Below are 57,671 nucleotides of genomic sequence, written 5' to 3' on the forward strand. Positions count from 1 at the left end.
CTGGTCGTCCAAAAACTCATGGACAATTCTTTGGAACAGACCATGAATAATCTGAAAGATATTTGCGAAACGGACTAGAAGCGATGGAGCTGTCTCATAACTACAAAAATATAAAACCGGCAAAGAAAAGCACTCCTTTTCGTTGCCGGTTTTTAAACGAGCTGGCGGGAATGGACGTCAGCCCCTTTTGGAACAGCCCCATGGCTTTTTTGTATACTCCTCAGATTCCAGCTGAGGAAAACTGGATTTAATGGAGAGAAGATAGAAAAAAGGGTGAGTCTTTGTACTTATTACAGCTTTAAAACCTTAATGGTAGAATGAGACTATTCAGAGCTCAAACGGTAGCGAAGTTGAACTTCACTGGAGCCGTGGACTATTGGAAAAGAACGCAAAATGGAGTGAGGCACAAATGAAAAAATAGAACTGGCTAGTTCTTATCGGTCTTTTATTGGCAGGCTGCTCGGAAAATGAAGAAGCTAAGGCTTCAAAAGAACCTGTAAGCGAAGAACAGCCGGCTGCAGAAGAAGCGGCAAAAGAAAGCGAGCCGGAAGTGGCAGAAGCAGCGATACATAATGTAGAAGAAATTGTGAAAGAAAAAGGAAAATACGACGCCCAGCAAATGACTGATCAGCAAAAAGATGAGTTGCTGGCAGAATTGGAAGCAGCGCCAGAAGGGATGACAGGAGAGCAGGCCTATTCTTTGGCGGTTTCGCTTGTGGCAGCGGATATCGAAACAGCTGCCGAGAAGTTTGAAGCGATCGACCCGGTGATCACCATCGATTCCTCAACACCGGAAGACAGCATTGAGGTGCCGGAACAGGAAACCATCAATGTCGCCATTTTGCTTGATGCAAGTGGAAGCATGGCAGGGCAAGTGTCGGGCGGTCAGAAGATGGAGCTGGCCAAGCGAGCGGTGCAGACGTATGCGTCCGATTTGCCGGAAGGCTCAAACATTATGCTGCGCGTTTATGGACATGAAGGAACCGGCACCAACGCAGACCGTGAAATGTCCTGCAGCAGCAACAGAGTGGTGTATGATTTGGGAGCGTATGAGGAGCAGGCATTCAGCGAATCATTGGACCAATTTTCACCTGCAGGCTGGACGCCTTTAGCGGGTGCGATAGGAAGCGGCTGAAGAAGATCTCAAAGAACAAAAAGGAGAGTATGTGCGCAATGTGGTGTATGTGGTCAGCGACGGCATCGAAACGTGCGACGGCGATCCAGTGGCAGCGGCTGCTTCATTGAATGCTTCGGATATCCAGGCAGAGGTCAACATTATCGGCTTTGACGTCGATAATGAGGGCCAAACGCAGCTGGAAGCTGTAGCGAAAGCTGGCAATGGACAGTACAAGTCCGTCTACTCGGAAAGTGATTTAAATGAGTACTTGAAACAAGAGTACAGCCGCCTTTATTTGGAATGGCTCGCTTGGGGCAATGATCGCTATATGGAAATCCTCACACAAAGCAATGATATTGCAGGGGATTTGCTGAAATACAACAATGAAATCTACGGCAAATCCTTGGCTGAAAACAATGAAATGCATAGTTTGCAGTATAGGCTGAACGAGCTTGGGAAGTTTAAAGACGACAAAGCAGTCGACAGATACAACGAGTTGGTCGACATCAGACACGATACTCTCACCCAATATTTCAGCCAGGAAAAAGAACGGAAAGACGCCATCCGCAAGGACCTGCATGAGCAGCTTGAGAAGAAAGTAAAAGAGACCGGTGAGGAAAAAGAAGAAGATTATGCTTCCTAATCTTATTTTCCAGGAGTAAAAGTCAGGTAGTTTTCAATTAAGAATAGAAGTGGAAAAAGCATTCCTGCTGCCCGAATAGGGTTTGGCGGAATGCTTTTTCTGTGTACTGGCTTCTTCTTATTCCACAACATGCTCTGTTGTCACTTCGTAGGTCTCGCCTTGTCTTGGTGTCAGCCAAGCGGTCAGTTCATAAGTGCCAGGTTCGAGTTCGAGCGCGGGAATTTCAAATTCATAACTCAGTTTATCTCCTTGATCCACAGCTTCTTCACCCAATGCCTGCATATACGTACTAACGGATGAAAAGAGAAAGACCTCTTCTCCGCTTTCATTTGCGAGGGAAAAATCGTAGCGCTGGCTGCTGGTGAAGTCGAAGGTCATCGCTTCTCCCGTCTCATTCGTTAAGCTATAGCGGTACGTATCGTCGTTGACTTGTTCAATATCAGGTTTCATTTCACCTTCTATGGTGCCGCCGGTTGATTCGTCGCCAGTGCCTGGTTCCGTCGCCGCAGGCTCTTCGGCAGAATCTTCCTGTTCAGTTCCGCAAGCGGCGAGAATCAGGCTCGCCAGGACAATCAAAAATATGCCAAGCCAAAATTTATTTTTCATGGATATGCCTCCTCGTATAGTAAGGAATAAGTGGATCACTTTAGCATAAGACCGTTGGAGGGAGGGAAAAGTTACATTTTCTGAAAGATGTATTTTGACGTCGCCCTACACATTGCGGTCCGCACCCTGTAGAATAAGGACTAAGAGATTTCACATTATTCCATCAGCTAGAAGAAAGGGGAACGGTCTAAGTGAAAAAAGATTTCCATTTTTCGAAAGATATTGAACTGGCATTTAAAAATGATCCCCCGGGCCAGTGGCTTTCCACTTTGCCTCCGGGATGCCTGCGCCTCAGTTCAGGCTACCCGGCGCCTGCATTAGTTCCTTCTGAAGAAATAAAAACAGCAGTAGCTCGTTTGCTGGATGAAGAGCTGGACTTGCCGCTTCATTATCTTGGCAGTCCACGGGTTCCTCAGCTAAAAGAATTTCTCCAAAAACGGATGGCGAAGCGTGGAGTGGCAGCGTCCGATAACGAATTGATCGTGACTTCCGGCGCCTGCCAGGCCATCGATTTGATTGCGCGCGTCCTGTTGGATGACGAAGCTGTCGTCGCTGTTGAATCACCAACTTATATGGAAGCGCTGGAGATTTTCCAAAACTATACAGAGCATTATATGGCCATCCCAATCGACGAAAATGGATTGCAGACCGAGCTGTTGGCGGACATGCTGGCAGACCGCAAAGAAAAAGGACAGCCGCTTCCTCGCCTGTTGTATACCATTCCAACTTATCAGAATCCGACGGGCACCACCTTGTCGCCTGAACGCCGCAAGCATGTACTGGAGCTTTCAGAACAATATGATTTCCTCATTTTGGAGGACGATGCATACGGGGAATTGGGCTTTCATGAAAGCCCTAGCCTGCTGAAGGCATTGGACACCAATAACCGTGTAATGTATGTGGGTTCATTATCTAAAGTGGTGGCTCCAGGAATGCGAATCGGCTGGGTAGTGGCGGACAGCTGCATAATCGATCCATTAAATTGGTTCAAGAAAGATCTGAGCCATCCGTTTGACCAGGCCACAATGGCGTCGTTTCTTGAAACGACTGATTTTGATGAGCACCTGAAATCCCTGACAAATGCTTACGAGTCTAAATGTGCAATTATGCTGTCGGCGTTGGAAGAATTTCTGCCGCCTGCGGTTTCGTGGTTCGTGCCAAAAGGCGGGTATTTTGTTTGGATCAAAATTCCGGGTATCGATACGTCGAAATTGCTTCCGGAAGCATTGGCCGCAGGTGTTTCGTTTGTACCCGGCAAATACTTTTTCTTGAATCAGCAGAATGGGCTCGAGTACCTCCGTCTATCATTCAGCTACGCCAATGAAGAAGAAATTGTCAAAGGTGTAGAATTGCTGGGCCAGGTAGCAGGTGTAAACATTCCGGCAGCTGAGGATGGAGAGTAAAGTCCTATGCTCTCTTTTGACTGTAGGAAGCAACGGAACTTTTAAAAAATGCTGGTTGGAGATTGCATAAATTATCGGCTTTTTACATAGTCCAGAAAAGTACATTAGAACTGTAACCAATTATAGAATAGTTTAAAGCCGTGCCCATTGAAGCCTTGATGGAGCGCGGTTTTATATTGTTTGCAGCTGAGCAGATTGGCATGCAATACAAATTGACTATATTTTCAGAATACTGTAAAGTTAATTATACGATTTAAGATAATATGGAAATATCTAGCGGCTATTCCGCCGATAGATATTTCTAGGGTGAGAGGAGAATTGGCTCTATAAAAAATGGCAACAGGAGGAGGAGATCGAATGAACATCACGGCATCACTCAGACAGAATGCTAAGCGCTTTCCGGATAAGATGGCCATCACTTGCGAGGGACGGACATATTCATATCAGGAGCTGAATGAAGAAGTAAACCGGCTGGCGAACGGGCTGATTGAATCAGGATTGCAAAAAGGCGACAAGGTTTCATTTTTCATGAAAAACTCTGATCAGTATGTCCTGGCTTTTTTTGCCGTACTGAAAGCAGGTGGTGTTGTGGTACCGGTCAATTGCCTGCTGAGTCCGGATGAGAGCGGCTATATTTTCAGCCAATCCGAAAGCAGGTTTATCTTCTGCGATAGAGAATTTGAACGCGTGATTGCCGAAGCGGTAAAACAGACCGATTCGCTCCAGCGGGTCATCGTCCATCCTGCCTCTGACAACGCCGAATACTTGGGCTGGGAAAGTATGCTGAGTGAAAATGCGCTTGAGCCTTCCATTGAAGTGCTGTGCACCGACGACGCTGAAATTCTGTATACTTCCGGCACTACTGGAAAACCTAAAGGTGCGGTATTTGATCATCAGCGTATCGTCAATGTTAGTACTTCGTTTGTTTTTGGAGTCGGAATTGGTGCCAATGACCGTCTTTTGCATGCCGTGCCGCTTTTTCACTCTGCTCAATTGAATCTCTTTCTGGTGACTGGCATCTTGCTTGGAACATCGAACGTCCTCTTGCGCGACTTTCATCCGGAAAAAGCGATTCAGGCCATCATTGAATTCGAAGTTACGGTTTTCTTTGGCTTGCCGGATATGTACAGCTCCTTGCTGCAAGTGCCGAATGCCGAAGAAGCTGATTTGTCTTCTGTCACCAAATGTATGTACGGTTCAGATCCGATTGATCCAGATCTCGTGAAAAAGGCAATGGACTTTTTCGGCCACCAGCAATTCTACAATCTTTGTTTGTTGACTGAAGGCGGTCCTGGCGGCGTCTTTCTATTGCCGGAGCAGCATGAACACAAACTAGGTTCCGGTGGAAAGCCGATGTATTTCACGGAAGTGCGGGTGGTGGACGATGAATTTCTGGACGTACAGCCTGGAACTATCGGGGAGTTTGTCATCAAGGGTGATTTGGTCATGAAGGAATATTACAACAAACCAGAGGAAACCGAAGAAGCATTCAGAAACGGCTGGCTGTTGACCGGGGATTTGGCAACCATCGATGAAGATGGATTTATCTCGCTTGTGGACCGCAAAGCGGATCGCATCATTTCTGCTGGAGAAAATATTTATTCCATCGAAGTGGAACGGGTCATCAATAGCCATCCACAAGTGGCCGAAGCGGCAACAGTCGGTTTGCCGGAAGAAGAATGGGGAGAAATTGTTGGTGTGATCATTGTGCCGAAAGAAGGCGAAACCATCGACGAAGAACAATTAATGGATTATTTCCTTGAGCAGCTGCCAGGGTATAAGATTCCGCGTAAGTACCTCCTAGCCGAATCCCTGCCGCGAAACTCTTCGGGGAAAATCATGAAATACCAATTGCGTGAACTGCACATCAGCGAATTCGAATGGTTCCGGAAAATTCCGGAGAGCCGCTATTAGGCCAAGCTGCACAAAAATATGCCCCGCTGCCAATCAAGGCGACGGGGCATATTTTATGGTTTTCAAGTGATGGAAGCTTCGTATATGCCTTTGATGGAATTATCCAGCATTGTATTGAATTCCTCATCTGACTGGCTGGCGTTGACGCCTTCGGATAAAGCTCGGGAAAAGCTGGCAATGAGACCTTCATTGGCTGCCAATTTTTTGTTGGCATCGTCACGCTTGTAGCCGCCTGATAGTGCAACTACACGAAGTACGCGCGGATGATCGATCAATTCTTTGTAGTAATTATCGACAGTTGGAATGGTGATTTTGATCATGATGTTCTGATCCTCACTCAACTGATCGAGGTGCTTCAGCATTTCCTCTTTGAGGATTTTTTCGGATTGCTCTTTGTCTTTGCTGTTGATGTCGACTTCAGGTTCCAGAATCGGCACCAGTCCGGCTGCAAGAATCTGTTTGCCGACATCAAATTGCTGTTCGACTACTTTTCGGATGCCTTCCGGATTTGCTTCCTTGATCACGGAACGCATTTTTGTCCCAAAAATATTTCGTTCGTTGGCGCGTTTTAATACATCGTCCAAGTCTGAAATCAGCTTCATGACCTGAACGCCGTTTTCTTCGTCTGCCAGACCTTTGTCGACTTTCAAGAAAGGCACGACGCCTTTTTTCTGCCATAAATAGTCAGGCGTATAATGGCCATCCACTTTACGGTCCATCGTCTGCTCGAAAAGGATTGCGCCGATAATCGAATCGGAATTGAAGGAAGGGGCCGTCATGACGCGTGTCCGCATTTCGTGGATCAAGTCATACATTTCTTCTTCCGTTGAGTATTGGTCTTCCGATACGCCGTAAAGCGCCAATGCTTTCGGTGTGCTGCCGCCGCTTTGGTCAAGTGCAGCGATAAAACCTTGTCCATTTTTTACAAATTCCATTTGTTCCTGATTCATCGTCCCAGCTCCTTAGATAAATTTTTTGACAGGTTAATCCTTCATCTTAAAAAATTTAAAGCAAAGAAACTCTTTCACTGAATATTGTAACAATATAAAGAGGAAACTACAAAAAGAATTTTTTTACTATTTAAGGTGGCTTTGTATATGCCACGATCAGAACAGTTGTTTAAATCCAATCGGGCTCAGCGTCCGATTGGATTTTGTCAATTCGCTGGCCCGCAGGAGATCATCACGTCCCGCAGAAAGTCTGGTACCCGCTTTCCGGCTCTTGTGGCTGTGCATAGGCCTCTTGTTCGGATGAGTGGGCATACGGGTTGGCCAGAACTTCAAGCAGCCGGTGCAATACGCTGTAATCTCCTCGGAACTCAGCCGCTTCTAGAGCTTCTTCCACACGATGGTTGCGGGGGATGACTGCCGGATTGCTGTCGCGCATCAGTTGCTGTCTTGCTTCCAATGATTCTTCCTGGCGATTCAAGCGTGACTGCCAGGAATTGTGCCATTCCTTGAATTCCGGTGCCTCGAATAAATCGCTGCCTTGCAGCTTATCGAAGGTCAGGGAACGGAACGTATTGGTGTAGTCGGCAGTGTGCGCGTGCATCAGATTCAGCAGCTCTTCCGCCAGAGCCATGTCTTCAGGCTCTTCACTAAAGAGCCCGAGCTTTTTGCGCATACCGGCAAGCCAGTGGCTCTGGAACTGCTCGATGTACTGGGTCAGTTCTTCTTGAGCCATGCTGACCGCGTCTTCTGGAGTATCGTGCAGCAAAGGCAGAAGGCTTTCCGCAAAGCGTGCCAGATTCCATCCGGCGATCATCGGTTGATTACCGTACGCATAGCGGCCCTGCACATCAATCGAGCTGAAGACCGTCTTCGGATCAAAGCTGTCCATAAATGCGCAAGGTCCGTAGTCGATTGTTTCGCCGCTGATGGCCATGTTGTCGGTATTCATGACGCCGTGAATAAAACCGGCGAGCTGCCATTTCGCAATTAAAGCTGCCTGCCGCTTGATGACTTCCTGGAAAAGCGCCAAGTACGGGTTCGAAGCATCTTGGACATGAGGGAAGTGGCGCTCCAGTGCATAGTCAGCCAGTGCTTTGACATCTTCTTTCGTACCGAATCGAGCTGCATACTGGAAAGTGCCGACGCGCAGGTGGCTGTCGGCAATGCGTGTCATGACAGCACCCGGAAGCGCTGTTTCACGGCGGACCATTTCACCGGTTTCCACGACTGCCAGGCTGCGGGTCGTCGGGATGCCGAGGCCATGCATCGCTTCGCTGATCACGTATTCACGCAGCATTGGCCGAAGCGCTGCACGCCCATCGCCGCCGCGGGAATAAGGGGTTCTGCCGGATCCTTTTAATTGAATATCCAGCCGCTTGCCGGAAGGCGTCAGCTGTTCACCGATCAGTAAGGCGCGGCCGTCGCCAAGCATCGTAAAGTTGCCGAATTGATGTCCTGCATAGGCCTGGGCAAGCGGCACGCTGCCTCCAGGAACCCGGTTTCCGGCAAGAATGGCAACGCCGTCTTCACTTCTCAAATCTTCAGCATTCAGTCCGAGTGTTGCCGCCAAGGCTTCGTTTAAGATAACGAGTTTAGGCGAACGCACTGGATTGACCGTAAACTTGCTGTAAAAAATTTCAGGCAGGCGTGAATAACTGCCATCCAGCTGCCATCCGGTATGGGTTAGTTCTTTTTTATTCATCATAAATTCTCCTTTTTTATCGAGGATTTACTCTTATTATACCCTCTTGAGCGGATGATCATGTCCCAGCTGTTTGAGTAATCGGCATGTGCTATAATCCAGTTATTAAGAAAGTGAATATTCAAACGGAAGGAGAGGACAGCATGAGCAACAAAAAAGTTCTTTTTGTCTTGCTGGACGAGTATGCAGATTGGGAAGCGGCTTCCCTGGCGGCTGCGCTGAACGAAGAACCTGAAGGGCAGGGGCAGCAATTTGACGTGAAAACTGTGTCTTTGACGAAAGATCCGATCAAATCGATCGGCGGTTTTACGGTGCTGCCGGATTACGGGTTGGACGATGTGCCGGAGGAGTTTGCCGGATTGATCCTGATTGGCGGCAATTCCTGGCGCAAAGAAGAAAGCAAGCAGGTCATGGAACTTGTCGACAAAGCTCTCGAAAAGCAAGTTGTACTCGGGGCAATTTGCGATGCGACAGTATTCTTGGGGATAAATGGACTGCTTAATAATATTCCGCATACCAGCAACTACTTGGAAGACTTGAAACAAACAGCAAGTGGCAGCTACAGCAATGAAGCCGGCTACTTGCAGCAGCAAGCTGTTCGGAGCGGAAACATCATCACCGCCAACGGCTCCGCATTTTTGGAATTCGGTAAAAGAGTGCTTGAGGCACTAAATGCGGCACCGCAGGAAGAAATTGATGAATGGTACGGTTTTTTCAAAAAAGGCCACCACGAATACATGAAAACCAAACAATAAGAGAGCTGAGCGAACCACCTTCCATTGTGAGACTGTCCCCACAATTGGAGGTGGTTTGTTTTTGATGGTCGACTGGAAGAAACTTCGCTACACTGAGAAGAAAGAGTGGAAGGTGGCGGCTCCTGTGATAGCAGCGAAGCCGTACCTTCCGGAAAGCGTCCACCTGGAGCGATTCTTCCTCCGCACCTTTAATTCAATACAGATGAAAAGATTGGAATGATAAGATGTTCAAAATCATGATCGTAGAAGACGATTTAACGATTGCAGGGATATTGAAAGAAGAACTGGAAAAGTGGAACTACGAAGCTTTCCTGGTCGATGATTTCAGCCGGGTGCTGGAAGAGTTCAAGTCCAAATCGCCCCAGCTGATCCTGTTGGATATTCAGCTGCCTTCCTTCAACGGCTATTACTGGTGCCAGGAAATTCGGAAGGTTTCACAAGTGCCGATTATTTTCATTTCTTCCCGCAACGAGAATATGGACATTGTGATGGCCATTCAAATGGGCGCAGACGATTTTATTCCCAAGCCTTTCGATTTGACGGTAGCAGTCGCAAAAACGCAGGCGCTGCTCAGAAGAACCTACGATTTTAAGGAATCGGACAACTTCCTGAGTTTTAACCGGACACTTTTGAAGCCGGGCGAGTCAAAGTTGTTCGTGGAGAATGAGGAAGTCGACTTGACGCGCACTGAACTGAAAATTATGGAACTCCTGTTTCTTCAAAAAGGCGACTATGTCACAAGAGAAGAAATCATGATCAAGCTATGGGAAGACGAATCGTTCATCGACGACAATACATTGGCTGTCAATATCGCTCGTTTGCGAAAAAAGCTCGCGAAAGCCGGTCTTGCTGATTTCATCCTGACTAAAAAGAACATCGGCTACGCTTTGAATAAGGAGGCTGCTCATGCATAGAGAATCCAGAGGGGCTTTGTTTAAAAGTTTTCTGCTGTCAGTGCGGCCCCAGCTGTTTTTGTTTGCCGGAATGGCAATCATTTTTGGAGTGATATACTTTTTGAACAGACAGCCGCTGAGTTTGTTTTTCTACAGCATGCAAGTGTCGGCATTTCTGCTGTTGATTTATTTATTTATCCATTACTTTCAATATGCCAGGCGCTATAAGCTGATCAGCAGCCTGGACCTTGTGACCGCCTCCAGCCTGGAAGATCTACAATCCATTTCGGGACCTGTTGACCGCCTCTATATAGAAAAGATGGAAACTTTGCTTGGACAGCTGCGGGAATCGGAAAATTTGCATGCCGAGCGCCAAACCGATCAGCTGGATTATTTTACGTTGTGGCTTCATCAGATCAAGACGCCGATTGCTGCCATCAGCCTCTTGACTCAAAGTTCAAAGGCGGCAGAAGCAAAACAAATTTCGCAGGAATTGGTGCGCCTTGAGGATTATACGCACATGGCGCTCAATTACATTAAGCTGGAAGAGTCTGGAACAGATTTGGATTTATCGCTGGTTGATGTGGATGAACTCGTTAAAAAAGCCATCAAAAAATATTCCATCCTGTTCATCTACAAAGGCATCCGTCTCGATTATCAGCCGCTTGGCATGACAGTGCTGTCGGACGGCAAGTGGCTGCAAAATCTGCTTGAACAGGTCTTGTCGAACAGCCTGAAATACACGCCGCAAGGGACGATTTCGATCTACCGGGATTCGTTGCAGGCAGAAACGCTGATTATCGAGGATACCGGCATTGGCATCCGTTCAGAAGATCTGCCGAAGATTTTTAACAAAGGCTATTCCGGCATGAATGGCCGTCTCCATGAAAAGTCCACTGGCCTCGGCCTGTTCCTCAGCAAAAAAATCTGCCAGCGTTTAGGGCACCGCATTAATATTGACTCACTGCCGGACCAAGGAACCCGTGTTGCCATCGACATGTCGCGTGCGGATTTGCAGGTTTTTGATTGAATGGGTTTCAAAGTGATTACTGCAACAAGTACGATCAGGTTATGAATACTCGGAAAGCCTGCAGCAATTTCCTAACTTTTAAATGCATTTTTAAGCAATCTTACGAAACCGTAAGATTGCCTTTCTGTTTGTAAGGATAGGTACAGGCAGCCCATCCGATCCTGCCGTATGATTAAAAGCAAGGAGGGGTTGGCAATGACCTTATTAGAAATCAAAAACTTAAAGAAAGTATATACAGCACGATTTTCGAATCAGCAGACAGAAGCGCTGACGACCGTCAATTTTTCAATAGAGGCTGGCGAGTTTGTTTCCATTATGGGGGAGTCGGGATCAGGCAAAACAACACTGCTGAACATCATTTCCACATTGGATGATGCGACATCAGGAGAAGTTTTTCTGGAGGGCAGCCCGTTATCGAAGATCAAAGACAAAGAGATTTCCGCATTCCGCAGAAATACACTTGGCTTTATATTCCAGGACTTTAACCTGCTGGACAATTTCACCATCAAAGACAATATCCTGCTGCCGCTGGTGCTGTCGAAAACACCGGTGAGGGAAATGGAAGAACGGCTGATGCCGATTGTGAAAAATCTCGGAATTGAAGCCCATATCGATAAGTTTCCTTATGAAGTTTCAGGCGGACAGAAACAGCGGGTTGCGGTGGCGAGGGCATTGATCACCCAACCGAAAATCATTTTGGCGGATGAGCCGACAGGAGCACTCGATTCGAAGGCTTCCCAAAACCTGATGGAAATTCTTAAAGGCATTAACGAAACCGGCCAGACGATTTTGATGGTGACGCACAGTGCACAGGCAGCGAGCTTTTCCAACCGGATCCTCTTTATCCGGGATGGGGCAGTCTATCATGAGATATACCGGGGCGACGCGCCAGCTGAACAATTTATGGACCGCATTTCGAAGTCGCTGAAAGTCTTGTCCAGCCGGGGTGAGCTGGATGAATAACCGCTTTTTCTCGTCGCTGGCATTGCGCAACATCAAATCAAATAAACAATTGTACATTCCGTATTTACTGTCTTCAACCACCATTATCATGATGTTTTACTTGATGGCTTCTTTATTGGACAATGAATTCGTGCAGGAACGATCAAGTTCTTTGTCCCCATTATTTGTGCTGGGTACGATAGTGATCGGTATTTTTTCGGTCATCTTCATTCTTTATACAAACAGCTTTCTCATTAAAAGGAGAAAAAAAGAAATAGGCCTGTATGGTATTTTGGGTCTTGAGAAAAAACATGTAGCGAAAATCTTGTTTTTTGAAACAGGTTTCACGAGCATTTTGAGTATTGCCGCAGGCTTGGTTGGCGGATTGATCTTTGGGCGGCTGTTTTTCATGCTGCTGAATTACATGGTCAGATTGCCTGTAGACATTATTTATTCGACGTCTAGCTTAATAGTTTTGGCTACAATTGGCTTGTTCTTGGCAATCTTCGGGATTACCTTTTTATATAACGTCAGCCAATTCACTTTTGCCAATCCCGTTAAGTTGCTGAAAGGAAAGCAGGAAGGGGAAAAAGAACCGAAAGGCTCGATCATCCTCTTTATCCTGTCACTTGTTCTTCTTGGCTGGGGATACGGAATTTCGGTGACGATTCCGGATCCGCTTGAAGCCATTACGAAATTTTTCCTGGCAGTGCTGCTGGTGATCATCGGCACCTACTTATTGTTTATTTCTGGTTCCATCTTTATTTTGAAAGCCCTAAAGAAAAACAAGCAGATTTATTACCGCCCGGGCGCTTTTATCTCCATCTCGGGCATGCTTTACCGCATGAAGCAGAACGCCGTCGGGCTCGCGAACATCTGTATCTTGGCGTCGATGGTCATTATTGCGGTTTCGACGACTTTGACCATCTTTATCGGGGCAGAAGAGACTTTGGAAAACCGCTTTCCTTACGAAAACAACATGACTCTTTTCGGTGATGTCGAAAATGTCGATGAAATGAATACGCGCTTTTTCGAACTTCAGGATCAAGTTCAGAACACCGTCTATGCTGAAGGACTGGAAGTGACAGAAAGTGAGAGTTACCGATACGCGACTTTCTTTGGCGGGGTTCAGGGCAATGAATTTGTTTTTGATCAAGGGTATGCAGACCAAGAGAATCCGACCGTACTGATGGTCCTTCCGCTTGAAGATTTTAATGGGATGACGGGTAAATCCTATACGCTGGATGACGATGCAGCCCTTTATTACCATTCAACAAATGCCTATAAAGACAGCGAACTGACACTCGGCAATAAGACATACCGGGTAGCGGAAGTAGCCAATGAGTTCGGGGAGGATATGGATTTAGTCGAATCCATGGCGATCGTTGTGCCTGATGCCTCACATCTCCTGGAAATACAGGACGATTTTAAAGAACAATATCCAGAAACCAACTATTTGACCATTGATGCGGAAGTCGGCTGGAATACCTCTGGCACTGAAGAACAGAAAGAAGCATTGGCCAAAAAACTCAATGGCGAATATGGCTTGGGGGCAGGAGGCAGCAACCTTTACGACTCGCGTTTGCTTCAGCGCGAAGAATGGTATGGAATGAACGGAGGCTTCCTGTTTCTGGGGATATTCCTCGGCCTGCTGTTTACAATTGGCACTGTGTTGATCACGTATTTCAAACAGGTGTCAGAAGGATTTGATGACCGGGAGAAATTCCAAATCATGCAGAAGGTCGGCCTCGATAGGGAAACGATCCAGGAATCCACACGATCCCAGATTGTCTGGATGTTTGTGCTGCCGATTGTCATCGCTACGATTCATGTCATCTTCGCCTATCCGATTGTCCGGAAGCTGCTGCTGATTTTTGGCGTAACGAATGAAACCACTTGGCTGTTGTCATTTGTCGGTGTCGTTATCGCATTTGCGGCCATCTACTGGGTTATCTATCGCCTTACTTCAAAAACCTATTACAGGATTGTCAGATAGAGCAGAAAGAAATAATGTGCCGTCCAGCAGACTTGCAGTTATTGGACGGCTTTTGGCATTTCAGTCAAAGGACTGAATTTGGAGCGGAACTAAGCATATCCAACTCTTTTTGCTCAGCTTTCCGGTACCATAGAAAGTGGTAGAGGCGAAGGCTTGCATACGCCTCCAGATGGGTAAAAGAATAGCCAAGGAGGAATTTTTCATGACCATTACTACACAAAACATATTCGAACCGTTCTCTTTTACGTCCGGATTGACCCTTAAAAATCGTGTTCTGATGGCACCGATGACAACATCATCCTCAGATCAAAATGGCGATGTTACAGAACAAGAGCTGGTTTATTACAAGCGCCGTTCCCAAAGCGGACTGGGTGCTGTCATAACAGCCTGTGCGCATGTCGAGCCGCTTGGTGTAGGATTTCCAAACCCTTTTGGCGCAGACAGTGACGAACGGATTGACAGTCTGGCGCGCTTGGCTGCATCAATTCAAGAGGGCGGCGCAAAAGCGATTCTTCAGCTTTACCATGCAGGACGCATGTCGAATAGCGAGCTGTTGAAAGGCGAGCAGCCGGTTTCGGCAAGTGCTGTTCCGGCTCCGCGCCCCAATGCAGCAACGCCTCGTGAAATGACGCCAGAAGAAATCGAAGCAACGATTGCTGCGTTCGGAGAAGCAACAAGGCGCGCAATTGAGGCAGGCTTTGATGGCGTGGAAATCCACGGCGCGAATACCTATTTGGTTCAGCAATTTTTCTCGCCGCACTCGAATATTCGTACCGATAAATGGGGAGGAGATGTTACAGCGCGCATGGCGTTTCCGCTGGCGGTCATCCGGTCGATTCAGAAAGCCGTCGCCGAGCACGCCGATAAACCATTCGTGGTCGGTTATCGCATCAGTCCGGAAGAACGGGAAGAGCCGGGCATCACGATGGATGATACCCTCGCGTTTTTGACTGCCATCGCAGACCAGGGCATCGACTATATCCATGCATCCGTGGGCAAATTTTCCGGCGGATCGATCCGCTCGGAAGACAGCCGGTCGCGTGTGGAAATGATCCAAGAGCATATTGGCAAACGGGTGCCGGTAATCGGTGTAGGCGGTCTGCAGACGCTTGAACAAGTAAAGAGAGCGTTGGAAATCACGCCGCTCGTATCGCTTGGCCATGCACTGATCATGGATCCGGACTGGTTGGCAAAAGTCAAAGGGAGCCGCGATGAGGAGATTTTCCAGGCAATCCATTTGAGCAAAAAAGAACAGCTCGATATTCCGGAAGACCTGTGGAATATGGTCACGAATGCTCCGGGCTGGTTCCGGGTCGAAGAGTAATCCGACAACCACAAAAACAGCGCCACTTGGAACTTTTCCAAGTGGCGCTGTTTTGAAGTTATAACGAAGAATCTGCTGTTTTTCCGGAAAGCACCCGGCGTTTCCGGCCCATGAGGTTGACAATCATGACGCCGCCAATTGCGATAACTCCGCCAATAAGCGACAGAGGAGTCGGCAATTCATGCAGCCACATCCAGGCAACGAGTATTGCCACAGCCGGTTCCAGGTAAATCAGGCTTGAAACAGAGCTGGCATTGGCCAGCGATAAAGCAGTCGCCCAAGTTACATAAGCGATTGCCGCAGGAAACAGGCCAACGTACAATGTAGCCAGATGCGCTTCCAACGTAGCTCCCTGTATGGCGGTAACCAGTCCCGGTGAGAATATGAGAAACGGCAAAGTGCCGGCCCATGTAAAGTAGGCAGTCAGTTCAATCGCTGAATAACGCGTCAGCAGCGGTTTTTGAAAAACAAAGAAAATGGCAGATGCAAACGCCGCGATCAATACGAGCAAGGCTCCATTTGTCAGTGTCAAAGAAGCGCCTGCTGAACCGAACGCAATAAACAAGATGCCGATAAAGCCAATTCCAAGGCCGATCCAGCCAAGACCCGTTAGCCGTTCCTTCAAGACAAATGCGGCAATCAGGGCCGTAAAGATAGGTCCGGAACCGACCAGCATGCCGGCTGTGCCGGCAGAGATTGTCTCCATGCCGAACGTAACGAAGATGTGGTAAACACTGATGCCGATCCATCCCAATATAAGAATTCGGAGGACATCGCCTTTTTGAGGAAGGCGGAATTTCGTTCCTGGCCACAGAGCGAAAACAAGGAACAGGGCCGAAGCAATGAGGAAGCGGACGAGTACATTTTGTCCGGCATCATAGCCGCCCTGCAGGCCAACCCGTATAGCTGCGAACGAAGAACCCCATATTAAAACAGAGAATAATGCCAGTGAAAAAGCTTTTGCGTTCAAGTGATCTCCTCCATGAACCATTGATGAGGCCAATGGCTATCCTGTCTGCAGTCAGAAACAGACAAAAACTATTATATTCTTTTCCGGAGAGAATGTCTCTAGGAAGAAACGGCATTGAACGGACATCCGGCTCGGTGCATCAGATAATTTTCCGGCCGCTGCGGCCAAGCGCGTAATAAATTCCATGCTGCAAGCTTTGCAGTGATTCGAAAGTCTTCAAGCTATTCTGAGATTGTGCAATGACGATTGCCAGTTCAGGTGAAATGCCGACGAGAATGACCTCTGTTCCCAGAAGCCTGGCAGAAGCGCCGAGTTTATCGATAAGGGAAGCTGTATGCTCTGTAATATGCTGATTCAAACCGGTCAAATCAATTAGCAGGTAATTGGCTTTATGCTTTGGAAGTTCACTTAAGGTTTTAAAGATTAAATCCTCTGTCCGCTGTTCGTCGTAGCTGCCGATCATCGGAACGACAATAATGCCTTCAAGAACGGGAATAATAGGAGAAGAAAGTTCCTTGACCAAACTTTGCAGAGCTTTTGTATGGTCGTCGACAAGTGCTTCGAGCTTTCGGATTTGATCAGCTTCCTGTTTTCGGGACAGCTCATGAATGTTTTGCTGGACCGTCACTTCGGAAGGGAAATATTCTACAATGCTGTAAGGGGTGTCTTCGTTCTGATATTGAATGGTTTTGTACCAGAAGTTGCTGCCGAACAAACCCGTCAAGACACCTGCATAATGGGAAGGCACAAATATGCCTTCAGTATTATTATTTTTCAGCAAGTTCATTTTGTATTCCCAATCATTCTGGATATGCATGGTAAAGGTGTTGTTTTCAACGTCCATTTCAACGATTTCAACTTTTCCCCAACCTGCAGGTGCGTATGTATTGGAAATCCACTCGACCACGTTTGAAGTATCGATATGCTTCATATCCTTAAATCCTTCGCCAACGATGACGCCTTGGCGGAATCCGGTTGTTTCCAATACGAGCTGCGTCGCTTCAATTCCTGAGATGTCTTTGATCGTGTCAAAAAAAGTTTCCATGGCACTTGTCCAAAAGAGTACGACGTCTCTGCCTTCAAAAAGAGCCTCTCCAGTTTCCAAATCCCACTTTAGTTCAACGCCGCCGACAATGATGTTTTTTTTGCTCATGCTATAAATTCCTCCATTTATAATGAAAAATTGGTGTAGAGAGTATTAACTTCAGACCTTGCTTTAAGTATTCCCTAGGAAGCAAACAATATGTCTGGTGCCAAAATTTTTTGGAAAGACTTATGGAAATGGCCCCAAAGCCAGTGAATTTTATTCCAGACGTTCAAAATCATATGAAACTGCTGTCAAATTTTCCGATACTTCCCACAGTCTGAGGGAAATCTCCTGATCGGTTGCATTGGCGTGCGGCGTTCCCAGTGCTGGATAGCCTCGTCGTTGAAATTGAGCGACAGGGCCGATGTATTCGCCTCCTGTGAGATGGGGTTCAACTGCTGCATAGATTGTTGCCAAAGCGCCCATGGCCGGCGGCTGGAGAAAAAGATTGGCGATGCTTTTAAAGAAAGTTGGAATTTCCCTTTGTCCAAACTTTAGAATATTAGTGGCAGAAACGCCGGGGTGGCAAGCCACGCTGATTGTTTGAAGTCCATTTTCTTTTAAACGTTTATCGAGCTCCATCGCGAAATACAAATTGGCTAATTTGCTTTGGTTATAGAATTTTTTCGCCTGGTAGCCTTTTGATCCGTCGAGATTGGCGAAGTCGACAGAGCCGCGGCTATGTGCACGGCTGCTGACGGTCACTACACGCGAACATGGTGTGTTTGCCAACAAAGGCATCAACAGGCCAGTCAACGCAAAATGGCCAAGGTGATTGCTGCCGAACTGCAGTTCAAAACCATCTCTCGTTTTTGAATAAGGAGGAGCCATGATGCCTGCGTTATTGATCAATATGTCGAGTTTATCAAAGGCGTTTCGGAACTCCTTGGCAAACGCCTGAATCGATTCAAGGTCAGCCAGATCAAGTTTCATGACATCAATTTGTGCAGAGGGATGGAATTCCAGCAATGCGGCGCGCGCGCTGTTTCCTTTTTCGGTATTGCGGACAGCCAGAATAGCACGTGCTCCGATTGCCAACAGACCTTTTGCAGTTTCAAAGCCGATGCCGCTATTGCCGCCTGTGATGATGGCCGTTTTTCCTGTAAGCAAAAGATCACTTCCTTCATTTCCATTATCCCAGACAAACTGGAATCTCTAAGGATTATTTTATCGGTATTTTGCGCTATTTGGAAACATCTTCAACAAAAAAAGAAGTTCCATCAATTGACTGATGGAACCTCTTTTCAAGTTGTGGTTAATGATATTTTTTCCACTCGCTGTAAGTCACTTTTTTATCAATGGCTTTTTTGCTTGTGGAGGTTTTGACATTTTCTTTGGAGACGGTTTTTTTGGTCGTCACTTTCACTTTCGGTTCCCCGAATTTTTTATCTTTATCGACTTTGGTTTCATCACTGATCACCTTGCCGTTGCTGCCAGGTGCACCTTTATGTTTCAAAGTGTTGACAGTCGTCTTAATGATCTTCACAGGAATAGTGGTGGTTTTGATTTTGGTCGTTTTTGTCACTTCGTCCCATTTGGTGAGTTTGACGATTTTGTAGGTCGTAGCGGTTTTGACGTCCCGGTATAATTTATGGTTGGTTGGATGTTTTTCTTTGGTTACCACTACATCAACTTTTTCGGAAACCGCTTTTTTAGATTTTTTAACTGTTGAAGTATCAGTGGATTTCTTCACTTTTACCTCTTTGTCGTGGCTGACATCAACTGTCGTAGTTACAATGGTCGTGACGCCTTTTTCAAACGTAACGGTTTTCGTTACCTGGCTGTCGTCTTTGCCGCTGCCCGCCAATGAGCCGGAGGCAAAACCGAATACGAGCACAACAGTAAATAAGATCATCAACAGCTTTTTCATCTTCTTTTTCTCCCTTTGATTGATAGATTTGTGTACGTCCCAGCAGTTTTCGACAAACGTCACAGACAAATCCAACAAAGCTATAAATGAACTCTTTTTATGCGGCCGCATGAAATAGGGGTTCATTGTTTATGATTAAATTATATTACTAAAGGCAAATAATTACTACAATATTTTGAATTTTTTTTATCTTTTTTTCTCATGTTCTAAAAAAAGCTTTAGCCGTTATCACTTTGTTACTCATTGGCGATGCCAGACGTTAGAATGGAGAAAAGGAGGCGATAGCGGATCTATGGAAATTGTGATTAAGGAACTAACCAAAACATTCAAGGGTCGGATTGCAGTCGATCATCTTTCGCTGACAATCGGACAAGGAGAATTTTTTGCGCTATTAGGTGAAAATGGAGCAGGTAAAACCACGACGATCAAGTTATTGAGCTGCCTGATGAAACCGACAGGCGGGGATGCCGTTATGCTGGGTGACAGCATTGTTGAAAATCCACAGGCTGTGAAGAAAAAACTGAACATTTCACCGCAGGAAACCGCGGTTGCACGCAATCTTTCCGTAAAAGAAAATCTGGAGTTTATTGCCAAGATTTATGGCAGTGATAAAAGGGAAGCAGAAAAAAAAGCAAACCGGCTGATGAACAAATTCGGATTGGCGGATCGTGCCAAAAGCAAAGGAAGGACCTTGTCTGGAGGATTGGAGCGTCGCTTGAGCATCGCGATGGCAATGATTTCAGAACCGGAAATCATTTTCCTCGACGAACCGACAGTGGGGCTTGATGTCCGGGCCAGGTTAGACCTGTGGCAAATATTGCTGGATTTAAAAGGACAGATCACCATTATTTTGACAACGCATTATTTGGAAGAAGTGGAAGCATTGGCGGACCGCATCGGCATTATGCATAAAGGAAGGCTGCATGCGCTTGGTACTCTTGATGAGTTAAAAGAGCAGACTGGCCAAGCCAAATTGCAGGATATCTTTCTCCAATTGACTGCAGAGGCGAAAATCCAATGAGGGCTTTGACATTTGCCGTGCGCAACCGCAAAGAAATTTTACGTGATCCGATGACGCTGCTTTTTGGAATGGTTTTGCCGCTGCTGATGCTGTGGCTGTTTTCAATGATGGCTGAAAATATGCCCTTCGATCTTTTCACCCTGGAAAAACTGGCACCTGCCATCATCGTGTTCAGTTTTTCGTTTATTACTTTGTTTACAGGTATGCTCATTGGCCGCGATAAAAGCAGCTCGTTTTTGATGAGGATATTCGCGTCGCCGATGGCAGCGACTGATTACCTTGTGGGATATGCCTTGCCGCTGCTGCCGATTGCATTTCTTCAGATAACTGCCTGCTATGGGACCGCTCTGCTGTTGGGGATGCCATTCACTATTGATGCCATCCCGGCTGTTGGGGTGCTTTTAATCATTTCGCTTCTTTATATCGGATTTGGCCTGTTCTTCGGCACTTTTTTCACAGACCGGCAAGTTGGAGCGATGTTTGCAATTTTCGTCAACATCACGACTTGGTTAAGCGGAACGTGGTTCGAACTCGATATGATTGGCGGCACTTTCCAGAGAGTCGCTTACTTGCTGCCATTCGCACATGCCGTCGATGCGTCGCGCGCGATTTTTGCAGGTGATTACGGGGCAGTGTTTATACCCATGCTCTGGGTAATGGCATATACCGCGGTCATTTTCGGGATTGCGGTGTGGGGATTCAAGAAGCGGATGCGCGGTTAAAATCTGGCCAGTACAATACTAAAACAAGGGGTTTTCAAAAAATGGGCTATATAGAAGATTTGCGGGCCGTTGTTGGTCACCGGCCGCTCATATTTGTAGGAGCTGTAGTGGTGATTGTGGATAGCGCCGGACGGCTGCTGTTGGAAGAGCGGAAATTCCCAAAAGACTTGTGGGGTCTTCCAGGCGGGCTGATGGAGCTGGGAGAATCCACAGAGGACACAGCGAAGCGGGAAGTCATGGAAGAGACGGGACTGACGGTTGAGACACTGAAACTGATCAATGTCTATTCTGGACCGCAGCATTTCGTGGTAGCAGAAAACGGCGATGAGTTTTATGTTGTGACGGTCGCCTATTTTTCGGATGATTACCATGGAGAGCTGATTGTCGATAAAAAAGAATCTTTGAGCTTCAAGTTCTTCTCCCCGGACGGGCTGCCGAAAAAAATGGTCGGCAGCCACCGCGTCGTGATTGAAGAATTTCTTGACAAGCGTCGTATAACAGCAATGAGAGAATGACAGCCACTTGCTTCAAAGGTCTACTGTATAAGAAAAGCCGCTTTCATGGAAGAACATGAAAAGCGGCTTTTCTTATTGTATAGCTGGTTCGTTAAAGTCAAATTTCACTCCGGTCAATTGTTCTGAGACTTCCCAGAGCTTTCGTGAAACGGCCTCATCTCCGGCAGCTGCATGAGGCGTGTCCAATGTCGGATAGCCTTTGCGCTGGCCTTTGCCGTCGGGTCCGATATATTCACCGCCTATGAGCCGTAAATCAGTGGCCGCATAAACGGTCGGCAAAGCGCCCATTTCCGGCGGCTGCAGAAAGTTATGCATGAGTGTTTTCATTAGCTTTGGAGCATCGCGCTTGCCAAACTTAAACAGATTGGTTGCAGAAATACCTGGATGGCAGGCAAGGCTTAAGCTATTTAAACCGTTTTGCTTGAAGCGCTTGTCCAACTCCTGCGCAAACAATAAATTGGCCAGCTTGCTTTGGCCATAAAACCTCATCGCTTTGTATCCTTTAGCGCCGTCAAGATTATCAAAATCGATGGAAGCTCCTTTATGGGCCAGGCTGCTGAGGGACACGACGCGTGATTCTGCTGTATTTTTCAGCAAAGGCAGCAACAGGCCGGTTAACGCGAAGTGGCCAAGGTGATTGCTGCCAAATTGCATTTCAAAGCCATCTTTCGTTTTCGAATAGGGCGGAGTCATAACGCCGGCGTTATTAATCAATAAGTCGAGTGACTCATGCTGGCTTTTAAAGCTTTCCGCAAATACACGGACGCTGGCAAGGTCTGCCAAATCCAACTTCATCACAGTTACGAGTGCGTCTTTGTTGGTATCTATGATCAGATCACGGGCAGCATCGCCTTTTGCTGTATTTCGCACGGCCATGATGACATGTGCTCCGCGTTCGGCAAAAGCTTTTGCGGCTTCCAAGCCGATGCCGCTGTTCGCTCCCGTTATGATCGCTGTCTTTCCGGTCAACTGTTTCAAACGATCAGCTCCTGAGTGATAAACTTTGTCTTACAATAAAAGTACCATGCAGCAGCTCTTGTAACAAATAGTAGGATTTGAAAGACCCGTTTTCCTTTACATACTTTCTGCCCCTACAGGGTAGAAGTATATTATCAGATAAGAGGCGGGAGCGATAGAATGGATAAGAATGAAAAAATAGCTGGCCTGGCTTTTTTGCTGCTGCTTGGCGGGCTGGGCATTGCGGCTTTGTTTATTGTGTTGTTTGCAGAGTTGGCAGAAGAAGTGATGGATAAAGAGTTTGGGTTGTTTGATCGCGCAATCATTGCTTTGATGGAGGCAGGCTCTAGTGAAACCTTGGACAATGTAATGTTCATCTTCACCGAAATGGGTTCTGTTTGGTTTTTAACCTTGTCATCAGTTATAATTTTGGCCGTTTTGGGATTCCAAATGAAGGATAAATGGGGCATGCTGTTTTTTGTTATTGCAGTGGGCGGCGGTTCGCTCCTAACGCTGCTGCTAAAGCATCTGTACGTCAGGGAGCGTCCGAGCATCAACGCTGAAATTGATGCACTTGGCTACAGTTTCCCAAGCGGCCATTCGATGGGGTCTTTAATATTCTATGGTTTTGTGATGTATTTGGTGATTCGGACGCGGCAACGGCCTTGGATTCAGTGGGTGACCGTCGTTGTTTTGAGCGTGCTTATTATAATGATCGGCAGCAGCCGCGTCTACCTCGGAGCCCATTTCCCGAGCGATGTCATTGCAGGCTATATTGCAGGAGCCATCTGGCTGTTATTGAGCCTGATTGCTTTGGAATGGATCCAGTGGCATAGCAGGAGTCCAGTGCCTCCAGTCCATGCGCTGCGCAAGCTGCTGGGGCCATTGTACAGAGCGGTGCGGACAAAGCTGCCTTTTTTTTCGGATTAAATCATTAAGAGAGTGTACTTCTTCTAATTTTTCTGTGGAAGTTCACTGGAAATATGGTAAAAAATATGGAGTCTTTAGTTCAATAAATCTGGTAATTTTACTTAGAGGAGAATGATGATGGACTATAAAAATATTACAGTTGCAGGCAGCGGTGTTTTGGGAAGCCAGATTGCCTATCAGACAGCCTTTAAAGGATTAAATGTGGCGATTTATGACATCAATGATAGTGCGATTGAAAGCTCAAAAAAAAGATTGGCAAAGTTGAAGAAAAACTACCGAAACGACATGGGTGCAAGTGAAGCACAACTGGATGCTGCATATGGCCGGTTGTCTTTCCATACAAACTTGGCTGAAGCTGTGGCTGATGCGGATTTGGTGATCGAAGCAATTCCGGAAGTCGCGGACATAAAAACAGCGTTCTACAAGGACTTGGGCAAAGCAGCTCCAAAAAAAACAGTATTTGTGACCAATTCTTCGACGCTGCTGCCAAGCCAATTTGCAGAAGCAACAGGACGGCCAGAAAAATTTTTGGCGCTGCATTTTGCCAATACGATCCGCATCAACAACACCGCTGAAATTATGAAGCATCCGGGAACGGATGAACAGGTGTTTGAAGACGTGATCCAATTTGCGGAAGCTATCGGGATGGTGCCATTGCCGCTGCATAAAGAGCAGCCAGGCTATATTTTAAATTCTTTGTTGGTGCCATTTCTGGAAGCTGCCGAACTGCTGCTGGTTAAAAAGGTGGCTGATGTTGAAACGGTTGATAAAACTTGGATGATTGCTACCGGTGCGCCGCTCGGGCCTTTTGCAATTTTGGATGTGGTCGGCATTAACACGGCCCACAATATTGTCAAAGCAAAAGCCGCAGCGACCGGCAACCCGAAGTTTGTGGAATTGGCACATATGCTCAAGAGCGAGTATCTGGACAAAGGAAAACTCGGAAGAGAAACAGGAGAGGGATTCTATAGCTACCCGAACCCGGCCTTTATGAAAGAGGATTTCTTGAAAAACTGAAAGCGGCTGTACACTGCCTTTAATGGTTGTGCGTGATTGTTCTGGTTAGCAAACAGGTTTTTTCCGGAAGCTTAGGGTAAAAAAAAGCAGGATATTCAGCATCGCAAAAAAAGCGACAACAAGAAACAGCAAAAGTGAAACAGGATCTCCGCCAAGACCGATTTCATCTACAATAATGGCGTGGTAGTAGACGACTTGAATCGCGACAAGTACGGCAACTACCGACAAGCTGATGACCGCAAATCCATTTAGCAGATTTGTGCGGATTTTGGGAATCAGCAATGCTGTGAATAAAACAAGCATCACGGCGAGCAGTAGAAAAAGCATTGGCCTAAGTAAAATGAATGTGCCAGAGTTTTCAAATGAACTGTAGGTATACATGCCGAGGAAACGCCTCCTGAAACTGGAATTTCAGTTTATAACGAAAAATCTCTAGAACGGGTTTCAAAAAACAACAAGCCGCCACCATAAAACATTTCGGTGACGGCTTATTTTCAGTTCCAGATAGTTTTGTACTTTTTCCTGTATTTCGGATCATCTACTCTTTCAATCAAGTCCATGGCGGTCTGCTTGACCTTTTCATCATGTGCTACATCATATATTTGCCGCATTCCCTGCAGAATATCTGAGCGAATGAGTGTGAAGTTCTTTTCATCTTCACAGGAAAGAAAGCGTTCGTTTAAGTGTTGGAGTACCATTTTCTTTTGGTCGGGTCCCGCGAGCGCTACTTTCCATATCGCCTGGAGGCTGTGCCGTGCCGTGACAAACTTTTCATCTCTTGTCACGTGCCAAAGGAGCGGGAAATCCGTGAGAATCCGGTTTTCTGGATCGCTCTTGGAAAGGCTGGCTAAATACTGGGCAGCCCTGGAACGCTGGTGATTGTTTGGGTGGCTCAAGTCCTCAAGCAAACGATCCCATACTTGGTATGTCCAATCGACTTTTTTCTCGGTCAGGATAAGAATTTGTTGATAGGCGAGAGAATTCACGCTCTTGTCCATTGATTTCGAATCCAGGAATAATTGCTCAATCGTTTTATCCATGCCGTTCACCTCATTCTTTCATTTAGACAGAATAGATGCCTGCAGTAAAGTGTTTTAAAGAAAAAACGCATGCTGTACAAGCCGGGAGGCGAGCAGCATGCGTTTTTAAAAAAATTTAGACTATTATTGGATTGTCTCGAAGGTGGCTTTGATTTCTTCATTGCTGAAATGTCCGGTCATGCTTTTGACGAGTGTACCATCAGTTCCAATATAGACAGAAGTCGGATAGCCGATTATGCCATATTCATCGAAAAAGGTGCCGCCATCGTCCAATAGAACGGTGATGTTTTCGGCGTTTGGAAATCCTTCAAACCATTTGGCGAAAGATTCGGTGCTTTTTTCAGCATTGGATCCGGGGGATACAATGGTCAATACCTCAAAATCCGTTTCTTCACCAGCTAATGTATTCAACTCTTCCATACCCGATAAACAAATAGAACACCATGACGCCCAAAACTTCACGTAAACTTTTTGGCCGGCATAATCAGCAAGATTTTGCTGATTCCCTTCCAAATCCATCAACTCAAAAGTTGGAGCCGGATTGCCGTCATTCAATTGCCCAGCATTTGCTTCACTGCCCTGTGAATTGCCGTTGCATGCACTCAATAAGACGATAAGGGCAAGCAAAAGCAGGATTTTTGTCAACGCTTTCATGGCCATCCTCCTTTTCTGTAAAAATAGCAGCTCAGTTCTTTGTAATTCCATCATATAGTTGATATGGGATAAAAGACATTGAGGCACCTCGGTTCGCTAGAAAAAAACACCTCCGTTTTTACACGAAGATGATTTTCTGTCACTTTTCGCTTTGGCCAATTTCCTTGAGTGCGTTTTTTTGAATGATCAGATCAGACATGCGAAGCTGATCGGCAGCCGTTTCAATTTGTTCACTGCATCGATCGATTCCTACTTCTTCACCTGAAGCAGTTTCATAACAGGTGCCGCTGCCTCCAGGCACAGTCAAATCAGGCTCGAAATAAACTTCTTCGTACCGGAACGCACCGTGACGGAATGTTGTCAGGTTGCTGTCTTCATCCAGCAGAGATTGGCCGAGCATATAAGGCGGTTCGATGCCTAAAATATCTAGGATGGTCGGAGCAATATCAATTTGCCCTCCAGTACTGTCAACCGTACTTCCTTTTTCCATATTAGGTTCTTTGATGAAAAGCGGCACTTGATGGTCGAGTTCAAATAATTCCACTGTATTTTCCGCATCCAACTCCTGTGCCATTTCGCTGTCGGGCTGAGTCAGTCCACTGTCATGGTCTCCATAAAAGACGATGAGTGAATCGTCCCACATATCCTTCTCCTTCAGCTCTTCAATCATCGCACCAACAGCTCCGTCGACATAATGAATGGTTTCATAATAGCCCTTCAGCAATGGATCCTCATAACCGGTCAAATCCAACTGTTCCAGTTCCGCCGGTATTTCATATGGTGTATGGCTCGACAGCGCAACCATAAAGGCGAAATAGGGCTCTTTCAGCTGTTCAGCCAATTCGATGGAAGAGGTCAAGAAATCCTCATCGTTCAAGGCCATGCCGATTTTCTGATTGTCCGGGAAATCTGTCTGGCTGAAGAACTGGTTAAATCCGATATTCTGGTAGAAATCGTCGCGATTCCAAAAATCCTTCTCAAACGCATGCATAGCCGCAGTATCGTAGCCAGCATCTTTCAGCAATTCCGGCAGCGCATCAAACTCATTATCTGCGTATTGGGTATAGACAGAACCTGATTTCAAAGGGTGCAAGGATGTCAATGTGATAAATTCTGCATCTGATGTCCGGCCTTCATGCGTTTGATGATAGAACGACGGGAAAAACAGCGTTTCTTCTTTTAGCGCATTTAAATGAGGCGTCAGTTCCTGCCCATTTACTTGCTGTCCAATCACCGAAGTCTGGAACGATTCTAATTGGACGACAATGATGTTTGGCTTTGCTGAGTCGGATACAGTTGAAGGGGTATCGGGATTCAGCTCGCGAATCCGGGATTCTTCCTCCGCAGTGACGCTGTCATTCTTAAATAGAGAGCCGACACCTTGGGCGAAATCCAAACCGTGGTAACCCCAAAATCCAAGCTGGTAATACTCGCGCATATTGGAAATAGGTTCGTCCACCAGCCATTTTTCTTCATTGGCATAGCTTGCTGCCAAGGGAATCACAAACAATGCAAGACCGAGAGCAGCACCTCCACCGGCAAAAATTCTTTTTTGTCGGCGGCTTACAAAATCTTGTCGATTGCGGATGGCAAAAAGGACCACCGAGAAAATCAACAAGTCGGCAAAGAATAAGATATCTTTCATCTCAATCAAGGTCAGAAATCCGCCTCCGACATCACTCATCTGCGTGATATCGGAAAGCAATGCAATGGACAAAAGATCGCTGAAATAGCGATAATACCAAAGATCCGAAACGAGCAGTGTGCTGTGCAAAAATAGCAGCGCCAATAAAACCCAACGCCGTTTTTTACTGCCCAGCAACAGCGTCCAGCTGGATAAGACGACGATAGAGGCCAAATTAAGAACGAAAAAGCTGAAAGGGAATTCAGTCCCTGCATACAAGCTGAACAGAAAAAGTTTAGAAATGGACAATAGCAGGTAAATCCAATACTCCAGGAATTTCATGGTGCACCTCCGGACAAGTTATAACGCTTTGCTGTTCAATGCAAATAAAGCACTTGCCAGTGAACCATTTAATATTTGCTGCAAAACAAAGCTGTTCTTAATTAAATACCACTCTTCAGATGGGTGAAAACATTACGACATGTCCGTATTGTGGCAAAAGAGTCGGATTGGCGAGAGTTTGATGGCATTTGGAGAACGGGTATTGAGAAGTAAAGAAATGATAGCGAGGCTCGAATGATAATTTTAGCTGTTGGCCATGCAAATTGATGATCTCTGCCGTTCAGAATGCAGATCTAAAAATATGATTATTCGTTGCAGCCAGCAATAGAAAGGGGTGTTGATTGTGGAAATGCCGAAAAAGACATCTGTTGATAAACCGGACAAAGCGAAATGCAAATATCCTTTAGTGCCTGTCGGCCAAAATTTCATCGTGGATTTTGGCGGACAGCCCTCGCTCCATGGCACGTGGCAAGTAGCGGAGAATGATGAGGCGCCGTTTTATTTGTGCAAACGTGTTTTTAAAAATGGAACAGTATCCAGAAAGAAATCAGCGGATCATCGCCGCAAGTTTTTTGAACATGAAATTTATCGGGCATTAGGAGAACAAGCTTAATTGCCGTTTTGTATACCAAAAATTGCTGTCCTGTTCAAGGATGGCTTTTTTTTTGGCAAAGTATTGTCCCAACATGCATAAAGTACCGGCTAGGAGAGGGATATCTGGACCCTTTGAATAGTTTAAAGATAAAACTTCTCCAGTTCATTTATAAAAATATAGATTAGTTCAAATTTTGCTGTAATATTAGATCATAAACTACAAGTAAGGGGTTACATAAAATGAAAACAAATCAGCAGCAGATTGAAACACCGTTTTTATGGGCGCTTGTCCCATTGATCACAATGATTGCGGCAATGGCGGTCACCATCATTGTATTTGAAGGCAGTCCGCATATTCCTTTAGTTTTGGGAGCAATAGTTGCCGGGGTAATTGCCTGGCGTCTCGGGTATAAATGGGAGACGATTGAAGAGGGGGCCTATAAAGGAATCCGGCTTGCTCTTCCTGCCATTCTGATTATTATCGTGGTAGGCATGATCATCGCATCGTGGATTGGCGGCGGCATCATTGCCACTATGATTTATTACGGCCTGCAGATCATTACGCCTTCTCTGTTTCTCCTGACAATCTGCATCATCTGCGGAATCGTTTCGCTTGCGATTGGCAGTTCCTGGTCGACGATGGGGACAATTGGCGTCGCTGGCATGGGAATTGGCATAAGTATGGGAATCCCGGCCGCAATGGTGGCTGGAGCGGTCATCTCCGGCTCTTATTTTGGTGATAAAATGTCGCCGCTATCGGATACAACGAACATGGCAGCTGGCATTACCAATACGAATTTATTTGAACACATTCGGCATATGACCTATACTACCGTTCCGGGATTGGTCATTGCCCTTGTCGTCTATTTTTTCCTTGGGCGTCAATTTGGCGGTACAGCGATTGATGAAGCGAACATACAAGGAATTATGTCTGCATTAGACAGCAACTTTCTGATTTCGCCTTGGCTCCTGCTGGTCCCTGCAGCGATTGTCATTCTGGTGGCATTGAAAGTTCCGGCTTTGCCTGCTTTGCTGATCGGTGTTTTTCTCGGCTTTATGTGCCAGATCCTTGTGCAGGGAGGCACTGTGGGTGAGGCAGTCAATGCGCTTCATGACGGCTTTATTATTGCTTCCGGCAATGACATGGTTGATGAGTTATTTAATCGCGGCGGCATCGCTTCGATGATGTTTACGGTTTCATTGACCATTTTTGCGATGGTTTTTGGCGGCATACTGGAGCATACAGGAATGTTGAAGGCAATCGTCACACAAATATTGAAAGTGGCAAAATCTGCCGGAAGCCTAATTGCAGCGACCATCGTTTCCGCTTTTTTCACTAACGCAACGGCATCCGAGCAATACATATCGATCCTTCTGCCAGGCAGAATGTACGCCACAGCCTACCAGGACAAGGGGCTGCATTCGAAAAACCTTTCACGTGCGCTCGAAGATGGCGGAACCTTGACTTCTCCGTTCATTCCATGGAACACATGCGGAGTCTTTATCCTGGCAACGCTGGCGGTCCATCCATTCGCCTACGCTCCATATGCGGTACTCAATTACGCAGTTCCGATTCTTGGAATCATTATGGCGTTTATCGGCTATAAAGTTCAATTTTTAACAGAAGATGAACTGGCACAGCTGAAAGTAAAGCAGCAAAGAATTGATCGCGAAAACGAATTGACCGAAGGCGTTTAAACTTTTCAAGTTGCACAATAAAGCGAGCCTCCTCTTTGGAAATCCAAAAGAGGAGGCTCGCTTTTCTTCTATTGAACAGAAGCACCACCAAATTGCTTTTTAAAACGTTCAGTGCCATATAACAGCCAAGGAGAAGGCAGTTCGAAGGTATGATGTTCAGGCAGCTTGCTGACCTGTCCAGGGCTCAAGTCCATCCAAAGCAAGGCATTGGTTTTCACTTTTTCGCTTAGTTGCCGCTGTGCCATGGAAACAGTTTCCCATAATCCAGGCTGCTCCATCAGATCATCCCACGGATAGACAGTATGCAGATAATATTCCCGTTTGTAATCTTTTTTGGTTATCAACACCCGGTTCCTATCGGGATTTTCGAAAAATGACCATTGCACCAATTTGGCATCAGCAAATAATTCTTCAGAGGCAGGGAAAGTGTAATAGCATTCGTAAGGGAAAACGGCACCGGGTTTAATATACAGCCGGTCTATCCACGCCCTTTTTTGACGGAGATCCGTAACTTCCTGCCAGACCGGTCCGCCTGTTTCAAGTGAAGAAGCAGTGGTCGAAATGGCGCTGTAGAGTGTGGATACTTCTGCAAGGCCAAGCTTGTCCATGACGCGGCGAGCGGATGCGTTCTCAAGCTGCGTATTGGCTCCAATCCATTGAATGGCAGGAAGCGAAAAGGCTTGTTCCATAATATAGGACATCAATCGAGTGGAAAAATTATTTCCTCGGAAGCGCAAATCGCTGCGCATCCGGCCGAGCATGACGTATTGCTTGGCAAAGATCGTATAGCCGCCAACGCTTGCCAGCTGGCCCTCCCGAAATAATCCATACATCCGGCTGGAGCCGCTGGATATCCGGTTGTATACCCGAAGAATATAATCGTCTTCTATGCCTGTTTCCATTGCTTCCAATAGATGCAAATCATCTGAGTTTAATTGCCGAATTGATGTTTCCATACTCGCCACTCCTCGTTCATGTTGAAATCACTACTGATATTATATACAGGATTAGCCTGATTTTGCATGTATGCAGGTTTAAGTCGCAGGAGCATGCGGGAAAAGGGAAGCATATTCATAAGGGGGCTGTCGGATGACTATTTTTTCGAGTGAGGCATTGGCACATAAACACGTACTGATTACGGGAGCAACAGGCGGCATAGGCACCGAGACGGCTCTGACGTTGGCAGCTATGGGGGCACGCATCACCATTACTGGGCGAAACATAGAAAAGCTGGAGCAGCTGAAAGCGGAGTTGCTCCGCAAGATGCCAGCCGAAAGACTTTGTGTACAGCAGGCGGATTTGACAGACCCGGCAGATCGTATGCGGCTTATTGAACAGGCCGAAAGGAAGTTGGGTTTTATCAACGGATTGGTAAATTCAGCAGGTGTTTCAGGAGGCAAGCGGGTCGAAGAAATAGATGAAGCCTTTCTGGCAGAGATGATGAACTTGAACTTCGTATCGACCTTTCTTCTGACACAGGAAGTATATCGGAAGATGTTGGAGAAAGAAGAGGGGGATATCGTCAATCTGGCTTCCCTATCAGGTTTGCGTGGAACTTACGGCAATACGGCATACTCAGCAAGCAAGTTCGCGGTGGTTGGCTGGACTCAATCGATGGCGGTTGAAGCCATTGGACACGGCATCCGTGTTAATGCGGTATGCCCCGGTTATGTGGATACTGATATGGCTAGGAACAGCCTGCGCAAAAAAGCCGAGAGAAATGGTACGAGTTTTGAAGAAGAGCTGGACAATGCGAAAAAGGAGATTCCTTCAGGGAGATTATCCACGGCTCTAGAAGTAGCGAATGCCATCGCTTTCCTAATGACCGATGCTGCCGGAAACATTGTAGGGGAGTCGTTGAAGATTTCCGGAGGAAGCGTCATGAGGTAAGGCCGCCGGGATTCTTGTGAATGGTGAAGAATGTTGACATTATCTTTTATAGCTCTACTTGTGTATAGTGAACAAGATGAAAAAGATAGTCTGTACAACCGTCTATCAGCTGGCTAAAAGGAGATCAAGAATTTGAGGAAAGAAATTAAAGACATTCAAGATACCTTACAAGCATCTGAAGGCGCCCATGTTTTTTATTATGTCAATGAGTTGGAATGTTATATTTACAATGCCGTTTCGTATATTGTTGCCGGCATCGAGCGCGGTGATCAGGTTTTGTTCATTGAAAGCGAACGGCTTTATCCGATAATCCTGAAACGTGTAGAAGAGCTGTTGTCTGACGAACAGTTGAAGAATATTCATCACGTTAATAACTTTAAGTTTTATTGGGAGACCGGGAATTTTCATCCGCCGACTGTACTCGATTACTTCTCACATTTAATAAGCCCGTTTACGGAAAATGAACTTAGTTTCCGTACATGGGTACATGTCGAATGGCGGGAAGAGGACGAAATTGCGAAGGATATCGAAGAATATGAAATTGCGGTTGATAAGCTTATACCCCAAATCAAAGCGATTTCGATATGTGCGTATGATGCTCCGCGGGTTTCGGACGAGCTCAAAGAAGCGCTGATGAACTGCCATGGCTTCTTGATGACTGATGAGGACATCACGCCTATTTAGAGGTAAGTTGCTGAATGAGGTACGACAAAGGTTGAACTGCAGAATCTTAGCAGGCGAAAATCATTAGTCAATTCAAATAATAATTTAGAAAAACCTCTTTACGGACATTCCGTGGAGAGGTTTTTTGGTGAATTAACAAAATTTATTTAACGTTAATAACCAGTATAAAAATGACATTCTTAAAAGAAGTTTATATTGACAGAATATTGACAATTCTTGATAAAGGCATACTATATTAAGTAGTGAGGCCGCATAAGAAACAATGCTCTTTGAAGTGAACAGGTTTTTTTAAAGTTGAAAAAGGAGGAGAATCCGAAATGATCGAAATCGGTAAGTACCATTTCGGTTCCATTATCGATGGCAAGGAGTTGCCTAAAGATGGACGCGACGAAATTAGGGTCTTTAATCCCTACAACAATGAAGTTATCGGAAAGATTTCTTGCGCCACACGGGAAGATGCAGCTGCAGCGGTTGTCAGTGCACATCGCGTTTATGTGCAGACCATGAAAAAGATGCCGGCGCATAGACGGTCTGAAATTCTTCGGAAAACTGCTGATCTGCTGGAAATCGAGGGCGATGACTTTGCGCATTTATTGTCTTTGGAGGCAGGAAAACCCATCAAGGAAAGCCGGGTAGAAGTGGCGCGTGCCGTTCAGGTGCTGCGGTTTGCTTCGGAAGGAGCCAAATCCATCTACGGGGAAATGATTCCACTGGACAGTGCAATCGGCGGAGAAAATCAAATCGGCATGTCGAAGCGTGTTTCTCTCGGCGTGGTTGCAGCCATTACGCCTTTTAATTTCCCGTTGAACCTGGTGCTTCACAAGGTTGCCCCGGCGATTGCGGCAGGCAATACGGTGGTCTTGAAACCAGCGGAAAAAACGCCGCTTTCTCCAGTTCTTCTGTACCGGTTGTTTGAAAAAGCCGGACTGCCTAAAGGCGTCATCAATATTGTCATGGGGCCGGGACAGGAACTGGCGGAAACATTGGTGACTCATCCGAAAGTAAAACGGGTGACGTTCACTGGCAGCAGCGCTGTCGGATGGAAAATACAAGAAATGGCCAAACGGAAAAAAGTTACATTGGAATTGGGATCAAATGCTCCAAATATTATTTTTGAAGATGCGGATCTGGACGTTGCTGTCGATGCTATCGTAATCGGCGGTTTTACGTATGCCGGACAGGCCTGCGTATCTGCACAACGGATTTATGTCCAGGAAACCGTCTATTCTGCGTTTCTGGAAAAGCTGACAAAAAAAGTGAAAGCGCTTCAAACGGGAGACCCACTGGATGAAACAACCGATATGGGGCCGATGATCACCCAGGAAGCAGCTGAGCGTGCAGAATCGTGGGTTAAAGAAGCGCTTAGGCAAGGCGCGACATTATCGGCCGGCGGAAATCGCAAAGGCACAATGATGGAGCCGACCATTGTCAGTGACGTAACACCTGATATGAAGGTGGTATGTGCGGAGGTTTTTGCACCTATTGTCAGCGTTATGTCCTTTGGTACGGAAGAAGAAGCGGTAAAGCATGCCAACGAGTCAGATTTCGGTTTGCAGGCAGGTGTCTTCACGGCCGATATCAACCGGGCTATGCGGATGGCAGATACGCTGGAAACGGGAGGCGTCTGGATCAATGAAGTTTCGGTTCGCCGCTATGATCATATTCCTTATGGCGGAGTGAAAAACAGCGGCATGGGAAAAGAAGGGGTCACCTATGCGATTGAAGAAATGACCGATGTGAAATTTATCGGCATTAAACTATATTGAAAATTTGATTGAGGAGATGGTGGAAGTATGCAAGTGAGATCAGCGGTATTACGGGAAATTGGAGCAACAACTCCTTACGAAGAAAGCCAGCCGATTCATATTGAAACGCTGGAATTGGATTCGCCGGAAAAAGGAGAGGTGTTAATCCAAATAAAAGCAGCGAGTTTATGCCATTCCGACCTATCAGTGATGAACGGCAGCCGTCCGCGGCCGCTGCCTATGGCTCTTGGCCACGAAGCAGCGGGTGTGATTATCGAGGTCGGAGAAGGCGTGACCGATTTGGAACCTGGCGATCATATCGCCTGCGTATTCGTTCCGAGCTGTGGACAATGCGGACCGTGCCGGGAAGGACGTCCAGCTTTATGTGAACCGGGAGCTGCCTCCAATACGGCGGGCACCTTACTGGGCGGCGGAAACCGTCTTCATACAGAGACGGAAATCGTCAACCACCATGTAGGCGTTTCGGCTTTTTCGGAATACGCCGTCGTATCGAGAAATTCAGTCGTTAAAGTGAATAAAGATATTCCTTTCGAAAAAGCGGCGCTGTTTGGCTGCGCGGTCATCACGGGAGTCGGAGCAGTTGTCAATACAGCGGGCATTAAACTCGGCAGCACAGTCGCAGTGGTTGGCCTTGGCGGAGTAGGTCTCAGTGCGCTGCTTGGGGCAATTGCGGCCGGCGCGAGCCGTATTGTTGCTGTGGATATCAATGAAAATAAACTGAAACAAGCAAAAGAGCTGGGAGCCACGGATGTGTTTAATTCTAAAGATCCGGATGTTGTTGAACAGATTCGAAAAGCGACAGGCGGCGGATTGGATTACGCTTTTGAAACTGCTGGCGTTGTTCCGGCGATGGAAGTTGCCTACGCTGTCACTAAACGCGGGGGAACTACGGTCACGACGGGATTGCCTCATCCGGAGCATCAATTTGCCTTTCCGTATTTGTCGTTGACTGCCGAAGAACGGACAATTAAAGGATCGTATTTGGGCAGCTGCGTGCCAAGCCGTGACATTCCGCGTTACATGAATCTGTTTCAGGAAGATCGCTTGCCTGTCGATAAACTGATCACCGATTTCATCACATTGGAGGAAGTCAATAAAGGCTTCGACATTTTGGCAAAAGGCGATTCTTCACGGATCATCATAAAATTTTAAAAGGAAGCTCCAACTAATTCGAGAATGCAGGAGGAGGGAGATCAGGTTGTAAAACGCCCGCTGCAAAGCCGTTGGCATCAACCAAAAACAAGGAGGATTTGCGATGTCTGCAAATAAAATTTCTTCGAAAGTGGATGGCTTGGAACTGATCATGGAAAGGTCTTTTGACGCACCAAGAGATCTGGTATTTTCAATGTTTGTGGAGCGGGAGCATGTTGCGCGCTGGTGGGGCCCAACTGGATGGGATACGACTGTTTACAAAATGGAAGTCAAACCCGGCGGCATCTGGCACTATTGCATGCGTTCGCCTGAAGGACAGGAAGCATGGGGGAAGTCGACTTACCGGGAAATTGATCCACCAAATCGCTTGGTTTATGTGGACGCCTTTTCCGATGAACAGGAAAATGAAGTCGCCGATATGCCAGTCATGCTGATTACGACGGATTTTGTTGATGATGAGGCTTCCTGCAAGGTGATTTCTGCCACCAAGTTCGATTCACAGGAAGAACTGCAGAAAGTAATTGAGATGCAGGCAGTTGAAGGAATGGCCGAAACCTATGACCGCCTGGAGAAGTATTTGACGGAGGTTCAGCAATCAAAATAAAAATCGGAGAGAAGGGCAATAATGATTACAAAGTTATTTCCTTATTTGAACTTTGATGGCAGCGGACATGAAGCAGCACATTTTTATACGGATGTGCTGGGTGGTGAACTGGTTGGCATCATGACCTATGGTGAAGCGCAAGGGGCGGATATGGAAGGCATGCCCGAGGAAGCTAAGAATATGGTGATGAATGCGCAGATTGACTTGAAAAATGGCGATACACTGATGATTTCTGATGTCCCTCCAGGAATGGGAATGCCAGCGTTTCAAAAAGGCAATAATATGTCAGTCACGGTACTCTTTGATGACATCGAGGAAGCACGTACCGTTTTTGGCAAATTGCTTGAAGGCGGCACGGTCAGTATGGAATTGCAGAAAACTTTCTGGAGCCCGCTATACGGCAGCCTGGTCGACAAATTTGGAATCGAATGGCAAGTTTCAGTCGAAGATGAGGTGGAATAAGCTATTGAAAAACCGTGATCCCAAATGAGGATCACGGTTTTTCAATAGTCCGTTAGATTATTCCTGATAGAGGGTATGGTAGGAGGCAAGCCAATCAACTCACTGTATGAAAAGCAAGAAGGAGGATGATTATGAATATCGATAAATACTTAGTCAATAAAGATGAAAAACTGAAGCTTTCCCATTATCCTACTACAGATGGAGATAAATTCGATGAACACGAACTCAAAGAGAAAAAAATTCCGGAAAGCGTCGATAAACTGAAAGAATTGCATATGAAATTGCATGCCCAGGAAGAAAAAGGGATTATCGTTGTACTCCAAGCAATGGACGCAGCAGGAAAAGATGAAGCTATAACGTATATATTTTCTAACTTGACGGCACAGGGACTTAAGGTGACATCGTTTAAAAAGCCTTCTGAAGCTGAACTTGCCCACGACTACCTATGGCGATTCCGGGAAGGGATGCCGGCTAGAGGGCAGATCGGCATCCTGAATCGTTCCTATTATGAAGAAGTAATAGCGCCAAGAGTCCATGATTTACTGGAAGAAACACCGCTTCCAGATGAATTAATCGATGAAAATATCTGGAATGTCCGCTATCGCCAAATCAATGATTATGAACGTTATATGACGGAAAATGGATTTCCGGTAGTGAAATTCTTTTTCAATATGTCCTATGATGAGCAACGCCGCCGCTTGCTTGAGCGCATGAAAAATCCGGAGAAAAATTGGGAGTTTTCATTTAATGATGTAAAAGAGCGTAAACATTGGGACGGTTATCAGGAAATTTTTGAAGATCTCTTGAATAATACGTCAACCGAATATGCGCCTTGGTATGCACTTCCAGCTGATGATGAGTGGTTTTCACGTTATATCGTTTCGGAAGTGATGGTCAAAACGCTGCAGCAGATGGATCCACAATATCCGGAAATTACAGGGGAAGAAAAAGAAGAGCTGGAAAAAGCAATCCGCCAATTAGAAAAAGAAAATTAGCAAAAAAGGATTCAGAATAATCTCATTCTGAATCCTTTTTTCTTTTGGTGAAAAGAACGTGGATAAAAGAAGAAAGGCTTGCTTTTCAATCCGTAAAGCCACTATAATATGAACTATTGGTTCACGATAAAAAAGAACAATTTATTCGTTTTTTTCGTAGTTTTTATTGAAAAGTAAAAGATTACATGATAATAAATGCTCTTCAGGTGACGTGCAGCTGCACGGCCTTTTTTTGTGTGTTGAACAAAAAAATTTAAGTAAGGGTTGCCTTAAGATTGGAGTTTGGTTATGAATAAATGGACGAGATTATTGATTGTTTTTGTTTCCTCAATTGTCCTTGGATTTGCGTTTAATATGTTTTTATTGCCCCATGAGGTACTGGCGGGCGGAGTGACCGGCATTGCGATGATGCTGGGGTTGGTAACCCCTTTGAATGCGGGGCTTTGGATGATCCTCTTGAACATTCCGATTCTTGTTCTCGGCTGGATGAAGCTGGGCAAGACCTTCATAGCCAATAGCCTGTTTTCTGTTGTGGTTACATCAATTTCAATGCTGTATATTCCGGTTGTGAAATTGACAGAAGATGCATTACTGTCTTCGGTTTTTGGCGGGGTGATTTCAGGAGCCGCCATCGGAATTATTATTCGCTATTACAGTTCGACTGGCGGATTTGACGTCATTGGCCTGCTGCTTTCCATGAAACGGGATATTCCCCTGGGAGCACTCGTTTTTGTGCTCAACAGCGCGGTCGTTTTCGTTTCAGGCTTTATCTTTTCGTGGGAACTGGCGATGTACACGATGGCTTCCATCTACATCAGTGGTCTGGTGATTGACCGGGTCCACACGCGCCACATTAAACTGAGCTTGATGGTGGTGACCAATCAAGGCGATGCTGTTAAAAAGGAATTGCTTGATAATCTTTACCGCGGCATTACGGTAGTCGATGGCGAAGGGGCTTATTCAGCTGCTAAAGTGAAAGTTCTTTATAGCGTCATCAGCCGCCACGAGTTGGCATTTGTTCGGCCGTTGATTAAAAATATCGACCCAAAGGCATTCGTCAGCATCAGCGAAACGATGGAAGTCATGGGGAATTTCAGAAAAGACGATAACTTTATGAAAAATCCAATACTGTAAAAAAAACTCTCCATTTTTGGAGAGTTTTTTTATATGCTGCCCATTTTTCTCCTACTGAAACAGCAGGTAATCCTTTTCAGAAATAAAGTCGTTGCTGATGTCGATAAACAAATAACAGTCTTCTGATAAGGGATAGCTGAATGTGCGGATCATCTCGCCGGTTTCAATATCTGAATAGATGTCTGATAAAATCCCTTTATGCCTGGTTTTCATCTGCATCGTATTTTCTAAGAAATATGGGCGAAATGCCCAGTGTGATCCGATTTGATCAGATTCCAAAGACCAATCGCTGCCGTGTTTCCTGAAGTTGGAAGACACTTGCCGGCCATCGCTGTTGCAAATGTACAGGCGGAAACTTTCTTCTTTAAAAAGATCAGCCACAGCTTCGATAAAATGGTCTGCAGTTTGGGGACCGTTCCATTTGGGGAGCAGCTTTTTTACTTTTTCTTCCTGGATATGGGTAAAAGCGTAGCGGCTTTCCACCATCGCTTTTTCCCGTTGGACAAACGCATTAATCTTATCCCCCACATCAATCGGGATAGAGCCATTCACTGGCAGTTCAAAATCCGGTTTTGCCAAGTAAAAGCCCTGATAGTAATGGCCGCCATGTTTCCAGGCAAAATACAGTTGGTAATTGTCTTCAATGTTTTCATAGGAAAGTTTAGCGCCAATACGCCGTGCCAGCACAGAAAGGGTTTGGATAACATCCTGGAATACTTCCGGATTGGAATTCCGTACAAAAGTGGTATCAATTTTCAAAATATGAGGACGCAGCTGGCGAATCCGGTCGATATTGGAGCTTTTTGCTCCTACATGATCGACAGCAATCTGAATGCCATACGTCTTATAGTAGATCAAAAGATGTTCCAGCACTTCAAAGTCTTCATCAAAATCATGTTCGGTAATTTCCAGAACCATCCGATTCATGGAGAAGCCTTTTTCCGCGTACACTTTTAAAGATTCCAGAAAATCTTCTCCGCTGTTGATCAGCAATTGCTTGGCGTTTCGATTGATGAACAGCAGTCCGTCATTCCCGGAATCGAGCATTTGGCTGATAGCCAATTTCAGCAAATGCTGATCGACTTCAACTTTGTATTCATCGGGCACATCGCTGTCATGAAAAAAGTCGCCAAGGCTGATCCAAGTGCCTTCAAACAGAAATCTCCCCAGAACTTCATAGCCGATGACATTGTGTTTGACCGCACTGATGATCGGCTGGAAAGCAGGCTTGACCTTATGTAAGTTTTCAAGAATATCTAATGGATCCATAGCGCGTGCTCCTTTGCTGCTAAACTTGGTGAGATGTGTCTACCTTACATAATCATAAAGAAGTAGATAATGACCATAATAATCATGACGGCAAGCATCGAGGATATCAGCGTGATGTGCATATTCGATGGCGTAAATGTTTCATTGATGATTTGCTGGCGCTTGGTTTTGTAGTTTTGGGTTGCTGAAAAAATAACAGCGAGGCCAAAAATACAGGCAAAAATGCCGAGTGCAACCGTGAAGACATCAACAAAAGGATTGCGAGTGACCCCCATTGTAAAATGCAGGCTGGTTGCTAAAAAACCGACCCCGACAATCGAAATGACGGTGCGGATCCAAGCCAGGTAAGTGCGCTCATTGGCGAGATGCTGCTGTGTATAGATCAGTTGATTTTTTTCTTTGCGATAAGTCTGCCGTGACATTTCTATTCTCTCCTTCCAGCAATAATTGGTTCTGGAATTTTCACAATCTGGAATCGAGAAAAACCTTAGCGTATTCCCAGTATAAATGATTCAGGAATAAAAAGGAATTTGGGGAAATTGGATCGACAACTTGGTGAAATAAAAGGCCTTCAAAATCTAGAGTCTTAAAAAAGGATTCCTGAAAGCTCAAAAGACACAGCTCTCGGGCGTGAGCATGTGTCTTTTGCCTATTGAAAGCTGGATCATTCCACAAGGATATTGCCGTTTTCGGAACTTGCTTTGATCAAAGGGAATTCGTCTTCCAATTTGATCATTTCAGAACTATCTCCAAAAATATCGATCTGCCCATTTATTGCGGTGGATTCGAAACTGCCTTGAACCGGCTTGTTTTCGGTTTGAATGGTGATGTCCCCATTGCTTGTTTTAAATTCAATAGGATAAACCAAGTCGCTTGTCACTAGGTCGATGCTGCCGTTTGAAGTATCGGCTGTCAGTTTTACATAGGCATTTATATTTTCCAGGTGAATGTCGCCATTTGAGGATACAGCATCGATGCCTTGGGCTTCAACGCCATTCAAGCCCACTTGGCCGTTTGCTGTCTCGACAGAAGCAAACTTCGCATAAACATTCTCCAGCCCAATCTCGCCGTTTGCAGTATACGCCGACAAGTCGTAGGCTTCGACAGTAGAGAAGTCAAGATCCCCGTTATCGGATTGAACTTTAAGATTTCTGGAATTGCTTTTTGGAACGTGGATGGTCAAGACGGCTGGGTCCCGTGAACTGAAATTGAAAAAACTTGATCTGCTGATGACTTCAATTGTGAGCTGTGTGTCTTGGAGTGTAGTCAAAAGCTGATGTTTCCCATTGTTTCCGTCCAGTTCGACTTTAGTGTTTTCGTTTTGGGAAGAGAGCAATGTCACATTCGCATGTTCTGCAGAAACGTAGATGTCCCGAATTTCTTCTTCAAAAAGAGCCTCTTCCAAACTGCCGCTGCCAGCAGGAAAGATAGTGAACAAAAAGGTGATGGTTCCAATGGCTAAGAGTGAAAATAGAACAAACAACAGAATGCTCCTTCCAGATTTCCTCATTAGCTTTCGCTCCCATATATGAATTTGACAGCCGATTATGTATGGATTTTTTTCGTTCAGTATAATCCGATGTTGTAATAAAATCAATAAATTAGCAGCGTTATCAATAAAATATAACTCTTTTATTTATCTAAATATATGTCAGACTCATAATCCTTCATTGTCGATATTCCGCAAAGCAGCTGCGCTTTTCGCGGACTGGGCAGAGCTATGCCCAAAGCGGTGTATAAAATGATAATACTCAAGTTCAACTTACATAGCCTATCTTTTAAAACTACAGTACAGTGTTGTGCAGGGATAAGAACAATATTGGGACTGAGAAAAGATGTATTTCAGCAAATGCATAGACTATTGTAAAGGTAAGGGAGGATCAAAGGATGTTTTTAGACGAAAGAAGTGCCGGTTTACTAAAGCTCCTGCAGCATTCATCGATTCCCTCAATGAGTGAGATTGAAGATCAAACAGGACTGACACGCAGACAGATTCAATACAGTTTGGGCAAGGTCAATGATTGGCTTGAATTTAATAGTTATGATCCAGTGCAGTATAAGCGTGAACTCGGTTATTTTCTATCCGATAAGATTGCAGAAGATGAAATAAGCGTCAAGCTGACAAAACGGAGTTATATTTTTTCAGAAAAGGATAGAGAACAAGTAATTTACTTAATGATTCTTTTGAGCCAGGAACCTCTGTCGGTGTTTCATTTTCAGTCGGCTACGGGAGTTTCAAGAAATACGGTATTGAATGACCTCCAGCGTTTGAAAGAAACAGCTAAAGAAATCGGGTTAACCATCCATTATTCCAAACAATCCGGTTACATCATAACGGGCAACAGCCGGATAAAACGTTTTGTTATCGAGCAGCTGCTTTATGAAGTGTTGAATAGCCCGAACAGCCAAATGATTACGCAGTGTATCTGGAGCGGATTTGAAGAACGCATAGCAGCCGTTCATCAGAAGCTGGAAAACATTGAAAAGCAATTGGATATCACCTTTACGGATGAACGCCTCCATGAACTCGCGTATCTTTTCTTTTCCACTGATCAATTGATCTGCAAAGGAGAAGAGTTGGATCAAGATCCGAGCTGGCTCCCATTTACGGAAACAAAAGAATACCTGCTGATTGACGAAATGATTGATACTGCCGCATTTCAATCCCAATGGAGCCTGACAGAAAAACTGTATGCAACTTTGCATCTGGTTAGCATGAACCGGACAAAAGATCGGTCGCCTTTGAGAGATGACCGGGTTTTTCATGAACTTTTGCAGCAAGTCACAGAAGAGTTTGAGCGGCTGACATTTGTCCATCTTCACGATAAAGAACAGCTTTGCGAACAACTCTATGTTCATTTCAAACCAGCTTTTTACCGCATCAAATACGGATTTCCTCATGTTAATCCCATGATGGAGCGGGTTTCCAAAATTTATCCGGAACTTCAGCATTTGACGCGCAAGTCCTTGAGGATTCTGGAAAAAGAACTGGGCTTTCAACTGCCGGAAGATGAAGTAGCCTATTTCACCATCTATTTTGGGGGCTGGCTTCAAAGGCAGGGAACTCGTTTGGATGACCGAAAAAAAGCGATTGTCGTTTGCCCTCATGGCATTGGCGTGAGCAATATCCTCAACTATACGCTGCGGGAATTATTTCCGACCATCCTGTTTTTGGATGTGCTGTCTGTCCGGGATACAGCAGAGTATCCACTGGACTATGACCTCGTATTTTCATCGGTCTTTATGAGAACGGAGGCTACTTTGTTTGTAGTCCCGCCAATTCTTGAGGAGCGAGACAAGCAGAAATTGAATAGGCAAGTAATGCAGGAGCTATACGGCTACACGGTTCCAGACTCTGATGTTGCCGGATTGATGAAATTGATTTCCAAATACGCAACGATTCATGACCCGAATCAGCTGGAAAAGGAACTGCAGGCCACTTTGTATACGCAAGCAGCAGGAACAAATACACATGCAGTAAAGGAGGCAGAAAAACCTGTGTTAGGAGAATTACTGACTACGCAAACACTTCAATTAAAACAACATGCTGCCACTTGGCAGGAAGCGATTCAACTGGCTGCCAGTCCGCTTGTGGAGTTAGGGACAGTTGAAGAACGATATGTAACGGCAATGGTCGAGTCTATTGAGAAGAACGGACCTTATGTGGTCATCACCCCGCTGGTCGCAATCCCTCATGCACGCCCCGAAGAAGGGGTGCGTTCATTATCAATGAGCTTATTGAAGCTCGAGCAAGCGGTGGATTTTGCGCCGGACAAACCAGTCCAATTGATTATCGTACTGGCAGCAGCTGACAGCGACTCGCATCTGCGGGCTTTGATCCAGCTGACAAATTTACTGAACGAGCCGGCTAATATCCAAAGGATGCTGGAAGCAACGGACAAAGAACAACTTTTGGAAATCATCCATAACTATTCTAAGGAGGAAACAGAATGAAAATCATGGTAGTGTGCGGAAACGGATTAGGAAGCAGTTTTATTATGGAATTGAATGTGAAGAAGGCGCTAAAAGAATTGGGGAAAACAGCGGAAGTGGATCATACGGATCTGACTTCAGCAAAATCGGAGCAAGCGGATATCTTTATCGGAGCAGCGGACATCATGGGTCAATTGGATGATGGAAACCGGACCATTGTCAATTTAGAGAACATGATGAGCATTCCGGAGATCAAATCAAAACTTGAGCCTCATTTAGTATAAGTCTGACGGGAAGGGGGAACTACTGTGTTACAACTGATCATGAACGATATTTTAGGAACACCTGCTATTCTTATCGGGTTGTTTGCGCTTGTAGGATTGCTGCTGCAGCGCAAAAGCAGTGCTGATGTAGTATCGGGAACGTTAAAAACAGTGATGGGCTTTTTAATTATTGGAGCCGGAGCTACAGTGCTGATTGGCTCGCTGGATATATTCGGGAAAATGTTCGACCATGCGTTCAACGTGCAGGGCGTCATTCCGAACAATGAAGCGATTGTCGCAGCTGCTCAAAGCGAGTTTGGGACATCTACTGCATTGATCATGGTATTCGGGATGATCACCAATATTTTATTGGCACGCATCACTCCGTTCAAATACATATTCCTTACTGGACACCATACTTTGTTCATGGCATGCCTATTGGCTGTAACTTTGTCAGTCGGGGGACTGGACGGCGCTCCATTGATCATTGTGGGATCGATTCTCTTGGGCTTGTGCATGGTGCTGTTTCCAGCCCTGTTGCAGCCGTATGTGCGCCAAATCACAGGCAGCGATGATTTTGCTGTAGGGCATTTCGGCTCGATCGGCTACTTTGTTTCCGCTAACGTCGGAAAATGGTTCGGCAATAAAGAAAAAACGACTGAAGAGATAAAAGTCCCTAAATCATTGGGCTTTCTAAGAGATACTTCTGTCGCAGTCTCTTTGACAATGACGTTGTTCTTCTTAGTTGTCGCTTTGTTTGCCGGACAGGAGTTTGTTGAAACAACCCTATCAAACGGTTCGAACTTCTTGGTCTTTTCATTCATACAAGCAATTACATTTGCTGCAGGCGTCTACATTATCCTTGCGGGTGTGAGAATGCTGATTGCTGAAATTGTACCTGCTTTCCAGGGGATTGCCGATAAATTGGTGCCGAACACGAAACCGGCACTGGATGTCCCAATCGTTTTCCCGTTTGCACCAAATGCCGTAATCATCGGTTTCCTGTTCAGCTTTTTTGCGGGATTGCTGGCAATGTTCCTTCTTCCGGTTCTCGGATTAAGTGTCATTGTTCCCGGGCTGGTTCCGCATTTCTTCACAGGAGCAGCGGCAGGCGTCTTCGGCAACGCAACAGGCGGAAGGCGCGGTGCCATGATGGGCGCGTTTGCCAACGGACTGATCATCAGTTTTATCCCTGCTATTTTGCTGGTCTTGATGGGCGATATCGGATTCTCTGGAACAACATTCGGTGACTCGGATTTTGGAGTTGTCGGCATTCTGATTTTGAGCATCATGAAGTTTTTAGGATTTGCATAAGCAGCAGCATATAGACAAAAGCCATTCCGAAATCAGCTGATTTTGGAATGGCTTTTTGCATTCAGGATTTGAAACGCAACTCCTGCTCATCGAGTGCTTGCCGTAGAATGCCCAAAGCTTTGGGGCCGAAGCCATGCAGTTCGAGCAACTCCTGTTCGGCGGCTGACGTCAGATCCTGGAGCCGCTGATAGCCAGCCGCTAAAAGTGCACGTTGTGCCGGTTTGCCGATGCTTTTGGGGAACTCATGATTTTCTGTCGAAAGCTTATTCTCCATTTTGATCGCTCCTTTTATTTGGCGGGTGCTGCCCGTAAAATAATGCTGTATTCCACATAAGCACTTCTACAAAAAGTTTGAAGAGACGTTCCAAAAACAGTGGAGCAAGTAATTTAGTTGCCTATATTTTAGCAAGGTTTAGAGAGCCGGTATATGTTTGATAACCAAAATAACGGAGAAATATAAGATGACAACATCTTTAGTTCGGGTCTTTCCAGTATTCTGTAAAAGGATTGTGACAAAATTAAAGGAGGCGGCTTCTATGAAGCAGGTTTTATTCATCCACAGCGCGGGCCCTCAAGGAGAACGGGAGGGAAGTACGGGATTGCTGCGGTACTTAGAGGACGAATTGGGATCAGGTTTTCAAGTGATTGCGCCAAAAATGCCAAATCCGGAAGACCCGCAATACGCAACATGGAAAGTGAAATTAAAGGAAGAAATTGCTGCTCTGGACGATGGTGCGGTCTTGGTGGGCCATTCAATTGGCGGATCGGCGTTGTTTAAATTTTTATCGGAAGAAGAGTTGGGAAAGTCTTTTGCCAAAGTTATAACGATTGCTGCACCTTTTTGGGGAATCAATTCAGATTGGGAGTTGGAGAACTTTACGCTGGCAGAAAATTTTGTTTCCCGAAGTTCACTATTGCCTGATGTCGTCCTTTTCCATAGCATCGGTGACGACATTGTACCTTTCAATCATATGGGAAAATATATGGAAAACATTCCAAACGCAACAGTAAGGCAGCTCACGGGAAGCGACCACGTTTTTCAAGATGGCCTTGAAGAGCTCGTGGAAGAAATTCGGAAAGTGTAAGCAAAAACACCCCCATCATGCGCATGATGGGGGTGTTATCTAGAAGAACAACAGATTCAACAGAATCGTCAAGACGATAGAAAGTATAATTGAAATGAGCAGGCCGCCCATACAGGAAATTCGCATAATCATGCCACCTTTTTGAAGATACTATCAAGTACCCGAATCAGCATGGAATTCAAACCCATTATTCGATAAATTGAAGATCTTCAATCCATGTGGACAAATGGGCTTTCGTGGCTGTGTTTAAGTCGGCATCAACGTTCTTCAGCAAATCCATTTCGTAATCCTTGGAGTTGGAGCTTCTGACAAAAGTGGTTGTAAAGGCTGGATTCTGCAAGGTGATGGTACTGGAATCAGCGGTCATCTTTTTTTCAATGTCAAGATGCAGGATTGCACCAATTTGCCGATCCAACTCGTCCTGGCCTGATAGGAAGTTTCCAAGCGAGTAGATGACGAAAGCTCGGCGACCGTCTTCCGTGTCAATCCATTCTGGAGGCTGCAGTACATGGGGGTGATGGCCAAGTATGACATCAGCTCCATTTTCAGCGGAAAAATGGGCAAGTTCAATTTGTTCGGCGTTTGGCATTTTTTGATATTCTTCCCCAAAGTGAAGGCTTAAAATGACCACGTCCGATACTTCTCTTGCGCGCTTCAAGTCCTGTTGGATGAGCATGGGATCGATGCGGTTGACCAGATAATCTTGTCCGGCAGGAGTGGGAATTCCGTTTGTTCCATAAGTATAGGACAGAAAGGAAAAGGTGATGCCATTGCTTGTCATCAACGCAATTTCTGCCCGGTCACCGGCGGATAAATAAGACCCGGTATAGATTATTCCTAGCTGCTCCCAATAGCTGATGGCATTTTCAATCGCTGGAATTCCCCGGTCAAGCGTATGGTTGTTCGCCAGACTGACGACATCCACCCCAGAGTCCTTCAAGGCATCGCCTACTTCGTAAGGGCTGTTAAAGGCGGGATAGCTAGACAGGCCAATTTCGCTTCCACCGATGATGCTTTCTGAATTTGCGACAGTAATGTCCGCGTTTTTCAGAAAAGGGGTCACTTTTTGGAGCATAGGGTTGAAATCAAATCCATTTGCCGTTTTGGCATCCAGGTAAACACGTTCGTGAATCAGAACATCCCCAATGGCAGACAATGAGGCGGAATGGGTCACGTTCAATTCTGCAGGTGAAGTGGCAATGGGAAGTTTCCGGACTTCAAAAATAACAGACTGTTGCTCTTTATCCGTTGTGACAGGATCGTTGGAGCACCCCGCAAGCAGAAACACCGCAGCAGCTAAAGATAAAAAAATGGATTTTCTGCAGGAATTCACTCGTTTCACTCCTCAAATTTGGCGGTACGATCTACAGAATTGAACGAAAAGAATTGCTTTCATATCATAGGGTTAAAAGAAATTAATGAATGCAGAAACACTTGCCAAGCGAATGCTGTACTTAATGCGAACGTTCAAGGTTTATCTCGTTATGTATAGATTACTATGGATGTGCTTTTTTAACTAGATAAATTAAACTAAAGAACTATGTTTTTTGAAAATGTATAGAGAAGTATGCGTGGAGATGTCAGCGTGGCTGCTTTTTTCAGACAGATAGACAAACAGTGCCGCTAAGAAAATTTAGAAAAAGCCCTTTACGTAAGCTAGGCTATTAATCTTTAATTGCCGATGTGACGTAAACCAGCTCCACTTGCCGTTCTCACGGGCTAATCCCAAATCGGTAGGCAAAATGTTAATTATTAAGTTCAAATCATATAGTTGGAAATGTACTGAACTATTATTCGACATTAAAACCCCTCTCATCTCCAATATTTTGATGAGAGGGGTTTATCAAATGACTTATCCGTGTCGATTTTGACGTTCTTTATCTTTAAAGACGAAATACTTAATCATAAAGAAACTTGCTGAAAATGAAGCAAACATCGCCAATCCCTTTGCCAGATTGTGACGGAGCCATACAGGCATGCCAATAAACTGAAACAGCAAATTGAAAGCCAGGAAAACCCCGTTATTAATCAGCAGGCTGAATAGTCCCTGCAGGAAAAAGCCGACCCGCTGATCCGGGCTGCCCTTTGCCGCACGCTGAAAGGTGATTCGGGAATTCCAAAAATAACTATTGCCCACTGCCAGGCAATAAGCAATAGTATTAAACAGCGTTAAAGTGCCGCTCTGGTCAGTCGGATGCAGCAGCAACAGCAGATTGAGCGACCCTATATCTACAGCCGCGTTGGAGATGCCAATTATGGTAAATTGCAGTGTTTGGGCAGGCGCCCGCGATTTTCTGCTGTTCTGCATGACATCCCCCCATTCTCAGGCCGTTCTTATTCCGCAGCCTGGAAGGGCTCCACAGCTTTCGCTTCGATTATCTGGGTATACAAATCGCGGATTTGTTCTGCTGCGGCAGCCCAGCCGAGTTCAGCGACGTCAACGACTGCTTGCTGTGCCAGCTGCTGGCGAAAGCGGGCATCTTCCAGCTGCAAGATGATGTTCTTGAAGCTTTCCGGATCTTTTGAGTCATAGAGCAGACCATTTCTGTAATCTGTAACCTGTTCTTTTGTCGGGCCACTCTCCGCGGCAACTACCGGCAATCCTGAAGCCATGGCTTCCATAATGACCAAGCCCAATGTTTCGGTAGTGGAAGGAAAGACGAACGCGTCTGCCGAAGCAAAAGCCGAAGCCAGTTCATTCCCGTGAATAAAGCCGGTAAATACAGTCCTTGTATTAAAAAAATGTTTTTCAAGTTCTTTGCGATGAGGGCCGTCCCCGACAATGGCCAGGCAAAATCGATCCGATTCCTTTAGAACATCCCTAATTTTTTCAATTTCTTTCTCAGCTGCCAGACGGCCTACATAGATAAGGAGAATTTTATCTTTTTGTCCTCCAGATAAGCGGTTGCGCATGTCTTCTGAAGAATGCCTCGGATGAAACTTCTCTGTATCGACTCCACGTTTCCAGACCTGCATCCGTTCAAATCCCTTTGTTGTCAATTCTTCTAAAACCGTGTGAGACGTGCATAAATTAAGATCCGCTTTATTGTGCATTTTTTTCATGTACCACCACATGATCCAGTCTAATTTACCGAGTTTGTAATAGGCCATGTATTGAGGGATATTGGTGTGGTATGACGCGATTAATGGAATATCAAGCTTATCGGCATAAGTGACGCCGGAATAACCGACAACTGCTGGGTTCACGACATGAACGATATCCGGATCAAATTCGGTCATGTATTTTTTTATGATCCTGTTTGGAAAAGCGAATTTTTTGGAGCGATAAAAAGGGAAAGCATATGCAGGAACGCCTTTGACCGTGGCCCCATCAAACTCCTTCACGCCTAAATCCGGTGCAATGATTTGCACTTCGTGGCCATCCTGGTGAAGCCAGCGGATACAGGCAGCCAATCTCGTAACAATGCCATCGGTAGAAGGCAAAAAAGTCTCAGTGACGATCATGATCTTCATTGAAACAGCTCCCTCCGGTGAAATTCGATTCGGCAACCGCCACTTATTTCCACTTAACGGTTGGCAGGACGTTTTCTTTGATGACACGATCCTTATGTGCGATGACAGTTTTTAAAATAGTGCGAATGACGTCGTCTGTCAGTAAATGGGGTTTTAATCCAAGGTCCAGCAAATTCGTATTGACGGCTTCATAGAAATGCTCTTCTTTCTCAACCCGCGGGTTTTCCAGGTGGGAGATTCCAACTGCCAATCCCTCTTCAACCGCTACTTTTTGGACCATCTCGGCCAGTTCCATTACTGAAAATTCTTCAGTAAATTGATTGAACACACGAAATTCTCCAGAATCAGCAGGAGTTTCAGCCGCTATTTCAATACAGCGTACGGTGTCTTCGATACTAAGAAAACCGCGCGTTTGGCCACCTTTTCCATAGACTGTCAAATCGTGAGCGATGGCGGCCTGAATGATGAACCGGTTCAATGCCGTTCCGAACACGGAATCATAATCCAGCCGGTTTGACAGAATCGGATCCAGCTCAGTTTCGTTGGTTGAAAGTCCGTATACCACGCCCTGGTTCAAGTCTGTGGCACGGATTCCCCAAATCCTGCAGGCGAACATGATGTTGTGGCTGTCATGGACTTTGGAAAGGTGATAATACGAACCAGGCTGCTTGGGAAAAGGCAGGCGGTCTTTACGGCCTTTATGTTCAATATCCAAATAGCCTTCTTCGATCGGGATGTTGGGTGTTCCGTATTCCCCCATAGTCCCAAGTTTTATCAAATGGCAATCCGGAACAATGTCTTTTATGCCGTAGAGGACATTGAGTGTCCCGACCACATTATTGACCTGCGTATATACGGCATGCTCCCGATCAATCATGGAATACGGAGCAGAGCGCTGTTCGGCAAAATGTACAAATGCCTCGGGCTTTTCTTTTTCAAGAACGGTTTTTAGAAAATCGAAATCCTGTAAATCACCTTCATATGTACGTATCTCTTTGCCAGTCAGTTGTTTCCATTTGGCTACCCGTTCCTCGAGGCTGGCAATGGGTGTAATTGAATTTGAGCCCAGTTCTTCATCAATATGTCTTCTGACCATGCTGTCAATGATAGCAATATCATGTCCTTTTTGAGATAAATACAAGGCAGTTGGCCAGCCGCAAAATCCGTCTCCGCCTGCTACAATAATTTTCATCAAAAATTCCCCCATTCAGGCATTTTGTATGACATCAACTATTTCGCCGGAAACTCATTCATATCCTCTGTGTACACATCAATTTTTTGTAATAATAGATATATCTTTAGTACCACTTTAACAAAGTAAATAAACCTGGACGGGAAAGAGGAGGTTTATTCGGCAGTCTGCCATTCCAATTTACAGAATCAGCTGCAGCAGTACGGCGATCAAAACGAGTCCTGCAATAAAAGAAGGGAAGCTGCTGTTTTTCTCGACCGGCAGTTCGTCATTAAGAATGTTGAGAATGATGCCCCCAGTCAGAAAAGCAGAAAAGAAGGCGATATTCAATTCGGAGGTTTCCGTTAAATTGTAGATGAGCCATCCAACAAACACTGCAGCAGCCAATATCCAACGGCCAATATTGGTGTACAGTTCTTCATGCGTCAGATGAAGCACCCGATTATTGGCGATAAAATGAAAAGAAAAGACAATAAAGTAAATAAGGTAGTCCGCAAAATTATCCCCGCTCAAATCGATCAGCAAATATCCAATCAGTATGTTGTATAACGAGAAAGACACAATTTCGAGAGCGAATACGGGTTTGCTTGGCCGGGTAATTTCGTTTTCTCGTTCATTTTTTGCTTGAGACTTTGCGTTTAATTGGCTGATGCCGTAAAAAAAGGCGATCCCAGCAAGCGTTGCCAAGTAGGTAACATAGTCAAGGCTCTCCAGCCAGGCGGGCAAATGAGCTTCTTCTGCGACTTCCTGATAATGAGTCAGTTCAGGAACCAGGTGCAGAAAAACGTAAGCGATGGATCCGCCAGAAACAAATGACATCAATCTGTCTTTCGGTTTTCTATCCAGAAATTTAATGTAATTCGTAAAGAGATGGATCAGCATAAATCCGATGATAAACGCCAAACTTAAATAGAACATTTCGCTACCTCCCAACATTGGTTAAAAGGAGTATACCCGAATTTCATTTCTTTAATAAAAGAAATGATAAAAAGCGACTCTAAAAGCGGATTGTGGGTATACATAAATGACTTGCATGAAGTTGACTGAAGCTTAGCGCAGAATGGAGAACAGCTATGGACTTGTTGCTGACGATTTTTCTATTATTGATTTGTTTATTGATTTCCAATGTAGTAAGCCATTACATTCCTTTTATACCGACGGCTTTAATCCAAGTCGCACTGGGCATTATTCTGGTTTTGGTTTACCAGGATATCTCCTTTGATATAGAAACTGAATGGTTTTTGCTGCTGTTCATCGCCCCGTTGCTGTTTAATGACGGCAGCCATTTTCCGCGGGAAGAACTATGGCGGATGAAAGGCCCTATTTTAGGGAATGCCATCATCTTGGTGCTGTTGACCACTGTTGTGGGAGGTTATTTCATCCATTGGCTGATTGATGAAATTCCCCTGGCCGCCGCCTTTGCATTAGCCGCCATCCTATCACCTACAGACCCGGTTGCGGTAAACGGAATCGCACAGCGCATCCGGATTCCGCAGAAAGTGTTAAGCCTGGTGAGAGGCGAATCGCTGATTAATGATGCATCCGGTCTTGTGGCATTCAACTATGCCGTGGCTGCTGTTGTAACCGGATATTTTTCGCTGTCAGAGGCAGTATGGGATTTTTCCTATAAATTTGTAGCTGGTGGACTGTTGGGTCTGACATTGGGCTTATTGATCATCGGCATACGGTTGATCCTAAGGAAGCAAGGCATCAACGATGTAACATTTCATACCTTATTGCAAATCATGACCCCGTTTTTGATCTTTATCGTGACGGAAGATATTCTTCATGCCTCCGGAGTTATTGCAGTAGTCGTAGCGGGAATTGTGCACTCTTTAGTGCGGGAACAGACGGAAACGCTTATTGCCGAAGAGCAGGTAGTAACGGAAAACATTTGGACGATTATCCTTTTCATCCTGAACGGGATTGTTTTCCTGCTGCTTGGTTTGAATATCCCGACTTCAATGAGCGGGGTGCTGGAAAATCCGAATACCAGCTTGTTGCTGATCGTTTCCTATGTGGCGGCAATTGGCTTGATGATTTTAGGAATCCGCTTTATCTGGGCGTATTTGTTTTCGATATATGAGTACCGCTTTGGCAAAATGGAGGAGTCGGCCAAGCCGAGCTTGAAGCTGACGCTTTACGTCAGTTTAACCGGGGTCCGTGGGACGGTTACAATGGTCGGGGTCTTGTCGCTGCCGTTTCTTCTGGATAATGGAGAAGATTTTCCGAACCGTTCACTCATTCTCTTTTTAGCAGCAGGAACGATTCTCTTCACATTAATTGTGGCAACGATTTTCCTTCCTATGCTCAGCAAAGGGCAGTTGTCAGATGGCGAAGATGAAGTGAAGATGGACTTGGAAGAGGCGCGGAGACGAATCCTGCTTTCCTCGATTAAAAAGATCAAATCTGAAATTACCGAAGAAAACGAAGCGGCTGCCTATGAATTGATGGAGGAATACAAATTGCGCTTCCAGCAAATTCAGCCGGAAGAAGATGCAGCGGCGCAAGCCAACAAAAAATATCAGCGCAAAATGCGGGAGGTCCGCTTAAAGGCGCTGCGTTTGGAACGCAGATACATTCAGGAGCTTCGCCGCAAAAAGGAAATGACCCATGAAGTGTATGAGGCATTTGAAAAGTCACTGGATCGGCGGGAAGAAGTAATCGCCAATAATGCGCGTTCAACCATGCTCTACTTACAAGGAAAGCTGATCCGGGCTTGGAGGCGTTTTAGAGGGCAAAATCTTAATGAAGAAGAAACGCGTCTTGTTGAGTTTCAGGAAGGGCGCCAAATCCAATTGCAAGCATTGCAGTCAGCATTAACGGGATTGGAAGATTATGCAGGGAAATACGAACCGAAAGAGATCATAGAAGCGGTCATCTCGGATTATAAGCAGATGGTCAGCCGATTGAAAAAGCCGGAAAACCTGTATGACGAAAAGTACGAACTGCAAAAAGAAGAGCTGCGTGTCATTGTCATGGATATGGGGCGATCTGAAATTTATAAAATGTATGTGGCAGGGGATATTACAAGGGAACAGGCGAGAGAGTTGAGGCGGTATATTCATTACATTGAAAGTGTCACCCTGCACGAAACAGGTGAATAGACCGGGCCCATTCAAAACTAATACTATTGCCCAAACAGCGGAAAAGACCCCTTTAAGTTGGAGTTCTTTTTCGCTGTTTCTGTAAGTAAACAAAAGCCAGGAACAGAGAGGCAATGGAAATGGCCAGTGAACTATAAAAGTACGGGGGGCGATAGGTCAGTTCGATGCGATTGTTTCCAGAATCGGCAGGCAATGCAATAAAAGCATAATTGGCTTCCAATGCTTCGACAGTTTCGCCATTCACTTTTGCACGCCAACCAATTTCATAAGGAATGGGCAAGATCAGAAAGAGAGCATTTTCTACGTTCTCGTATGCGGCTTCAAGTCTGCTGCTGCTCCAGCGAAAATCGGAACTGTAGTCTGCTTCGGCTGCTTCTGCAGCCAGCACTTGATAGTTTTCCCTGTAAACCGCCAGTTCGGTTAATTTGTAGCGGCCTGTGGGCACACGGATGCGGATGGTATCTTCAGCCGGCACGCGGATGGTCAAATTGTCTACAAAAGTTTTATAGACAGACTGGTTGGACTTTCGGGAAGTTTCGTACCCATTAATGGTCAAAGGAAAAAGGCCATCAGGCAATTCTTTTACTAGATGAAAAGAAATATACAAATCTTCTTCAGCGGAAAAAGTGTCATCCATCAATAGGTCAAGTCCGCCCGAATCTCCCGTGACCGTCAATATACCGTCTTCGAAGTCTGCCTGCTCCGTGCGGATGCTAAATGGCAGTTGAGAAGGTTCGGGTGGCAAATGCGAAATAGTTTCAGGGTTTTTCAGAATGACGCCTGACAGCATGGCATGTTCCCGACGCAGCACCGATTCTCTTGCAAGTGATTCTTCGCTGTACACAGCAGAAGCTGAACGGACGAATGGCAGCGTGCGCTGATTTTTGAACACCGAATAGTTGGCAGAACTGAGGAAATGTGCGAATCCCGCGGGAACATTTGGATCATCGTTTAGTGAAATTACATAATTCGCCTGCAGCAGACTATGTAAATTTGTCCTGTTGCCGAGTGTCGCATAGCGGCTGACGCTTTCACGGCCCATATCAACTTCCAAATCATAGAGGTAGAACTCGAGTATTTCTTTGTTCAAAATGCTGGAGTATGCGCTTACTCCAGCGAAATTCTGGACAATAGGGGTGTTGTTGCGGATGCTTTCCATCCACTCAATGCGATAAAAGCGATCCTCTTCCTCGAGGCGAATGGAATCGAGGAGACCATTAATTTCTGGATCATCGTAATCTGATCCAGTGATGAATTCCTCGGTCACCAGTTGTGTATTTCCACTGGTTACGAGCAGTACGTATTGAAATCCATTAACTGAAAAAATCAGAGTGAGAACGATGAATACTGCTGCGACAGCTTCCTGAGAACGGTCGCGGACAGCTCTGACGAGTAAGATAGCGGTTAACAATACCGTCCCTACAATTGAAAGAAATAAAGGAGTTTGAACGGTGGCACCTTCAACGATCAAAGCAAGGACAAGCTGAAGCCCGCTGGCCGCAATCCCGACAAGCAGCAGTCCAATTGCCAGAGCCTCACCAATTTTCGACTCTTTTTGTACGGCTGCAACATATATAATATAAATGATCAATGCAGTGCTGAAAAAAAGAAAGAGAAGATGTTTCGGAACGCCAATAGCCGGATCGATAAAGGAAAAGCCCGCATAGGCAGATAATGCAAGAGCGCCAGCCGGAATAAGGTGCGGGATTTTGAGCCTTGGCAAACTGCTGAATCCGGCAGCAACTGCGCCGCCAGCCGCAAATGAAATAAAGTATTCCCAACGATTTTGAGGAGCTGAAAATCCATTGAAAACACTGGCGATTTTAGGGCTGTAATGAAGGACAATCCCCAATAGGACTAGCAAGGAAAAAAACTGGAATAGCCGTTTGTGATAGAGCGGAAAAACGAATAGCAGGATGACGAATACAGCCGGCAGGACAATAAAGCTGCTGGTAAACAGGACATTGTCCAGCCAGGAAAACCATGGAGAATCATGCTGATAAGCTGGGCGGTGGTTGTTGATGAAGGAATAGACAGCCGGGATAAACGAAACGGCACTTATTCCCGCACCGATAGACCCGCTGACGATGAATTTGCGTATGGCTGCCCATCTTGGAGTTTCACTGTGGGACAAAGGGATAAAGAGACGTAAGAGGATATAAAAAGCGGTGAGCAGGAAATTGATATAGGCAAAATAAAAGTTGTCGATCATCGAGACAGCAACGGCAAACAAGAACCAGCCGGAGCGGTTTTCGCGGAATACTTTTTCAGCACCAAGCACAAGAAGCGGCAGCCATAAATAGGCATCCGCAAAAAACTCCCAATACACAGCATGGCGGAAATACATACCGGATAGACCATATACGGAAGCGCCAAGCAAGGCAGCAACCGGTTTGAAATCGAAATAACGAAAAACATGGTAGGCGATAAAAAGTACGAAAGCCAACCGGATGATATTAATGAAAACCGCAGCGCGGGCCCAGAACAATGGATTCGGCTCAGAAATCAGATGGATCGATTCAAGTAGAAAGACAAATGCCGTCGTCACAACAAAGACAATGGACGTAGAGAAATAATAGGACAACTCGCTGTAAATGCCGCTGCCAAAGCCAAAAAAAGCGGAATAGAAAAATTCCCCTTCGGTGTAATGCTTATACAGAAGCGTCTTGAATGGCAGCATTTGCGACAGGCCATCGTTTGGTCCAACCATAAATCGGTTATTGGACCATTCCCTTAAGTAAACAGCATGTGCACAAGTACTCAACAGCAGGAAAAAAGCAAATAGCTTCCAAGTGGAAAAAATCCTTCTCATAAGACACCGCCTTTGCTATGGGGATGATCAAATTCTCAATTTCAGGAACAGCTGGATGGCTTTTATCAATTTTACCTTTTTCAGAAAGGAATTTGTACTTTTATGTTGAATCTTTATTAATAATATGCGAAGGAGGAATGTATGATGATCAATCGTTTTCTACAGAACGGACTTCAAGGGAAGTATGCACATTACCAGACGGACATGTTGTTTAATGGC

At 45.6% G+C, this 57,671-nt stretch carries 55 protein-coding genes (2 of these 55 cut by a window edge); 32 read left to right on the top strand and 23 right to left on the bottom strand.

Going from position 1 to position 57,671, the window contains the following annotated elements:
- The 3 genes from GJB59_RS11835 to GJB59_RS11845 all read left to right on the top strand — a co-directional run.
- Positions 1-78 carry the final stretch of an SRPBCC family protein gene (locus GJB59_RS11835; RefSeq protein WP_142828217.1) on the top strand. The gene continues 369 nt to the left of window position 1, outside the view, so the window shows 78 of its 447 coding nt (coding positions 370-447); the start codon falls outside the window, past its left edge; its stop codon occupies positions 76-78.
- A gap of 370 nt (positions 79-448) precedes the next feature.
- Positions 449-1,135 carry a vWA domain-containing protein gene (locus GJB59_RS11840; protein ID WP_142828219.1) on the top strand — a complete coding sequence of 229 codons (687 nt, stop codon included), beginning with the start codon at positions 449-451 and terminating at the stop codon, positions 1,133-1,135.
- A gap of 31 nt (positions 1,136-1,166) precedes the next feature.
- Positions 1,167-1,760 carry a vWA domain-containing protein gene (locus GJB59_RS11845; protein ID WP_142828221.1) on the top strand — a complete coding sequence of 198 codons (594 nt, stop codon included), beginning with the start codon at positions 1,167-1,169 and terminating at the stop codon, positions 1,758-1,760.
- 117 nt (positions 1,761-1,877) lie between these two features.
- On the opposite strand, the gene GJB59_RS11850 is transcribed toward GJB59_RS11845, so the two are convergent.
- Positions 1,878-2,366: a BsuPI-related putative proteinase inhibitor gene (locus GJB59_RS11850; RefSeq protein ID WP_142828223.1), complete on the bottom strand. Its 489-nt coding sequence runs from the start codon at positions 2,364-2,366 to the stop codon at positions 1,878-1,880.
- A 191-nt stretch (positions 2,367-2,557) separates the two neighbouring features.
- Here GJB59_RS11850 and GJB59_RS11855 point away from each other — a divergent pair, with 191 nt between their 5' ends.
- Positions 2,558-3,769 carry an aminotransferase-like domain-containing protein gene (locus tag GJB59_RS11855; RefSeq protein WP_142828224.1) on the top strand — a complete coding sequence of 404 codons (1,212 nt, stop codon included), beginning with the start codon at positions 2,558-2,560 and terminating at the stop codon, positions 3,767-3,769.
- Between the two features lie 357 nt (positions 3,770-4,126).
- Positions 4,127-5,683, top strand: a complete 1,557-nt coding sequence (locus tag GJB59_RS11860) for a class I adenylate-forming enzyme family protein (protein ID WP_142828226.1) — start codon at positions 4,127-4,129, stop codon at positions 5,681-5,683.
- 62 nt (positions 5,684-5,745) lie between these two features.
- Here the strand turns inward: GJB59_RS11860 and GJB59_RS11865 are convergent, their stop codons facing one another.
- Positions 5,746-6,633 carry a fructose bisphosphate aldolase gene (locus GJB59_RS11865; RefSeq protein WP_142828228.1) on the bottom strand — a complete coding sequence of 296 codons (888 nt, stop codon included), beginning with the start codon at positions 6,631-6,633 and terminating at the stop codon, positions 5,746-5,748.
- Between the two features lie 232 nt (positions 6,634-6,865).
- Entirely contained in the window at positions 6,866-8,338 is a 1,473-nt protein-coding gene (locus GJB59_RS11870) for a protein adenylyltransferase SelO (protein ID WP_185960057.1), read from the bottom strand.
- A gap of 140 nt (positions 8,339-8,478) precedes the next feature.
- Between GJB59_RS11870 and GJB59_RS11875 the strand changes: the two genes are divergently transcribed.
- From GJB59_RS11875 to GJB59_RS11900, 6 genes are all read left to right on the top strand, one after another.
- Entirely contained in the window at positions 8,479-9,090 is a 612-nt protein-coding gene (locus GJB59_RS11875) for a type 1 glutamine amidotransferase family protein (protein WP_142828232.1), read from the top strand.
- A 224-nt stretch (positions 9,091-9,314) separates the two neighbouring features.
- Positions 9,315-10,004: a response regulator transcription factor gene (locus tag GJB59_RS11880; RefSeq protein WP_142828234.1), complete on the top strand. Its 690-nt coding sequence runs from the start codon at positions 9,315-9,317 to the stop codon at positions 10,002-10,004.
- The gene (locus GJB59_RS11885) at positions 9,997-11,013 is read left to right on the top strand and encodes a sensor histidine kinase (RefSeq protein ID WP_142828236.1); all 1,017 of its coding nucleotides are present in this window, start codon (positions 9,997-9,999) and stop codon (positions 11,011-11,013) included. The genes GJB59_RS11880 and GJB59_RS11885 overlap by 8 nt, the downstream gene beginning before the upstream one ends.
- 195 nt (positions 11,014-11,208) lie before the next feature.
- Entirely contained in the window at positions 11,209-11,976 is a 768-nt protein-coding gene (locus tag GJB59_RS11890; protein WP_142828238.1) for an ABC transporter ATP-binding protein, read from the top strand.
- Positions 11,969-13,951 (top strand): FtsX-like permease family protein, encoded by a 1,983-nt coding sequence (locus GJB59_RS11895; RefSeq protein WP_142828239.1) that lies wholly within the window; start codon positions 11,969-11,971, stop codon positions 13,949-13,951. Before GJB59_RS11890 ends, GJB59_RS11895 begins: the two co-directional genes overlap by 8 nt.
- A 202-nt stretch (positions 13,952-14,153) precedes the next feature.
- Positions 14,154-15,275: an NADH-dependent flavin oxidoreductase gene (locus GJB59_RS11900; protein WP_142828241.1), complete on the top strand. Its 1,122-nt coding sequence runs from the start codon at positions 14,154-14,156 to the stop codon at positions 15,273-15,275.
- A gap of 58 nt (positions 15,276-15,333) precedes the next feature.
- On the opposite strand, the gene GJB59_RS11905 is transcribed toward GJB59_RS11900, so the two are convergent.
- From GJB59_RS11905 to GJB59_RS11920, 4 genes are all read right to left on the bottom strand, one after another.
- Entirely contained in the window at positions 15,334-16,245 is a 912-nt protein-coding gene (locus GJB59_RS11905; RefSeq protein ID WP_142828243.1) for a DMT family transporter, read from the bottom strand.
- A 139-nt stretch (positions 16,246-16,384) separates the two neighbouring features.
- Positions 16,385-17,398 carry an STAS domain-containing protein gene (locus GJB59_RS11910; RefSeq protein WP_142828245.1) on the bottom strand — a complete coding sequence of 338 codons (1,014 nt, stop codon included), beginning with the start codon at positions 17,396-17,398 and terminating at the stop codon, positions 16,385-16,387.
- Between the two features lie 150 nt (positions 17,399-17,548).
- Positions 17,549-18,442, bottom strand: coding sequence for an oxidoreductase (locus tag GJB59_RS11915; RefSeq protein ID WP_142828247.1), 894 nt, complete (start codon positions 18,440-18,442; stop codon positions 17,549-17,551).
- A 145-nt stretch (positions 18,443-18,587) separates the two neighbouring features.
- Entirely contained in the window at positions 18,588-19,202 is a 615-nt protein-coding gene (locus GJB59_RS11920) for a hypothetical protein (protein ID WP_142828249.1), read from the bottom strand.
- Between the two features lie 292 nt (positions 19,203-19,494).
- Between GJB59_RS11920 and GJB59_RS11925 the strand changes: the two genes are divergently transcribed.
- From GJB59_RS11925 to GJB59_RS11935, 3 genes are read left to right on the top strand one after another with little or no spacing between them, the layout of a single operon-like run.
- On the top strand, positions 19,495-20,223 hold the full coding sequence (locus GJB59_RS11925; protein WP_142828251.1) for an ABC transporter ATP-binding protein: 729 nt from the start codon (positions 19,495-19,497) through the stop codon (positions 20,221-20,223).
- Positions 20,220-20,945, top strand: coding sequence for an ABC transporter permease (locus tag GJB59_RS11930; RefSeq protein ID WP_142828253.1), 726 nt, complete (start codon positions 20,220-20,222; stop codon positions 20,943-20,945). The genes GJB59_RS11925 and GJB59_RS11930 overlap by 4 nt, the downstream gene beginning before the upstream one ends.
- A gap of 41 nt (positions 20,946-20,986) precedes the next feature.
- The gene (locus GJB59_RS11935; RefSeq protein WP_142828255.1) at positions 20,987-21,460 is read left to right on the top strand and encodes an NUDIX hydrolase; all 474 of its coding nucleotides are present in this window, start codon (positions 20,987-20,989) and stop codon (positions 21,458-21,460) included.
- A 72-nt stretch (positions 21,461-21,532) separates the two neighbouring features.
- Here the strand turns inward: GJB59_RS11935 and GJB59_RS11940 are convergent, their stop codons facing one another.
- Positions 21,533-22,438, bottom strand: a complete 906-nt coding sequence (locus tag GJB59_RS11940) for an oxidoreductase (RefSeq protein WP_142828257.1) — start codon at positions 22,436-22,438, stop codon at positions 21,533-21,535.
- A gap of 159 nt (positions 22,439-22,597) precedes the next feature.
- Between GJB59_RS11940 and GJB59_RS11945 the strand changes: the two genes are divergently transcribed.
- Together GJB59_RS11945 and GJB59_RS11950 are read left to right on the top strand one after the other, a co-directional pair.
- A complete protein-coding gene (locus GJB59_RS11945) occupies positions 22,598-23,347 on the top strand; it encodes a phosphatase PAP2 family protein (protein ID WP_142828258.1) in 750 nt (249 codons plus the stop codon).
- Positions 23,348-23,464: 117 nt separating this feature from the next.
- Positions 23,465-24,364, top strand: coding sequence for a 3-hydroxyacyl-CoA dehydrogenase (locus GJB59_RS11950; RefSeq protein WP_142828260.1), 900 nt, complete (start codon positions 23,465-23,467; stop codon positions 24,362-24,364).
- Positions 24,365-24,409: 45 nt separating this feature from the next.
- On the opposite strand, the gene GJB59_RS11955 is transcribed toward GJB59_RS11950, so the two are convergent.
- The 4 genes from GJB59_RS11955 to GJB59_RS11970 form a co-directional block, all read right to left on the bottom strand.
- Positions 24,410-24,745: a hypothetical protein gene (locus tag GJB59_RS11955; RefSeq protein WP_142828262.1), complete on the bottom strand. Its 336-nt coding sequence runs from the start codon at positions 24,743-24,745 to the stop codon at positions 24,410-24,412.
- A 113-nt stretch (positions 24,746-24,858) separates the two neighbouring features.
- Positions 24,859-25,404 (bottom strand): hypothetical protein, encoded by a 546-nt coding sequence (locus GJB59_RS11960; protein WP_142828264.1) that lies wholly within the window; start codon positions 25,402-25,404, stop codon positions 24,859-24,861.
- 123 nt (positions 25,405-25,527) lie between these two features.
- Positions 25,528-26,058 (bottom strand): TlpA family protein disulfide reductase, encoded by a 531-nt coding sequence (locus tag GJB59_RS11965; protein WP_142828266.1) that lies wholly within the window; start codon positions 26,056-26,058, stop codon positions 25,528-25,530.
- 139 nt (positions 26,059-26,197) lie between these two features.
- On the bottom strand, positions 26,198-28,024 hold the full coding sequence (locus GJB59_RS11970) for an LTA synthase family protein (protein WP_142828267.1): 1,827 nt from the start codon (positions 28,022-28,024) through the stop codon (positions 26,198-26,200).
- A 349-nt stretch (positions 28,025-28,373) separates the two neighbouring features.
- Here GJB59_RS11970 and GJB59_RS11975 point away from each other — a divergent pair, with 349 nt between their 5' ends.
- Together GJB59_RS11975 and nhaC are read left to right on the top strand one after the other, a co-directional pair.
- Positions 28,374-28,637: a hypothetical protein gene (locus GJB59_RS11975; RefSeq protein WP_236015661.1), complete on the top strand. Its 264-nt coding sequence runs from the start codon at positions 28,374-28,376 to the stop codon at positions 28,635-28,637.
- Between the two features lie 221 nt (positions 28,638-28,858).
- Positions 28,859-30,316 (top strand): Na+/H+ antiporter NhaC, encoded by a 1,458-nt coding sequence (gene nhaC, locus GJB59_RS11980; protein ID WP_142828271.1) that lies wholly within the window; start codon positions 28,859-28,861, stop codon positions 30,314-30,316.
- A 68-nt stretch (positions 30,317-30,384) separates the two neighbouring features.
- Here the strand turns inward: nhaC and GJB59_RS11985 are convergent, their stop codons facing one another.
- Positions 30,385-31,272 (bottom strand): GNAT family N-acetyltransferase, encoded by an 888-nt coding sequence (locus GJB59_RS11985; RefSeq protein WP_142828272.1) that lies wholly within the window; start codon positions 31,270-31,272, stop codon positions 30,385-30,387.
- 133 nt (positions 31,273-31,405) lie between these two features.
- Here GJB59_RS11985 and GJB59_RS11990 point away from each other — a divergent pair, with 133 nt between their 5' ends.
- The 8 genes from GJB59_RS11990 (at position 31,406) to GJB59_RS12025 (ending at position 39,003) form a co-directional block, all read left to right on the top strand.
- Positions 31,406-32,206 carry an SDR family NAD(P)-dependent oxidoreductase gene (locus GJB59_RS11990; RefSeq protein WP_142828274.1) on the top strand — a complete coding sequence of 267 codons (801 nt, stop codon included), beginning with the start codon at positions 31,406-31,408 and terminating at the stop codon, positions 32,204-32,206.
- Positions 32,207-32,338: 132 nt separating this feature from the next.
- Complete coding sequence (locus GJB59_RS11995) at positions 32,339-32,890, top strand: MEDS domain-containing protein (protein WP_236015649.1); 552 nt, start codon at positions 32,339-32,341, stop codon at positions 32,888-32,890.
- Positions 32,891-33,207: 317 nt separating this feature from the next.
- Positions 33,208-34,656 carry an aldehyde dehydrogenase family protein gene (locus GJB59_RS12000; protein ID WP_142828278.1) on the top strand — a complete coding sequence of 483 codons (1,449 nt, stop codon included), beginning with the start codon at positions 33,208-33,210 and terminating at the stop codon, positions 34,654-34,656.
- Positions 34,657-34,683: 27 nt separating this feature from the next.
- Positions 34,684-35,808 (top strand): zinc-dependent alcohol dehydrogenase family protein, encoded by a 1,125-nt coding sequence (locus tag GJB59_RS12005; RefSeq protein WP_142828279.1) that lies wholly within the window; start codon positions 34,684-34,686, stop codon positions 35,806-35,808.
- A 103-nt stretch (positions 35,809-35,911) separates the two neighbouring features.
- Complete coding sequence (locus GJB59_RS12010; RefSeq protein ID WP_142828281.1) at positions 35,912-36,412, top strand: SRPBCC domain-containing protein; 501 nt, start codon at positions 35,912-35,914, stop codon at positions 36,410-36,412.
- 21 nt (positions 36,413-36,433) lie between these two features.
- On the top strand, positions 36,434-36,874 hold the full coding sequence (locus GJB59_RS12015; protein ID WP_142828283.1) for a VOC family protein: 441 nt from the start codon (positions 36,434-36,436) through the stop codon (positions 36,872-36,874).
- 131 nt (positions 36,875-37,005) lie between these two features.
- The gene (locus GJB59_RS12020; protein WP_142828284.1) at positions 37,006-37,869 is read left to right on the top strand and encodes a PPK2 family polyphosphate kinase; all 864 of its coding nucleotides are present in this window, start codon (positions 37,006-37,008) and stop codon (positions 37,867-37,869) included.
- Between the two features lie 288 nt (positions 37,870-38,157).
- A complete protein-coding gene (locus GJB59_RS12025) occupies positions 38,158-39,003 on the top strand; it encodes a YitT family protein (RefSeq protein ID WP_142828286.1) in 846 nt (281 codons plus the stop codon).
- A 51-nt stretch (positions 39,004-39,054) separates the two neighbouring features.
- On the opposite strand, the gene GJB59_RS12030 is transcribed toward GJB59_RS12025, so the two are convergent.
- The 3 genes from GJB59_RS12030 to GJB59_RS12040 form a co-directional block, all read right to left on the bottom strand.
- Complete coding sequence (locus GJB59_RS12030; protein WP_142828288.1) at positions 39,055-40,272, bottom strand: EAL domain-containing protein; 1,218 nt, start codon at positions 40,270-40,272, stop codon at positions 39,055-39,057.
- Between the two features lie 44 nt (positions 40,273-40,316).
- Complete coding sequence (locus tag GJB59_RS12035; RefSeq protein ID WP_142828289.1) at positions 40,317-40,694, bottom strand: YidH family protein; 378 nt, start codon at positions 40,692-40,694, stop codon at positions 40,317-40,319.
- A 242-nt stretch (positions 40,695-40,936) separates the two neighbouring features.
- Entirely contained in the window at positions 40,937-41,755 is an 819-nt protein-coding gene (locus GJB59_RS12040) for a DUF4097 family beta strand repeat-containing protein (protein ID WP_185960058.1), read from the bottom strand.
- Positions 41,756-42,159: 404 nt separating this feature from the next.
- Between GJB59_RS12040 and GJB59_RS12045 the strand changes: the two genes are divergently transcribed.
- The 3 genes from GJB59_RS12045 to ulaA are packed head-to-tail and all read left to right on the top strand — an operon-like array spanning position 42,160 to position 45,782.
- Positions 42,160-44,226: a BglG family transcription antiterminator gene (locus GJB59_RS12045; protein ID WP_142828293.1), complete on the top strand. Its 2,067-nt coding sequence runs from the start codon at positions 42,160-42,162 to the stop codon at positions 44,224-44,226.
- Positions 44,223-44,489, top strand: coding sequence for a PTS sugar transporter subunit IIB (locus tag GJB59_RS12050; protein ID WP_142828295.1), 267 nt, complete (start codon positions 44,223-44,225; stop codon positions 44,487-44,489). The genes GJB59_RS12045 and GJB59_RS12050 overlap by 4 nt, the downstream gene beginning before the upstream one ends.
- A gap of 24 nt (positions 44,490-44,513) precedes the next feature.
- Positions 44,514-45,782 carry a PTS ascorbate transporter subunit IIC gene (gene ulaA, locus GJB59_RS12055; protein WP_142828297.1) on the top strand — a complete coding sequence of 423 codons (1,269 nt, stop codon included), beginning with the start codon at positions 44,514-44,516 and terminating at the stop codon, positions 45,780-45,782.
- A 61-nt stretch (positions 45,783-45,843) separates the two neighbouring features.
- Here the strand turns inward: ulaA and GJB59_RS12060 are convergent, their stop codons facing one another.
- Positions 45,844-46,056: a helix-hairpin-helix domain-containing protein gene (locus tag GJB59_RS12060; RefSeq protein WP_142828299.1), complete on the bottom strand. Its 213-nt coding sequence runs from the start codon at positions 46,054-46,056 to the stop codon at positions 45,844-45,846.
- A gap of 262 nt (positions 46,057-46,318) precedes the next feature.
- Between GJB59_RS12060 and GJB59_RS12065 the strand changes: the two genes are divergently transcribed.
- Complete coding sequence (locus tag GJB59_RS12065) at positions 46,319-46,867, top strand: alpha/beta hydrolase (RefSeq protein ID WP_185960059.1); 549 nt, start codon at positions 46,319-46,321, stop codon at positions 46,865-46,867.
- 187 nt (positions 46,868-47,054) lie between these two features.
- On the opposite strand, the gene GJB59_RS12070 is transcribed toward GJB59_RS12065, so the two are convergent.
- The 5 genes from GJB59_RS12070 to GJB59_RS12090 form a co-directional block, all read right to left on the bottom strand.
- Positions 47,055-48,200, bottom strand: coding sequence for a CapA family protein (locus tag GJB59_RS12070; protein WP_142828303.1), 1,146 nt, complete (start codon positions 48,198-48,200; stop codon positions 47,055-47,057).
- A gap of 519 nt (positions 48,201-48,719) precedes the next feature.
- Entirely contained in the window at positions 48,720-49,175 is a 456-nt protein-coding gene (locus tag GJB59_RS12075) for a GtrA family protein (RefSeq protein WP_142828305.1), read from the bottom strand.
- Between the two features lie 26 nt (positions 49,176-49,201).
- A complete protein-coding gene (locus GJB59_RS12080; RefSeq protein ID WP_142828307.1) occupies positions 49,202-50,341 on the bottom strand; it encodes a glycosyltransferase family 4 protein in 1,140 nt (379 codons plus the stop codon).
- Between the two features lie 43 nt (positions 50,342-50,384).
- Positions 50,385-51,533: an NAD-dependent epimerase/dehydratase family protein gene (locus GJB59_RS12085; protein WP_142828309.1), complete on the bottom strand. Its 1,149-nt coding sequence runs from the start codon at positions 51,531-51,533 to the stop codon at positions 50,385-50,387.
- Positions 51,534-51,713: 180 nt separating this feature from the next.
- On the bottom strand, positions 51,714-52,451 hold the full coding sequence (locus GJB59_RS12090; RefSeq protein WP_142828311.1) for a hypothetical protein: 738 nt from the start codon (positions 52,449-52,451) through the stop codon (positions 51,714-51,716).
- A 155-nt stretch (positions 52,452-52,606) separates the two neighbouring features.
- On the opposite strand from GJB59_RS12090, the gene GJB59_RS12095 reads away from it, so the two are divergent.
- On the top strand, positions 52,607-54,640 hold the full coding sequence (locus GJB59_RS12095) for a Na+/H+ antiporter (RefSeq protein ID WP_142828313.1): 2,034 nt from the start codon (positions 52,607-52,609) through the stop codon (positions 54,638-54,640).
- Positions 54,641-54,692: 52 nt separating this feature from the next.
- On the opposite strand, the gene GJB59_RS12100 is transcribed toward GJB59_RS12095, so the two are convergent.
- Complete coding sequence (locus tag GJB59_RS12100) at positions 54,693-57,452, bottom strand: YfhO family protein (protein ID WP_142828315.1); 2,760 nt, start codon at positions 57,450-57,452, stop codon at positions 54,693-54,695.
- A 144-nt stretch (positions 57,453-57,596) separates the two neighbouring features.
- On the opposite strand from GJB59_RS12100, the gene GJB59_RS12105 reads away from it, so the two are divergent.
- Positions 57,597-57,671: the beginning of a DinB family protein gene (locus GJB59_RS12105; protein ID WP_185960060.1), read on the top strand. 405 nt of this gene lie beyond the right edge of the window; only the first 75 of its 480 coding nucleotides appear in the window; it begins with the start codon at positions 57,597-57,599; its stop codon lies beyond the right edge, outside the window.

Source organism: Planococcus soli, from assembly GCF_016881065.1.
Taxonomy (GTDB): domain Bacteria; phylum Bacillota; class Bacilli; order Bacillales_A; family Planococcaceae; genus Planococcus; species Planococcus soli.

Excerpts from the sequence above, each read along its gene's own strand:
- GJB59_RS11850 (WP_142828223.1), bottom strand. The coding sequence starts at position 2,366 with ATGAAAAATAAATTTTGGCTTGGCATATTTTTGATTGTCCTGGCGAGC.
- GJB59_RS11860 (WP_142828226.1), top strand. The coding sequence starts at position 4,127 with ATGAACATCACGGCATCACTCAGACAGAATGCTAAGCGCTTTCCGGAT.
- GJB59_RS11865 (WP_142828228.1), bottom strand. The coding sequence starts at position 6,633 with ATGAATCAGGAACAAATGGAATTTGTAAAAAATGGACAAGGTTTTATC.
- GJB59_RS11870 (WP_185960057.1), bottom strand. The coding sequence starts at position 8,338 with ATGATGAATAAAAAAGAACTAACCCATACCGGATGGCAGCTGGATGGC.
- GJB59_RS11875 (WP_142828232.1), top strand. The coding sequence starts at position 8,479 with ATGAGCAACAAAAAAGTTCTTTTTGTCTTGCTGGACGAGTATGCAGAT.
- GJB59_RS11880 (WP_142828234.1), top strand. The coding sequence starts at position 9,315 with ATGTTCAAAATCATGATCGTAGAAGACGATTTAACGATTGCAGGGATA.
- GJB59_RS11885 (WP_142828236.1), top strand. The coding sequence starts at position 9,997 with ATGCATAGAGAATCCAGAGGGGCTTTGTTTAAAAGTTTTCTGCTGTCA.
- GJB59_RS11890 (WP_142828238.1), top strand. The coding sequence starts at position 11,209 with ATGACCTTATTAGAAATCAAAAACTTAAAGAAAGTATATACAGCACGA.
- GJB59_RS11895 (WP_142828239.1), top strand. The coding sequence starts at position 11,969 with ATGAATAACCGCTTTTTCTCGTCGCTGGCATTGCGCAACATCAAATCA.
- GJB59_RS11900 (WP_142828241.1), top strand. The coding sequence starts at position 14,154 with ATGACCATTACTACACAAAACATATTCGAACCGTTCTCTTTTACGTCC.
- GJB59_RS11910 (WP_142828245.1), bottom strand. The coding sequence starts at position 17,398 with ATGAGCAAAAAAAACATCATTGTCGGCGGCGTTGAACTAAAGTGGGAT.
- GJB59_RS11920 (WP_142828249.1), bottom strand. The coding sequence starts at position 19,202 with ATGAAAAAGCTGTTGATGATCTTATTTACTGTTGTGCTCGTATTCGGT.
- GJB59_RS11925 (WP_142828251.1), top strand. The coding sequence starts at position 19,495 with ATGGAAATTGTGATTAAGGAACTAACCAAAACATTCAAGGGTCGGATT.
- GJB59_RS11930 (WP_142828253.1), top strand. The coding sequence starts at position 20,220 with ATGAGGGCTTTGACATTTGCCGTGCGCAACCGCAAAGAAATTTTACGT.
- GJB59_RS11935 (WP_142828255.1), top strand. The coding sequence starts at position 20,987 with ATGGGCTATATAGAAGATTTGCGGGCCGTTGTTGGTCACCGGCCGCTC.
- GJB59_RS11945 (WP_142828258.1), top strand. The coding sequence starts at position 22,598 with ATGGATAAGAATGAAAAAATAGCTGGCCTGGCTTTTTTGCTGCTGCTT.
- GJB59_RS11950 (WP_142828260.1), top strand. The coding sequence starts at position 23,465 with ATGGACTATAAAAATATTACAGTTGCAGGCAGCGGTGTTTTGGGAAGC.
- GJB59_RS11955 (WP_142828262.1), bottom strand. The coding sequence starts at position 24,745 with ATGTATACCTACAGTTCATTTGAAAACTCTGGCACATTCATTTTACTT.
- GJB59_RS11960 (WP_142828264.1), bottom strand. The coding sequence starts at position 25,404 with ATGGATAAAACGATTGAGCAATTATTCCTGGATTCGAAATCAATGGAC.
- GJB59_RS11965 (WP_142828266.1), bottom strand. The coding sequence starts at position 26,058 with ATGAAAGCGTTGACAAAAATCCTGCTTTTGCTTGCCCTTATCGTCTTA.
- GJB59_RS11970 (WP_142828267.1), bottom strand. The coding sequence starts at position 28,024 with ATGAAATTCCTGGAGTATTGGATTTACCTGCTATTGTCCATTTCTAAA.
- GJB59_RS11975 (WP_236015661.1), top strand. The coding sequence starts at position 28,374 with ATGCCGAAAAAGACATCTGTTGATAAACCGGACAAAGCGAAATGCAAA.
- nhaC (WP_142828271.1), top strand. The coding sequence starts at position 28,859 with ATGAAAACAAATCAGCAGCAGATTGAAACACCGTTTTTATGGGCGCTT.
- GJB59_RS11985 (WP_142828272.1), bottom strand. The coding sequence starts at position 31,272 with ATGGAAACATCAATTCGGCAATTAAACTCAGATGATTTGCATCTATTG.
- GJB59_RS11990 (WP_142828274.1), top strand. The coding sequence starts at position 31,406 with ATGACTATTTTTTCGAGTGAGGCATTGGCACATAAACACGTACTGATT.
- GJB59_RS12000 (WP_142828278.1), top strand. The coding sequence starts at position 33,208 with ATGATCGAAATCGGTAAGTACCATTTCGGTTCCATTATCGATGGCAAG.
- GJB59_RS12005 (WP_142828279.1), top strand. The coding sequence starts at position 34,684 with ATGCAAGTGAGATCAGCGGTATTACGGGAAATTGGAGCAACAACTCCT.
- GJB59_RS12010 (WP_142828281.1), top strand. The coding sequence starts at position 35,912 with ATGTCTGCAAATAAAATTTCTTCGAAAGTGGATGGCTTGGAACTGATC.
- GJB59_RS12015 (WP_142828283.1), top strand. The coding sequence starts at position 36,434 with ATGATTACAAAGTTATTTCCTTATTTGAACTTTGATGGCAGCGGACAT.
- GJB59_RS12020 (WP_142828284.1), top strand. The coding sequence starts at position 37,006 with ATGAATATCGATAAATACTTAGTCAATAAAGATGAAAAACTGAAGCTT.
- GJB59_RS12025 (WP_142828286.1), top strand. The coding sequence starts at position 38,158 with ATGAATAAATGGACGAGATTATTGATTGTTTTTGTTTCCTCAATTGTC.
- GJB59_RS12030 (WP_142828288.1), bottom strand. The coding sequence starts at position 40,272 with ATGGATCCATTAGATATTCTTGAAAACTTACATAAGGTCAAGCCTGCT.
- GJB59_RS12035 (WP_142828289.1), bottom strand. The coding sequence starts at position 40,694 with ATGTCACGGCAGACTTATCGCAAAGAAAAAAATCAACTGATCTATACA.
- GJB59_RS12045 (WP_142828293.1), top strand. The coding sequence starts at position 42,160 with ATGTTTTTAGACGAAAGAAGTGCCGGTTTACTAAAGCTCCTGCAGCAT.
- GJB59_RS12050 (WP_142828295.1), top strand. The coding sequence starts at position 44,223 with ATGAAAATCATGGTAGTGTGCGGAAACGGATTAGGAAGCAGTTTTATT.
- GJB59_RS12060 (WP_142828299.1), bottom strand. The coding sequence starts at position 46,056 with ATGGAGAATAAGCTTTCGACAGAAAATCATGAGTTCCCCAAAAGCATC.
- GJB59_RS12065 (WP_185960059.1), top strand. The coding sequence starts at position 46,319 with ATGAAGCAGGTTTTATTCATCCACAGCGCGGGCCCTCAAGGAGAACGG.
- GJB59_RS12075 (WP_142828305.1), bottom strand. The coding sequence starts at position 49,175 with ATGCAGAACAGCAGAAAATCGCGGGCGCCTGCCCAAACACTGCAATTT.
- GJB59_RS12080 (WP_142828307.1), bottom strand. The coding sequence starts at position 50,341 with ATGAAGATCATGATCGTCACTGAGACTTTTTTGCCTTCTACCGATGGC.
- GJB59_RS12085 (WP_142828309.1), bottom strand. The coding sequence starts at position 51,533 with ATGAAAATTATTGTAGCAGGCGGAGACGGATTTTGCGGCTGGCCAACT.
- GJB59_RS12090 (WP_142828311.1), bottom strand. The coding sequence starts at position 52,451 with ATGTTCTATTTAAGTTTGGCGTTTATCATCGGATTTATGCTGATCCAT.
- GJB59_RS12095 (WP_142828313.1), top strand. The coding sequence starts at position 52,607 with ATGGACTTGTTGCTGACGATTTTTCTATTATTGATTTGTTTATTGATT.
- GJB59_RS12100 (WP_142828315.1), bottom strand. The coding sequence starts at position 57,452 with ATGAGAAGGATTTTTTCCACTTGGAAGCTATTTGCTTTTTTCCTGCTG.